This is a genomic window from Luteimonas galliterrae (genome assembly GCF_023374055.1).
Classification (GTDB): Bacteria; Pseudomonadota; Gammaproteobacteria; order Xanthomonadales; family Xanthomonadaceae; genus Luteimonas_C; species Luteimonas_C galliterrae.
In genome coordinates this window covers 1-57,671 of record NZ_JAMBEP010000002.1, presented here as the reverse complement: position 1 = coordinate 57,671, position 57,671 = coordinate 1, and the positions used below count along the sequence as shown (strand labels likewise).

General features: G+C 63.0%; 40 protein-coding genes, 2 tRNA genes and 1 pseudogene (1 of these 43 running past the window's edge). 40 read left to right on the top strand and 3 right to left on the bottom strand.

The genetic code is table 11. The annotated features are described in order from the left end of the window. The 26 genes and pseudogenes from M2650_RS10890 to M2650_RS10760 form a co-directional block, all read left to right on the top strand. Positions 1 to 121, top strand: partial view of a YhgN family NAAT transporter gene (locus M2650_RS10890; RefSeq protein ID WP_249474465.1) — the 3' portion only. The gene continues 476 nt to the left of window position 1, outside the view; the window shows 121 of its 597 coding nt (coding positions 477-597); its start codon lies off the left edge, out of view; the stop codon is at positions 119 to 121. A 283-nt stretch (positions 122 to 404) separates the two neighbouring features. Further along, a complete protein-coding gene (locus M2650_RS10885) occupies positions 405 to 3,659 on the top strand; it encodes a TonB-dependent receptor (RefSeq protein ID WP_249474463.1) in 3,255 nt (1,084 codons plus the stop codon). A 101-nt stretch (positions 3,660 to 3,760) separates the two neighbouring features. Beyond that, entirely contained in the window at positions 3,761 to 5,140 is a 1,380-nt protein-coding gene (ppnN, locus tag M2650_RS10880; protein ID WP_249474461.1) for a nucleotide 5'-monophosphate nucleosidase PpnN, read from the top strand. Positions 5,141 to 5,315: 175 nt separating this feature from the next. After that, the gene (locus M2650_RS10870; protein ID WP_283254759.1) at positions 5,316 to 5,819 is read left to right on the top strand and encodes a GspH/FimT family pseudopilin; all 504 of its coding nucleotides are present in this window, start codon (positions 5,316 to 5,318) and stop codon (positions 5,817 to 5,819) included. Next, positions 5,816 to 6,274, top strand: a complete 459-nt coding sequence (gene pilV / locus M2650_RS10865) for a type IV pilus modification protein PilV (RefSeq protein WP_249474459.1) — start codon at positions 5,816 to 5,818, stop codon at positions 6,272 to 6,274. The genes M2650_RS10870 and pilV overlap by 4 nt, the downstream gene beginning before the upstream one ends. 5 nt (positions 6,275 to 6,279) lie before the next feature. Beyond that, entirely contained in the window at positions 6,280 to 7,410 is a 1,131-nt protein-coding gene (locus M2650_RS10860) for a PilW family protein (protein ID WP_249475028.1), read from the top strand. A 14-nt stretch (positions 7,411 to 7,424) separates the two neighbouring features. Further along, positions 7,425 to 7,940 carry a pilus assembly PilX family protein gene (locus tag M2650_RS10855; RefSeq protein ID WP_249474457.1) on the top strand — a complete coding sequence of 172 codons (516 nt, stop codon included), beginning with the start codon at positions 7,425 to 7,427 and terminating at the stop codon, positions 7,938 to 7,940. Between the two features lie 11 nt (positions 7,941 to 7,951). Further along, complete coding sequence (locus tag M2650_RS10850; protein WP_249474455.1) at positions 7,952 to 11,893, top strand: pilus assembly protein; 3,942 nt, start codon at positions 7,952 to 7,954, stop codon at positions 11,891 to 11,893. Positions 11,894 to 11,908: 15 nt separating this feature from the next. Then, entirely contained in the window at positions 11,909 to 12,358 is a 450-nt protein-coding gene (locus M2650_RS10845; protein WP_345779858.1) for a type IV pilin protein, read from the top strand. A 575-nt stretch (positions 12,359 to 12,933) separates the two neighbouring features. Next, positions 12,934 to 13,377 carry a toxin co-regulated pilus biosynthesis Q family protein gene (locus M2650_RS10840; RefSeq protein WP_249474454.1) on the top strand — a complete coding sequence of 148 codons (444 nt, stop codon included), beginning with the start codon at positions 12,934 to 12,936 and terminating at the stop codon, positions 13,375 to 13,377. After that, positions 13,367 to 14,224, top strand: coding sequence for a VirB8 family type IV secretion system protein (locus M2650_RS10835; RefSeq protein ID WP_249474452.1), 858 nt, complete (start codon positions 13,367 to 13,369; stop codon positions 14,222 to 14,224). Before M2650_RS10840 ends, M2650_RS10835 begins: the two co-directional genes overlap by 11 nt. A 145-nt stretch (positions 14,225 to 14,369) precedes the next feature. Continuing rightward, positions 14,370 to 14,693 (top strand): hypothetical protein, encoded by a 324-nt coding sequence (locus tag M2650_RS10830; protein WP_249474450.1) that lies wholly within the window; start codon positions 14,370 to 14,372, stop codon positions 14,691 to 14,693. Between the two features lie 94 nt (positions 14,694 to 14,787). Beyond that, positions 14,788 to 15,603 (top strand): DUF4141 domain-containing protein, encoded by an 816-nt coding sequence (locus tag M2650_RS10825; RefSeq protein WP_249474448.1) that lies wholly within the window; start codon positions 14,788 to 14,790, stop codon positions 15,601 to 15,603. Positions 15,604 to 15,655: 52 nt separating this feature from the next. Beyond that, a complete protein-coding gene (locus M2650_RS10820) occupies positions 15,656 to 16,813 on the top strand; it encodes a TrbL/VirB6 family protein (RefSeq protein ID WP_249474446.1) in 1,158 nt (385 codons plus the stop codon). A 25-nt stretch (positions 16,814 to 16,838) separates the two neighbouring features. Then, a complete protein-coding gene (locus tag M2650_RS10815; RefSeq protein WP_249474444.1) occupies positions 16,839 to 17,360 on the top strand; it encodes a DUF4189 domain-containing protein in 522 nt (173 codons plus the stop codon). Between the two features lie 206 nt (positions 17,361 to 17,566). Beyond that, positions 17,567 to 17,890, top strand: a complete 324-nt coding sequence (locus M2650_RS10810) for a DUF4189 domain-containing protein (protein WP_249474442.1) — start codon at positions 17,567 to 17,569, stop codon at positions 17,888 to 17,890. A 31-nt stretch (positions 17,891 to 17,921) separates the two neighbouring features. Beyond that, the gene (locus M2650_RS10805; protein WP_425602540.1) at positions 17,922 to 18,686 is read left to right on the top strand and encodes a TrbG/VirB9 family P-type conjugative transfer protein; all 765 of its coding nucleotides are present in this window, start codon (positions 17,922 to 17,924) and stop codon (positions 18,684 to 18,686) included. Further along, entirely contained in the window at positions 18,683 to 19,879 is a 1,197-nt protein-coding gene (locus M2650_RS10800) for a TrbI/VirB10 family protein (protein WP_249474440.1), read from the top strand. Before M2650_RS10805 ends, M2650_RS10800 begins: the two co-directional genes overlap by 4 nt. Before the next feature lie 7 nt (positions 19,880 to 19,886). Continuing rightward, positions 19,887 to 20,927: a P-type DNA transfer ATPase VirB11 gene (virB11, locus tag M2650_RS10795; RefSeq protein WP_249474438.1), complete on the top strand. Its 1,041-nt coding sequence runs from the start codon at positions 19,887 to 19,889 to the stop codon at positions 20,925 to 20,927. Positions 20,928 to 21,017: 90 nt separating this feature from the next. Beyond that, positions 21,018 to 21,422: pseudogene (locus tag M2650_RS10790) on the top strand (lytic transglycosylase domain-containing protein); the annotation flags it as partial. Positions 21,423 to 21,692: 270 nt separating this feature from the next. Next, positions 21,693 to 22,085 (top strand): TrbC/VirB2 family protein, encoded by a 393-nt coding sequence (locus tag M2650_RS10785; RefSeq protein WP_249474436.1) that lies wholly within the window; start codon positions 21,693 to 21,695, stop codon positions 22,083 to 22,085. Further along, a complete protein-coding gene (locus M2650_RS10780) occupies positions 22,078 to 22,431 on the top strand; it encodes a VirB3 family type IV secretion system protein (protein ID WP_249474434.1) in 354 nt (117 codons plus the stop codon). The genes M2650_RS10785 and M2650_RS10780 overlap by 8 nt, the downstream gene beginning before the upstream one ends. Positions 22,432 to 22,434: 3 nt before the next feature. Continuing rightward, entirely contained in the window at positions 22,435 to 24,900 is a 2,466-nt protein-coding gene (locus M2650_RS10775; RefSeq protein ID WP_249474432.1) for a VirB4 family type IV secretion/conjugal transfer ATPase, read from the top strand. A gap of 270 nt (positions 24,901 to 25,170) precedes the next feature. Continuing rightward, complete coding sequence (locus M2650_RS10770) at positions 25,171 to 26,076, top strand: hypothetical protein (RefSeq protein WP_249474430.1); 906 nt, start codon at positions 25,171 to 25,173, stop codon at positions 26,074 to 26,076. 34 nt (positions 26,077 to 26,110) lie between these two features. Beyond that, the gene (locus M2650_RS10765; protein WP_249474428.1) at positions 26,111 to 27,832 is read left to right on the top strand and encodes an XVIPCD domain-containing protein; all 1,722 of its coding nucleotides are present in this window, start codon (positions 26,111 to 26,113) and stop codon (positions 27,830 to 27,832) included. Between the two features lie 153 nt (positions 27,833 to 27,985). Further along, positions 27,986 to 28,062 (top strand) — tRNA-Asn (locus M2650_RS10760). Positions 28,063 to 28,224: 162 nt separating this feature from the next. On the opposite strand, the gene M2650_RS10755 is transcribed toward M2650_RS10760, so the two are convergent. Beyond that, the gene (locus M2650_RS10755) at positions 28,225 to 28,761 is read right to left on the bottom strand and encodes a GspH/FimT family protein (protein WP_249474426.1); all 537 of its coding nucleotides are present in this window, start codon (positions 28,759 to 28,761) and stop codon (positions 28,225 to 28,227) included. A 151-nt stretch (positions 28,762 to 28,912) separates the two neighbouring features. On the opposite strand from M2650_RS10755, the gene uvrB reads away from it, so the two are divergent. The 4 genes from uvrB (at position 28,913) to M2650_RS10735 (ending at position 34,729) form a co-directional block, all read left to right on the top strand. Then, positions 28,913 to 30,964, top strand: coding sequence for an excinuclease ABC subunit UvrB (gene uvrB / locus M2650_RS10750; RefSeq protein WP_249474424.1), 2,052 nt, complete (start codon positions 28,913 to 28,915; stop codon positions 30,962 to 30,964). 184 nt (positions 30,965 to 31,148) lie between these two features. Beyond that, positions 31,149 to 31,223 (top strand) — tRNA-Val (locus M2650_RS10745). A gap of 169 nt (positions 31,224 to 31,392) precedes the next feature. After that, positions 31,393 to 32,250 (top strand): HpcH/HpaI aldolase/citrate lyase family protein, encoded by an 858-nt coding sequence (locus M2650_RS10740; protein WP_249474422.1) that lies wholly within the window; start codon positions 31,393 to 31,395, stop codon positions 32,248 to 32,250. Then, positions 32,243 to 34,729, top strand: a complete 2,487-nt coding sequence (locus M2650_RS10735; RefSeq protein ID WP_249474420.1) for a sodium:solute symporter — start codon at positions 32,243 to 32,245, stop codon at positions 34,727 to 34,729. Before M2650_RS10740 ends, M2650_RS10735 begins: the two co-directional genes overlap by 8 nt. A 103-nt stretch (positions 34,730 to 34,832) precedes the next feature. On the opposite strand, the gene M2650_RS10730 is transcribed toward M2650_RS10735, so the two are convergent. Next, the gene (locus M2650_RS10730; protein ID WP_249474417.1) at positions 34,833 to 35,615 is read right to left on the bottom strand and encodes a phytanoyl-CoA dioxygenase family protein; all 783 of its coding nucleotides are present in this window, start codon (positions 35,613 to 35,615) and stop codon (positions 34,833 to 34,835) included. A 182-nt stretch (positions 35,616 to 35,797) separates the two neighbouring features. Between M2650_RS10730 and M2650_RS10725 the strand changes: the two genes are divergently transcribed. The 10 genes from M2650_RS10725 to gspE all read left to right on the top strand — a co-directional run bounded on the left by M2650_RS10725 (position 35,798) and on the right by gspE (position 52,933). Beyond that, positions 35,798 to 36,679 (top strand): LysR family transcriptional regulator, encoded by an 882-nt coding sequence (locus tag M2650_RS10725; RefSeq protein WP_249474415.1) that lies wholly within the window; start codon positions 35,798 to 35,800, stop codon positions 36,677 to 36,679. 394 nt (positions 36,680 to 37,073) lie between these two features. Then, positions 37,074 to 39,320 carry a TonB-dependent receptor gene (locus M2650_RS10720; RefSeq protein ID WP_249474413.1) on the top strand — a complete coding sequence of 749 codons (2,247 nt, stop codon included), beginning with the start codon at positions 37,074 to 37,076 and terminating at the stop codon, positions 39,318 to 39,320. Between the two features lie 67 nt (positions 39,321 to 39,387). Beyond that, positions 39,388 to 40,674 (top strand): serine hydrolase domain-containing protein, encoded by a 1,287-nt coding sequence (locus M2650_RS10715; protein ID WP_249474410.1) that lies wholly within the window; start codon positions 39,388 to 39,390, stop codon positions 40,672 to 40,674. Beyond that, the gene (locus M2650_RS10710; RefSeq protein WP_249474408.1) at positions 40,671 to 41,645 is read left to right on the top strand and encodes a ribokinase; all 975 of its coding nucleotides are present in this window, start codon (positions 40,671 to 40,673) and stop codon (positions 41,643 to 41,645) included. Before M2650_RS10715 ends, M2650_RS10710 begins: the two co-directional genes overlap by 4 nt. Next, on the top strand, positions 41,642 to 43,828 hold the full coding sequence (locus M2650_RS10705; protein WP_249474406.1) for a formylglycine-generating enzyme family protein: 2,187 nt from the start codon (positions 41,642 to 41,644) through the stop codon (positions 43,826 to 43,828). The genes M2650_RS10710 and M2650_RS10705 overlap by 4 nt, the downstream gene beginning before the upstream one ends. 236 nt (positions 43,829 to 44,064) lie before the next feature. Continuing rightward, the gene (locus M2650_RS10700) at positions 44,065 to 46,866 is read left to right on the top strand and encodes a ThuA domain-containing protein (protein WP_249474405.1); all 2,802 of its coding nucleotides are present in this window, start codon (positions 44,065 to 44,067) and stop codon (positions 46,864 to 46,866) included. Then, positions 46,863 to 48,731, top strand: a complete 1,869-nt coding sequence (locus M2650_RS10695) for a glycoside hydrolase family 127 protein (protein WP_249474403.1) — start codon at positions 46,863 to 46,865, stop codon at positions 48,729 to 48,731. Before M2650_RS10700 ends, M2650_RS10695 begins: the two co-directional genes overlap by 4 nt. Before the next feature lie 172 nt (positions 48,732 to 48,903). Continuing rightward, positions 48,904 to 50,058, top strand: coding sequence for a CaiB/BaiF CoA transferase family protein (locus M2650_RS10690; protein WP_249475022.1), 1,155 nt, complete (start codon positions 48,904 to 48,906; stop codon positions 50,056 to 50,058). Positions 50,059 to 50,104: 46 nt separating this feature from the next. After that, complete coding sequence (locus tag M2650_RS10685; RefSeq protein ID WP_249474402.1) at positions 50,105 to 51,085, top strand: transaldolase; 981 nt, start codon at positions 50,105 to 50,107, stop codon at positions 51,083 to 51,085. A gap of 132 nt (positions 51,086 to 51,217) precedes the next feature. Continuing rightward, complete coding sequence (gene gspE, locus M2650_RS10680) at positions 51,218 to 52,933, top strand: type II secretion system ATPase GspE (RefSeq protein WP_249474400.1); 1,716 nt, start codon at positions 51,218 to 51,220, stop codon at positions 52,931 to 52,933. A gap of 137 nt (positions 52,934 to 53,070) precedes the next feature. Here the strand turns inward: gspE and M2650_RS16430 are convergent. Beyond that, a partial coding sequence (locus M2650_RS16430; protein WP_283254757.1) for a beta strand repeat-containing protein occupies positions 53,071 to 57,671 on the bottom strand: 4,601 nt, incomplete at its 5' end.

Sequence of the window (57,671 nt, the reverse complement as noted above, 5' to 3'; positions counted from 1 at the left end):
ACTGCTGGGCCAGCGCGCCCTGATCGCCCTGGAACGACTGATGGGCATGCTGCTGGTGGCGATATCGGTGCAGATGCTGCTCGACGGCCTAGCGTTGTATCTGCAAAGCGGTTCGGCCTGAAGTACCGCGTTCGCCGCGGCCCGGTTAAGAACGGACAGACAAGCACTTAGCGGCTCTTGTTGAGCCTGTCTCGCATGCGCGATTCATGCATGCATTTCTGCGCGCATTTCAGTGATTTTCCAGCGTCATTTGCCTGTCATCTGCACCGGCTAACGTGTTAATCTGTTGTTAACCCGTGCTAGGCGTCACGCCACTCGGGTCAGGGGCTGCATCCAGGTCCGTAACGCCGCTAATGCGCCGCGCGCGCCACCGCTTATCTCAAACGCACCGAGGTCAAGGAAATATGACTCACGCTAACCGTGTCCGGCTGTCCAAGCTGTCGCTAGGTCTGATCGTCGCGCTCGCCGCGGCCCCCGTGTTCGCGCAGAGCACGTCCGCTGGCCTGGGCGGCCGCGTCGTCGGCGCCGACGGCCAGCCGGTCTCGGGCGCGGAAGTCACGATCACGCATACCGAATCGGGCACGGTCAGCCGCGCCACGACCGACGCCAACGGCAACTACAGCGCGCGCGGCCTGCGCGTCGGCGGCCCTTACACGATCACGGTCAACAAGGCCGGCGCCGGCAGCGCCGCCGAAAACAACGTCTTCCTCGGCCTGGACAAGGTGGCGCAGGTCAACACCCAGCTGAAGAACGACGTCGCCACGCTCGAATCGGTGACCGTGGTCGGCACCGCCGCGCCCAGCGTGTTCAGCCCCAACAAGATGGGCACCGGCTCCAACGTCACCCGCGACCAGATCGAAGCGTTCCCGTCGATCGAGCGCAACCTGCAGGATTACGCCCGCCTGGATCCGCGCGTGGCGCAGACCGACAAGGCGCGCAACGAAATTTCCGTCGGCGGCCAGAACCCGCGCTACAACGCGATCCGCGTCGACGGCATCAGCACCAACGATGCGTTCGGCCTGGAATCCAACGGCCTGCCCACGCCCAAGCAGCCGTTCTCGATGGACACCATCGACGAAATCGCGGTCGACGTCGCCAACTACGACGTCACCATTTCCGGCGGCGTCGGCGGCGTGATCAATGCGGTCACCAAGTCCGGCACCAACGAGTTCCACGGTTCGGTCTACGGCCTGTACCGCGACAACGACATGGTCCGCAAGAACGAAGACGGCTCCAAGTTCACCGGCTTCGAGGACGAGAAGACCTACGGCGTGACCTTCGGCGGTCCGCTAGTCAAGGACAAGCTGTTCTTCTTCTTCAACTACGAGAAGTTCGAGCAGGGCGCGCCCGGCCCGACCTTCGGCCCGATCGGTTCCGGCGCGTCCAACATCGTCAACATCACGCCCGAGCAGATCGCGCGCATCCAGGAAATCGCGCGAGGCTACGGCATCAACGCCGGCGGCACCGGCGCGGGCAGCGCCGACACCACCTCGGAAGAATACGGCCTCAAGATCGACTGGAACATCAGCGACAGCCAGCGCTTCAGCTTCCGCTACGGCACCTCGGACCAGAGCGTGGCCGTGTTCCCGGGCTTCGCCAACAACAGCATCGCGCTGAGCTCCTACGCCTACCAGCGCGACTACGAGTTCGACAGCTACACCGCGCAGCTGTTCAGCGACTGGAGCGACAACTTCTCCACCGAGGCCAAGGTTTCCTACCGCGACTACACCGCGGTCCGCAATCCGGTCAGCGACCTGCCGTCGATCGGCGTGCGCACCGGTTCTTCCAGCTCGCCTACGGTGTTTTTCGGTACCGAAGAGAACACGCACATCAACGTCCTGGAGACCCAGACCTGGAACGCGTTCTTCGCCGGCAACCTGTTCCTGGGCGACCATACCGTGAAGTTCGGCGTCGACTACGAAGACAACGACATCTACAACCTGTTCGGCCGCCGCACCAACGGCGTGTACGTGTTCAACTGCATCGACACCAGCGCGACCTGCAGCCAGTCTTTCGCCGACGGCGTGTCGGCCAGCTACCGCCTGTTCTATCCGGCCGGCGGCAACCTCGACAACATGGCCGCGATCTGGAACCTGAAGAACATCGGCCTGTTCGTGCAGGACAGCTGGGCGGTCAACGACAACCTGACGCTGACCTTCGGCCTGCGCTACGACATGCCCAAGGTGGGCGACGAGCCGGCGTTCAACGCCGCCGCCAGCGCCGCTTTCGGCTTCGACAACAGCGCCACGATCGACGGCAACAACCTGCTGCAGCCGCGCTTCGGCTTCAACTACACCTTCGACTCCGAGCGCATGGCGCAGATGCGCGGCGGTTTCGGCCTGTTCCAGGGCGCTTCGGCCAACGTGTGGCTGTCCAACCCGTTCACCAATACCGGCCTGGGCTACATCGACTACAACCTGTCGTCGGGCATCACCGGCTTCTCGGCCGATCCGCGCAACCAGATCTCGCTGATCCCGCCGGGCGCGCGCACCGGCACGCAGTCGATCGACTTCGTCGATCCCGAATTGGGCCAGCCGGCGGTATGGAAGGCCAACCTCGCCTTCGACCAGGAGTTGCCGTGGTACGGCATCATCGGTTCGGCCGAAATCGTGCTGACCGAGGTCAAGGAAGCGATCTTCTACCAGCATCTCAACCTGGGCGCCGCGACCGCGATCGGCCAGGACGGCCGCCAGCTGTACTACAACGCCGCCGGCCTCAATCCGCTGTGCTGGAACCAGGCGGGCAACAACGTGTCGGGCAGCAGCGCGGATCCGGCCTGCGTCTCGGGTACTTCCAACTCTTCGGCCGTGCGCAACCGCTCGTTGGCGAATTCGGCGTTCTCCGATGCCATCATCGCCCGTCCCACGGACAAGGGCCGCTCGCAGCAGTTCACGCTCTCGCTGCAGAAGCCGTTCAACGACGGCGACTGGTTCTGGCAGCTGGCCTACACCTTCACCGACGCGCGCGAAGTCAGCGCCCTGACCAGCTCGACGTCCGGTTCGCAGTGGGGCAACAACAACACCTTCAATCCCAACGAAGAGGTCAGCGCCCACTCCGCGTACGAGATCCGCGACCGCATCTCCGGTGCGCTGAGCTGGAAGCATGCGTTCTTCGGCGACAACGACACCACCATCTCGCTGTTCTACGAAGGCCGCAGCGGCCGTCCCTACAGCTTCGTCTACGACAACGACGCCAACGGCGACAGCCGCTTCGGCAACGACCTGATGTACGTGCCGGCGGGTCCGGGCGATGTGGAATTCGGCTCGCCTGCCGAAGAAGCCGCTTTCTTCGCGTTCCTCAACGGCAACAAGGACCTGAGCAAGCTGAAGGGCCAAGTGGCGCCGCGCAACAGCGCCCGCGCGCCTTGGGTCACCCAGTTCGACCTGCGCGTTTCGCAGGAAGTGCCGGGCTTCTGGGACGGGCACAAGGCCGAGCTGTGGGTCGACCTGCTGAACGTCGGCAACCTGATCAACAAGGATTGGGGCCAGATCGAGGAAGTGCCGTTCCCGACCAACCGCGGCATCGTCGAGTTCGGCGGCATCAACCCGGCGACCGGCAAGTACGTCTACCGCTACAACGGCGCCGACAACCTGCGCTTGTACGACGATCGCGGCATTTCGCGCTGGTCGCTGCAGGTCGGCTTCCGCTACAAGTTCTGATCCGGCGCTGTTTCCGGATTGCGCGAAACGGCCGGGGAAACCCGGCCGTTTCCGTTTGCGGACCGCTCTGCGTTACAGTCGCCTGCATGGAGAACAGCGACATGAGAGAACCCATCGTCACTCTGCCTACCGTCGACGCCCGGATCTATCCGCGCGGCGGCCTGGACGTGCTGTCGCGCGACGAGGTGGCGCGCCTGCGCGACGCCTCCAGCGGCGGCATGCACGATCTGCTGCGCCGCTGCGCGCTGGCGGTGCTGACCAGCGGCAGCCCCTCGGACGACCCGCGCGCGGCGCGCGAGCTCTACCCGGACTTCGACATCCAGGTGCTGCAGCAGGACCGCGGCGTGCGCATCGATCTGCTCAACGCGCCGGCGATGGCGTTCGTCGACGGCGAGATCATCCGCGGCGTCGCCGAGCTGCTGTTCGCGGTGGTGCGCGACCTGGCCTACACCGCCATCGAACTGGGCGAGCGCAGCAACTACGACCTGACCACGTCTTCCGGCATCACCAACGCCGTGTTCGGCTTGCTGCGCAACGCGCGCATCCTGCATCCGGCCGATCCCAACCTGGTGGTGTGCTGGGGCGGCCATTCGATCGGCCGCGACGAATACGTGTACACCAAGCAGGCCGGGTACGAACTCGGCCTGCGCGGCCTGGACATCTGCACCGGCTGCGGCCCGGGCGCGATGAAGGGGCCGATGAAGGGCGCCACCATCGCCCACGCCAAGCAGCGCAAGCGCAGCACGCGCTATATCGGCATCACCGAGCCCGGCATCATCGCCGCGGAATCGCCGAACCCGATCGTCAACCACCTGGTGATCATGCCGGACATCGAGAAGCGGCTCGAAGCCTTCGTCCGCATCGCTCACGGCATTATCGTCTTCCCGGGCGGCGTCGGCACGGCCGAAGAGATCCTGTACCTGCTCGGCATCTTGCTGCGCGAGGAGAACCGCGACCTGCCGTTCCCGCTGATCCTGACCGGGCCGGCGATCTCGGCGCCGTACTTCGAGCAGATCGACCAGTTCATCCGGCTGACGCTGGGCGAAGCGGCCGCGTCGCGCTACGAGATCGTGATCGGCGACGGCGCCGCCGTCGCCCGCAAGATGGCGCAAGGCATCAAGCGCGTGCGCGAATACCGCATCGCGCAGAAGGATTCTTTCTTCTTCAACTGGGCCTTGGAAGTGCCGCAGGAATTCCAGCAGCCGTTCGTGCCCACGCACGAAGCGATGGCGGCACTGGATCTGCACCACGGCCGCAAGCCGCACGAATTGGCGGCCGACCTGCGTCGCGCCTTCTCCGGCATCGTCGCGGGCAACGTGAAGGAGGATGGCATGCGGCGCATCGAAGCGCACGGCCCGTTCGACATCCACGGCGACCACGACATGATGCGGGCGCTGGACGCGCTGCTGCGCGCCTTCGTCGAACAGCGGCGGATGAAGATCGCCGGCGAATACCGTCCCTGCTACCGCGTCCTGGCCTGACCCGGCGGGTCCGAATCGCCGGGCCGCAGCCGCCGTCCGGCAAGCGCTGTGACGGGTCGCACGGATCACGATTACGCCCGTCTCCTTTTCGTGACCGCCTGTCCGTCGGGGCTTGCATCGCTTCGCTCCAAGCCGCAGCCTTGCACGGTCTCCCCGGGGAAGGGTGGCTTCACGTATGTATCCGAACCGCGCCAAAGGCTTCACTTTGGTCGAACTGATGACCGTGATCGCGATCGTCGCGATCCTGGCCGTGATCGCCTTGCCGAGCTTTCAAGGCTCGCTGCGCTCCAATCGCGTCGCCACCAAGACCAACGAGGTCCTGGCCAGCGTCGCGTTGGCCCGCACCGAGGCCATCCGTAGCCGCAGCAGGGGCGTGGTCTGCACCAGTGCGGACGGCGGCAGCTGCGGTGGCGATTGGAACAGCGGCTGGCTGGTTTGGTCCGACTTGGACAACAGCGGCACCGTGAACGGCGACGAAGCCGTGGTGCGCTACGTGGAAGGCAATCCGAAACTTCTGGTGGCCGGAAGCGCCGCGCTGATCGCCTTCGACGGCCGCGGACGGGCGGTCGGCGGCCAACAGACGGTCGCGGTGCGGCCGGACGATGTGGAAGAACCCGCGCGTTGCATCACCATCGGCGCCACCGGCCAGACGCGCGTCGCGCAAGGGGCATGCCCATGAACCGTCGCCCGATGCGCATGCAGCGCGGCTTCTCGATGATCGAAGTGCTGGTGACGCTGGTGATACTCGCGTTCGGCCTTCTGGGCTTCGCGTTGCTGCAAACCATGAACCTGCGCTACACCCAAAGCGCCAACCACCGCACGCAGGCCACCAACCTGGCCTACGACTTGCTCGACCAGATGCGGGCGAACCGACTGTCCGCCGCAAAATACACCGACGCGAGTTTCGAAGAAGACGAAGTAAATGGCAGCAATTGCAGTCGGCCGGTCGGAGAGCTTCCCATCCCCGTCTCCAGCGTCGTCACCCGCTGGCAATGCCAGGTCGTCGAGGCTTTGGGAGACGACGCCACCGCGACGGTGACCTACGCCGACGGTCTGGCCACCGTCACGCTCACCTGGGGCGATCGCATATCGATCGAAGCTCCCACCAGTTTCGTCGTGGAGACGCGCCTGTGAAGCCCATGCAACCCTATGGCCGGACAGCGGGCGTGAGCCTCATCGAGTTGATGATCGCGCTGGCGATCGGCACCTTGCTGGTGCTGGGTCTCGTGCAAGTCTTCGGCGCATCGCGCGCCGCGTACCAGTTGTCCGAAGGCATGGCCCGCACGCAGGAAAACGCCCGTTTCGCGATGGACTTCCTGCAGCGCGACATCCGCATGGCCGGCCATTACGGCTGCGTGAACGACCAGGCGCACCTGCAGACGCCCGGATCCCTGCAGCCTCATTTCGGGGCTGCGCCTTTGTTCCCGCTCGACTTCTCGGTCTCGGTACAGGGCTATGAAGCCGCTGGCACAGCACCGGGCAATGCGCTCACGATCGGCGGAACCTGGGGCGCCGCGGCGGGCGTACCCACCCAGATCACCGACCTCGAGCCGCTGCCAGGCAGCGACATCATCGTATTGCGCTATTTCAGCAACGAAGGCGCCCCGGTCACGGGTATCGACATCGATGGTGGCGACGAGACCGTGACTGTCGCCGCCGGGCGCTGGGACGTGTTGACGACCGACGGCGTCGCTACGCCGTCCTTGTTCGGCGTCGCCGATTGCAGCCATGCCGATGTCTTCGCCGGCACCGGCACCGGCACGGTCGCCGTGGCCGCGACGGCGGACCCGGCCACCGATCTGAGGGGCCGATACACGCCTCAGCCTTCCGGCCAGACCATGCTTTATCGCGCCGAGTCCATCGTCTATTACGTGGGTACCGGCGCTTCGGGCGCACCCGCGTTGTTCCGCGCCCGCTACGACGGCGCCAGCTATGTGCCGGAAGAATTGGTGGAAGGCATCGAGAGCCTGCAACTGCTTTACGGGCAGGACCGAGTGGAGGATCTGACGACATCGCCGCCTAGCGGCTACATCGACATACAGAATCCGGCGGATACGACTTGGGATGCCAACGACTGGCGCCGCGTGGGCCTGGTGCAGGTCGGCATATTGGCGCGCAGCCCCAGCCCTGCGGCATCCGCACAGGCGCAAGACGCCAATGCCCGCCGCGTGCTCGGCGTAGCTTTCAACGCGCCGGCGGCCAACGACGGGCTTTATCGCGCCAGTTACGAGGCCACCATCGCCATGCGCAACCGCTTGTACGGCAATTGACCTGGATGATGTCCATGACACGTCGAAGCATTTCCATCGGTCCGCCGGCGCGCAACCAGCGCGGTGCGGTGCTGTACGTCGCCCTGATCATATTGATCCTGCTGGCGCTGATCGGCGTAATCGGCATGCAGGTGTCCGGCATGCAGGAACGCATGTCGGCCAATTACCTCGCTGGCAACCTCGCCTTCCAGCGCAGCGAAGGCGAAGCCCGCAGCGCCGAGTGCGCGCTCGAGGACATGGTCAACCGTACGGAAACCGCCGGCTGCGATGCGATCGATTCTGCCGACGTCGACATGATCTGCGACAACGGTTTCGACCCGGGCGACTGGGCCGAAGACCAGAGTCTAGCGACCAGCCCAAAGGTCAATGCCCGGCTGATCGGCCCCTGCATTTCCGGCAATTCCGACCTGGACATGGGGCGTCCGCTCAACGAAGACCCGAATCCGATCTACCAGGTCACCGTCTACAGCACGAACGACGACGACAACCCCACGGCCGCTGCGGCCATCGACACCATATTCAGACCTTGAGGAGTTCTCCCATGGCATCCCGTCGCATCAAGCTGGCTGCCGCTTCCGCGCTGGTGATAGGCGTGGGCGGTTACTGGCTTTATTCGGTATTCGCCGTGCAGGGTTCGGGCATCCTGGCGCAGGCGCCCTTGAACGTGCAGTCCAAGGTGCCGCCGGCCTTCATCATGGCGGTGGACGATTCGGGCTCGATGACGTTCGAGACCTTGTTTCCCGGGCGCGATGGCCAGGCGTTCTGGGACAACGCCACATACACCACCAACGGTTTCTTCAATTCCGACGGCACACTGCGCACGGCAGGCGATACGATCGACGCCGTCAACGACAGTAGGGACAGCGGCGGCAGCTACAACCACCTGCTGCCCTTCGTCGGTCACCGCATCGATAACGGGCGCTTCGCAATTCCGCCCATCGACAACTTCGGCTTCGCCAGGTCGCCCGAGTTCAATCCCGCATACTTCAATCCCAATATCAAGTATGAGCCGTGGCGGAAGCCCGACGCCGATAATGTGATCGTCGACTATCCGCAGGCTTCGCCGACGAAGGCGACGCCGGAGCCGGATCCGGATCCGACGAAGACGCTTATCTATACGTTCGACCTCACGGCGGTCCACACCGATCGCACGGACGACACCGATACCGTTCCGACCGTGGAAGAGATGTTTATCGTACCGGACGACGCCAGCCTGCCCGAGGGGACGAAGTACTTCATCAGCGGATCCAACTCATGCGGTGGTCTTGGCACCTCGAAAGACACCCGCAACACCTGGGTCACGGTCGGTAGCGGTGGCCATCGTGTCACCGACGATTGCCAAATGGGCATCGCCTATGTGCCTGCGACCTTCTACTTGAAGACGACCAGTCCGGATCCGCCGGGCTACGTCGACGGCAGGGGAACGGCCAAGAACGCCTGCGGCCCCGGCTGTGACATGTATCGCTACGAGATCAACAGCACGATGTTCGGCGATGCGGCCGAAGCGATGCAGAAGAACTTCGCCAACTGGTTCACGTATTACGGGGACCGCAATCGTTCGATGATCGCAGGCTTGACGCGGTCGCTGGACAGCGTCCAAGACATGCGCGTGGGCATGTTCACGATCAACAGCGGTGCGACCAGCTGCGGCTGGAACTGTACCGAGTACACCAATTATCCGAACGTCGTCATGCGGGACATGAATACCCCGGCCGACAAGGCAGCCTTGTTCCGGGATCAGCTGCTCAAGCTGCCAGCGTCCGGCAGTACGCCTAATCGCTGGGCCGTCGAGCATCTGGGTAAGCAGTTCGACCGAAAGCCGGTTAAGGACGGTGCCGACAACGATAACCTGCCGATACGCTATTCCTGCCAGAAGAATGCGGGCATGCTGTTCACCGACGGCTATAGCAACCAGGGCGGTCCCGGGGTCGGCGATGTCGACAAGGGTACCGGAGCGCCGTACTCCGACGCCTATGCCAGCACCATGGCCGACATATCGGCCAAGTATTACCTCGCCGATCTGCGTGACGATCTGCCGAAGGGCAACGTGCCTCTGGCCGATGCGTGCAGTGTCTTGCCGCTCGACACGACGCTGGATTGCCGCACCAATCTGCACATGAATTTTTACGGCATAACGCTCGGCGCCAAGGGCAACCTGATCGGCAGATCGCCCTACATCGACAATCCGTTGACGATCCCGAACGAAGCCACCAAGGCGGCGTTCGCAAGCGCGCCGGCCTGGCAGGCCCGCGAGAACGATCAGCCAAGCACCGTCGATGAGATCTGGCACGCCTCGATCAACGGCCGCGGCGAATACGTCAACGCCACGACGCCGGCCGACATCACCGCCGCGATGCGCCGCGTGATCGCTTCGATCAACGCGGGCAGGACGCCTTCGGGGAGCATCGCCATGACCGGTGCCCGAATCGGTACCGGCTCGCTGAGCGTTTCGCCGTTCTACGAAGCCAGGAACGACGGCACCGATTGGTACAGCACCTTGACCGCGCAGACGGTGAGCAGCGATCCGGTCTCGGGCGTGGTCACGTTCAAGAACGCATGGGAGGCCAGCACCCGCCTTCCGGCGCCGGACGCCCGCAACGTCTGGTTCACGAACAGCGCAGGCACGGTCGTGCCTTTCGACGCGACCAATGTCGTCAGCCTGAATAATCTCTGCAACAACCCGCATAAGGATATGTCGGTGTGCACGGGAGCGTTAATCGAAGGCTTGACCGGCAGCGCCACCACGAAACTCACCCTCACCGAAGCCTTGGCCTATCTCAAAGGCGACCAGACCAAGGAAGTGGGCCGCACCGACACCGGCATTCTGCGCTTCCGCACCACGCGTCTGGGCGACATCGTGAATTCGACGCCGGTCGTCAGTTCGCCGCGCGACGATTTCGGCTACCGCTCGTTGCCGGAGCCTTATAGCACCAGTTACGGCGAGCATCTGAAGGACAAACTCAACCAGCAGCGCACGATGATCTATGCCGGCGCCAACGACGGCATGCTGCATGCTTTCGACGGCCGAGAAACCGAGGTAGGCGGTATCGAACGCTTCGCCTACATACCGAACAGCGTGCTTGGCCACATGGGCAATCTGTTGTTCCCGCTCGATCCGGCGAAAGGCGGCGATCAGATCTTCCAGCACCGTTTCTATGTCGACGGCCCGCTGGCCGTATCCGACGCCTATTATTCCAGCGATTGGCAGACCGTACTGGTCGGGACGACCGGAGCCGGCGCCCGCGGCGTGTTCGCCCTGGATGTCTCGCGGGCTTCGCGCCCCAGCGCCGATGGCTCGGAAACCGGTACTTTCGCGGCCTCGGACAGGCTGTGGGAGATCAACGACGTCAACACCGCGTTGCCGCTGGCCGTGCGCGAGAACATCGGCAACGTGCTCAACAGGCCCGTCATCGTCCCGGTGAAAACCGGCGACGCTTCGGGTCCGGTCAAGTGGCGCGCGATCTTCGGCAACGGCTACAACAGCATCAGCAAGAAGGCGGTACTGTTCCTGGTCGACATCGATACGGGCGCGCCGAATGTCACGATGATCGAAGCGACCGAAGACGGCGCGCCGTCCGGGGATAATGGGCTCGGCAATCTCGTGGTCGTCGATCGCTGGGGTCCGGCGACGGACAGTACTTTGACCGCTAGAGTGCGCGACGGTTTTGCGGATACGGTTTATGCCGCAGACCAGAAGGGCGCCATTTGGAAGTTCGACTTGCGCGATGCCAAGCCTGCGAACATCACCAAACCGATGTTCACCACGTTGCAGTACACCGCGGCTCCGGATGCCGGCAAGCGCCAGCCGATTCTGGGAGGATTGACGGCAGCGGCAGGCCCGGGCGGTGGCGTCCTTGTCTACTTCGGCACCGGCAGTTTCTCTTTCATCGATGACGCGACCGATACGGCGTTGCAATCGCTGTACGCAGTGCTGGACAACGGCGGCACCGATACCGTTACGCGCTCCAACCTGCTCGAACAACGCATCATCACCACGGAAAATGGGGTGCGCGAAATCAGCGCGAACCTGATGGGCGCTGGCCTGAAGGGCTGGTATTTGGATCTCCCCGCCGGCGAACGCTTCGTCGCCTATCCGAGAATCGAGAGCGGCGTGGTCTTCATGCCAACCTATGCGCCCAATGCCTCGGTCGGTTGCGGCGCCGCGGGCAATAACTGGTTGTACGGTTTGAACGCGCTCTCCGGTGCGCCGGCGCTGTCGAATGTCAGGAAGGGCGCCCCCGACGGCGAATCGTACGATGCGGGTACCGGCGCCTTGGCGTTGAATACCGGCGGAACGGCGCCGGTCAAGGACGTGGCGGTGATGACGTCGCCACGGATCAAGCCGCTGGGTACCGGCGCGACGGACGCCGACCTGACCAAAGCGCTCGGAGCGCAATGCTCGATGGTGGTTCAAGTGGCCGGCGCTCCGCCGCTGTACCTGCCGCGCGCATGCGGACGCCAGTCTTGGCGTCAAATCCAGTAAACAGGGGAGAGCAACGTGCTTTCACGGAAAACATTCGCGCCACGGCGCTCCGGTTCCAACGGCGCTTCATCGGGCTTTACGTTGATCGAGCTGATGGTGGTGGTAGCCGTTGTCGCCATCCTTGCGGCGATTGCGCTCCCCAGCTATCAGGAGAGCATCCGCAAGGGTCGTCGAGGTCAGGCCAAGGCCGATCTGATCGAGATCGCTCAGCTCGCCGAACGATTCCATACGGTAAACAACACCTATGCGGGGTTCGAAGGCACCTGGCCCGCTACCTATCGTCAGTCACCGCGCGACGGAGAGGCTCGCTATACCGTGGACATGAGTGACGATGCTAATGCGACTACCTTCGTACTGACGGCAACGCCTACCGGCGCCCAGGCCGAGGATCGTTGCGGCATGCTCAGCGTGAATGCCGCAGGAGCGAAATCGGCTACAGGCGGGTCAGTTTCGGAATGCTTCTGACCGTTAAGGTCCAATAAGAAAAAAGCCGCGGATACCCGCGGCTTTTTTTGCTGCGCGGGTCTGATTTCAATATCGGGTCAACGAACATGAAAATCCCAGTCGAAACGCAGTTGCTGCTGCTGTCAGGTTCCTAGCGGCTACTGCCGGCCACTGTCGGCTGCTGGAACTGGCGATGCCACCGGATTTCCAAAAAATAAAGGCCGCTTCAAGCGGCTTTTTTTGGGCTGACCGTACACGTCGGGCAAACGCGTAAACGAGGCGGGAGAAACCGCCCATGCATGTCGCGCGTTAAATTCCGCAAAGCGATTGACTAACTGGCGCCCCTTTACAGCGACAGCCTGCTTGCGAACCCAGGTCTAACCATTATCGCTTGTGCAGCGCTGTCGAGTTTAGGCCTGCCCGAAAATCGCATGATGAGCAAGCCGCGCCGAGATATGCGCGCGTGCGTGGCCGTTTTTATCTGCCGTCTGCGTCCTTAAGAAACGCTCTCGTATGGGTGCCTATGGGGAATCGGGCCAGCGAAGGAGCGCTAGCACCGGTATGGGCCGGATCACGCAAAAAATGGAATCGAAAAGATGCGTAAAGAGAGAAGGATCCTCATTGGGGCGACGTGTGCCGTCATCTTCGCCGGCTGTACATCGAGTTCCGCGCCCAAGGTCAAAGGCCATTGGAATCCGGTCAACCGTTTTGCCGAGTCGGCCGAGGCAATCCCATTACGGCCGCGCCACGAGTTCTATGCGCTGCCCGTGGACGGCACTCTCAAGAACCTGCTTGAGCGTTGGGCGAACGATTCGGGGCGCACCTTGTCGTACCGGCATGGCGAAGATTTTACCCTGCATACGCCTGTCGCCCGCATACGCACCACCGACATCAGTGAGGCTGTCTCCGAGCTGTCGGCCGCATATGCAGGGCAAGGAGTACAGATCGAGATCGAGCCTGGCCGCATAGTAGTCCTCGATGCAAGGAGGATCGCTGCCGGCGGCGAGGATCCGGAGCAGCAGGGCCGCCATGAGCCGTGAACCTCGGGTGCCTGGCGATGGCGTGCTGGCCAAATCGATCAATTTCGAAATCACCATTGCCGACCTGGCCAGAAGAAGCGAGCGCCGTGCATGGTGGGTGGCGTTCGGTGCATCGGCGATGTCATTGATCCTGGCGGCGGGCTACTTCTACATCCTGCCGCTGAAGGAAAGCGTCCCGTTTTTGGTTATGGCGGACGCCTATACCGGTACCGCCACCGTCGCCCAGCTTCGCGGCGATTTCAGCAAAAACAGCATTACGGCCAGCGAGGCGATCAACCGAAGCAATGTCTCGCACTACGTGACGGCGCGCGAGTCCTACGACCTGGCCCTATTGAGGCTGCGGGACTGGAAGACCGTTTACACGATGTCCGGCCCGGACGTGTCGGCAGCGTATTCCGCGCTGTACGCGGAAAACAACCCCTCCAGCCCCTATCACCTTTACGGAAAAGGCAAGGCGATCAGGGTAAAGATTCTGAGCATCGTGCTGATCGGTGGCGGCAAAGGCGTTGCGCCGAAGGGTGCAACCGTGCGATTCCAGAGGAGCCTGTACGAGAAGCAGAGCGGCGGTACGAAGTACCTGGACAGCAAGCTCGCGACAATGGAGTTCGCCTACAAGCCGAACCTCAACATGAAAGAACAGGATCGTATCGAGAACCCACTTGGTTTCCAGGTTACGAGCTATCGGGTCGACAACGACTACGCCACGCCTTCGCCGCCACAGGCCGAGCTTCCGCCCGAGGGCGCAGGCGTAGAGGCCGGTGTCGGTGCGGAAGATTCAGCGCAATCCACGCAAGCCGCGCAAGTCGGAGAGCCGGCGATTTCCGATCAATCTAGCCGTGAAAAGTGACATGGAGTTAAGAAAAATCCTATGCGTCGGCGTAAGCGTTGGCAACAAACTTCAACAAAGTCGGAGTCGCGCATGTGAGTCGGCCTGCGGAAGGGTCGGGGCTCGGCTTTCACCCTCGTTTTCATACCGATAGGAATAACAACCCATGTCAATAAAAACATTAAGCATCGCCATTCTAGCAGCAGCAGCGTGCTCCGGATGTGCGTCGCTTGCCACCAGCACCAATACGTTGAGCGACGATCGAATCAAGTCGGAGAGCTCGGGCGCGTTGGGGTACTCGCCCGAAGAATTGAGCCTCGTCAGCCGCAGGACCGAGGGCGTGAACACTTACGTAAACCTGAAGGCAAAGGACGGCAAGGAGTTCACCTGCATCATCAACGGCGGGAATCTCCTGTCTTTCGGAATGACAAATCCACCCATGTGCAACAGGAAAGGCGAGCCGGTGAAGGCCAGTCCTTTCCAAAGGTAGCGAAGCCGGCCGGCCAGGCAATGACTGCATGAATCTTCAAATCGCTCCATTGATTTAGACATGTCATAGACAGTAACCAACCGGGAGTTAGCGGATGAAAAACAACAAAGGCATCCAGGGGCGGCAGAACCGTTGTGCCGCCGTAGCCACTCTGTGCTTCGGCCTGTTGATGGCGGGCTCTGCGGAGGCGCAATGGACGGTAACCGATCCGGGGCACACGCTGGCGACAGTTGACGGCTGGGTCGTCCAAGGGGCAGAAATTGGCGAACAGCTAAAGCGTTGGGAAGAGCAGACAAAGCGTTGGCAAACTCAACTGGCTGATGCCAAGAGCGTATTTAAATCCCAAGACATGGACATGACCATGGACTTCAGTGAACGTCCGCGGGATTACGGCATGGCGGAAAGCTGTCCAGAAAAGAAGTTCGACAAAGATAGGCCAATTACCAGCGCGGTGGACACTGGATTGAGCGCCATCAGTTCGTGGCAGCCGCTAAAGCTGGATAACAGCGCCAATTTGAAGAAGGACATGCTGGATCTGTGCAAGCAGATCGTAGTGGCGAAAAACATGAAATACAACGAAACCGTCAGGCTGTTGAAGCTCGTCAAACAGCGAGAAAGCGAGATGAAAAAGCTGGATGAATATCGCCAGAGGGTGGGCACCAGCCAAGGCATGCTGGCCACCAGCAGCAACCAGCTGAGCGCATTGTCTACGCGCATGCAGATGGACGTCCAGTACTCGGAGGCGGTCATCAACACCTACGACGCCCTCATCGCCAGCCGCAAGCTGGATCAGGAAAAGATCACCCAGCGGATATTGAAAGGCAGCGACAAGGGTCTGGTGAGCGTGGTTCTGCAGGGGGCGGCGCTAAAAGGCACTTTCGCCGGGTTGCGCGCCATTAAAGACCGTTGAGGCTGACGGGTTGCTTTGGATTCCAAATTCGAGCGCCACTGAAGGAAGTCCTATGCAGGATCTATTGAATACTCTTGTTGGGTTGCCCGGCTTGAGCGATCTGTTGGGCGGCATGCCAGGTTTGCGGGCCGGCCCGCTGGACGACGCTTCTAGTTTCGTTTTCTTTCGGGAGGTCAACCAGTTCTTGCGTGGCGAGATCGACGAATTCGGCGACAACCTGCTGGGCCGGATGATGACCTGGGTGGGCGGCATCGCCACCACCTTGTTCACTTTGTGGATCATGATCCAGGGTTACCGCATCACTACCGGCCAGTCGCGCGAGTCGATGGTAGCCATGGCCACCCACTCGCTGCGCTCGGTGATGATCATCGGCGCGGCGACAGGCATGGCCTTCAGCGGGACCACGCTGCATGAGTTCCTGACCGACCGGATGAACAAAGAGATCACTCAGGTGGTTACCGGGGAGGAGGGCGACATCTACGAGAGCATCGACCGCAGCCTGGGCTATATGCAGCTGGCCTTCAGCAGCATCGATTCCATTCAGACCGCGGGCAGCGAGGCGCTGGAGAAGAACAAGGATCGGGACATGATGTTCGTCGCGATAGGGGCGGGCGGTCCGGCCATCGTGGCAGGTTCAATGCTGTTGTTGAACAAGGTCGCGATGGCGCTGGTGCTGGGATTCGGACCGTTATTCATCATGGCGCTGCTATTCGAGCGGACCAAATCGTTGTTCGATAAGTGGGTGCTCTACGGTATCGGCACCATGTTCTCGCTGGCTGTGCTGAGCGTGATGGCGGCCATTGCGATGGATGTGATCTGCGCGGTAGCGGCGACATTTTGGGTGGGAAACTGGACGGGCGCGAATCCAGAGGGCATCAATAGTTTGGCGATGCAGCAGGGTGGGTTGGGGTTGATTCTTACGACACTGTTGATCGGTACGCCGCCGATTGCGGCTGCGTTTTTCCAAGGAACGTTAGGTACCTTCTCGGCGTACTCGGCTTTCGGGGGAGGGCGAGTCGTAGATGCATCGGGCAGGCATCCTGGAACTTCCGGCTATCAACCTAATGCACCTCAGTACAACTCGCAGACTCAACTAGCGCGCCAGCCACAGCACAGCCCAGGCCCGCAGATAAGAGGGGATAGAACCGCAAATACGGCGCCTACGGTTGGACATAGTGGTGCGACAAATCGTGATAGGACTCATGAGTAAACCAGAACATGGTTTGGAGAGAAAGATGAAAAAAATTTCCGCGCTTCTGGTGCTCTTAATGATCTGTGGAGAGCTATCAGCTCAGAGCTGTGGTGGCGGCATTCCTTCAGCGGGCAATCCATATTGCCTGCCACCTTACCACCCGAGCTCGCCTCACTATCAAGGCCAAGATAAATCTAATGATACGTCTAACGCGCAGTGGAGACTGACTTGGGGGGCGGTTGCTATGAGTGCTAATGGTGATGCTTCAGTTGGTGTTTCTGTGGGAAGGAGCACGAGAATGGATGCAGAGCAGGAAGCGATCACGCAATGCGAGTTACTAACTGCAAGTAGATGTGAACTTGCCATAGCATACGAAAATCAATGCGCTGTTATCGCATGGCCATCACGCAATGGAGCGACTGAAAGCGGAAGTCCAATTGTGATGAGCGGGCCTTCAGTAGAGAAATTATCAAAAGCGGCAGTGGCTGAGTGCGGTAAGGGGCGTAAAGATGGGGAGTGCAAGATTGTGTATTCAGATTGCACCAAGCCGGTGTTGGTGCAGTGAGTGCAAAGCTGACGTTTATGCGAATCAGATTCCTCACGGTAACCATATTGTGTCTATGCGGAGGGCAAGCATTTGCGCAATATGTAATTGGAGATATGAGCTATACCTGTCCAGTGGGAGTCAACTGGAACGACCCAAGGTGCATCAGGCAACCGAGTTACAGCGAGAGCAGTCAGCAAGCGCCTTTGCCTATTCGGGAGCCATCCATGCCGAGGAAATGGGGGTCGATCGCGGTCGACCCAGCCAAGCAAGTGGCTGGATTTTCTAAAGGCATGGAAACGGATAGGCGGGCGGAAAAAGCTGCGATCAAAGACTGCAAATTCAGGGGCGGCAAAAGTTGCAAGTTAGAGACTACGTACTCCAATCAGTGCGTTGGCATGGTGGTAGGGAAAAATTCCATATTCAGGACGGCGCGGGCAGAAACAGAAGGTAAAGCCTTGCATTTTGCGATGACGATCTGCGAATACGAAAGCGGCGTCAAATGCCAGATTTACTACGCAGGATGCTCGTTTGCGGATCGCGTGAATTAATTAGGGCGTGTACAGCATTGGTAGAGACTGAATGAAGCTTCGAACTGTTCAAAAACGCAGGCTGGCCCTCTCTCTGCCGATTCTGACCGGATGCTTGCTTGCGGCACCGACGATGGCTCAGGTATTTCAGGAATACACCTATGAGGAAAACCGAATCTATCCGGTGCGGACTGGGCTTGGCATAACCACCCAGATAGAACTGAGCCAGAACGAGCAAGTGCTGGACTACAGCACCGGATTCAGTAGCGGCTGGGACCTCAGCCGGCGCGAGAACGTGTTCTACCTGAAGCCACGCAACGTGGATGTGGACACAAACCTGATGATCAGGACCGCGACCCATTCCTACGTCTTCGAGCTCAAGGTAGTCGCCACGGATTGGACCGCCCTGGAGCAGGCCAAGCAGGCCGGCGTGCAATACAAAATCACCTTTGCCTACCCGAACAACGCCGAATTCAAGCCTAAGACCGAGGAAACTCGGCAATTGGCTACTGCCCTGGAAAAGGATAGGAGCTACAACTTCGATTACGACTATTCGGCGCGTACGAAGCAGGCCTGGCTCGTCCCCACCGCGGTTTACGACGATGGTCAATTCACATATGTGCGGATGAAAGATTTGAAGAAATCCCCGACCGGAAACTTTCCAGCCATTTTCGCAAGGGAGCAAGAACGCAGCGAAGACTTCCTGGTGAACACCACCGTCGAGAGCAACACCCTAGTGGTGCACGGCACTTACCCCTATCTGGTGATCCGGCACGGTGACAACGTGGTCGGCCTGCGCAGGAACACGAAGAAATGAGCCAGACCAATAGCCCTGAATTGCCGGAAGACCCGTTACCCGATGAGGCGGGTTCTGGTTATCGGCAAACGGCGGAAGATGGCGATCAACGTAGCTCGTACGTCAACGAGAGGCGCGCCGAACACGATCTGGATGCCCATGCACCGCAGTTGGGCCGTCAGGATTCCAGGAGAACCAATCGCCTGGTCTTGGCGTTGGTGGGAGCGGTCGGCGTGCTGATGGCCGTCGTGATCGGGTTTTTGATCTTCAAGAAGTCGGATTCCTCCTCGTCTGGGGCAGCTCAGCCCCGGGCCGAAAACGTGACCGTTCCGGAAACCCCGGACATTACGCCAACGGATGCGCCGGAGACGCAGCCCATACCGCTCGAACAAGCGGCCAGGGATGCCCGCAAGAAAATGCCCCCGCCAGAAGAAGACAGCCTTCCGCCCTCGGCGGCACCGCGCGCACCTACCTTGATGGAAAGACGGATGGGCAGCGCTGAAGTCACGCCCGATGCGCAGGCTTCTCAGGCGCAGAACCCTTATCTTCAAGCTCTCGCGGCACGCCAGAACGAAAAACCTCAGGAAAACCCGCAGGTAAAAACCACCCGCGCGCAGTTCCTGTCCAATCCGGATGCGCTGCTGGTCCGTGGGACTTACCTGAGATGCGTCCTGGAAACCCGCATCATCACCGATATCAAGGGTTTCACTTCCTGCATCGTCACCGAGCCGGTCTATTCGATCAACGGACGCAAGCTTCTGATACCCAAAGGTTCGAAGATCTCCGGCGCCTACGACACCGACGCCAACGGACCGCGCGTTTCGGTGATTTGGGATCGCATCATCACGCCGACCGGCGTCGATGTGACCATGTCCAGCCCGGGCGTCGACAACCTGGGCGGCGCTGGTCATCCCGGCGACTACAACGCCCATTGGGCCAGTCGCATGAGCTCCGCGTTGATGATCAGCCTGATCAGCGACGCGTTCAAATATGCAGCGGCAGAGCACGGTCCGCCGTCGACCACAGTGACCAATGGCATCGTCACTCAGGAACCTTTCGAGAGCAACACGGCGCGCACCATGGAACGACTGGCCAATCAAGCGCTCGAGCGTAGCGTAAACAGACCCGCCACAGTCACTATCCATCAAGGCGAAGTGGTCAATGTCTACGTGGCCCAGGATATCGATTTCTCTGCCGTTGCGGCGGATATCTGAGGCGGTCATGTACGACGATAACGCCGCCACCGCCCAGATTTCGAACGGGTTCCTCGAGTACCAGTACGAGGTGCTCGGCGTGCTCGAGCACATGGCCTCGTCGGAAGTTACCGAGATATGCATCAATCGTCCCGGCGAAGTCTATCTGGAAACCAGAAGCGGCTGGCAGCGGATCGCCGTGCCTACCCTGACCTACGAACGTGCCCGCCAGTTCTGCACGGCAGTGGTCAACGAAAGCAATACTGGACAGCGGATCACGGACACGGACCCCGTCGTTTCTCTCACTTTCCCCACCGGACAGCGTGCGCAGTTTGTTATTCCGCCCGCCTGCGATGCCGGGAAAGTATCGATCACGATCAGATTGCCGTCGAAGCAGACGAAGACCCTGTGTCAGTACCAGCAGGATGGATTTTTCGATCGGGTTATAGAGCAGGAAGGCGCGATCAGCGAACAGGACGCCGAATTGGTGGAGTTGAAAGCAGCGCGAAACTACGCCGAATTCTTCAGGAGAGCGGTGCTCTACAAGAAGAACATCGTTGTTTCCGGGGCTACCGGTAGCGGCAAGACCACGTTCATGAAATCGCTGGTGAACCATATTCCCAGCGAGGAACGCCTGGTGACCATCGAAGACGCCCGCGAGTTGTTCATCAGCCAGCCGAATGCGGTGCATCTGCTTTACTCGAAAGGTGGGCAAAGCACCAGCAACGTCACGGCGAAGAGCTGCATGGAGGCCTGCCTGCGGATGAAGCCGGACAGGATCATCCTGGCCGAGCTGCGCGGCGACGAATCGTTTTACTTCATCCGCAACTGCGCTTCGGGTCATCCCGGCTCTATCACCAGTTGCCACGCCGGAAGCGTGCAACAGACCTGGGATCAGCTGGCATTGATGGTCAAAGCCTCTACGGAGGGTGCCGGCTTGGAATTCGACATCATCAAACGGCTGCTCACGGCGACCATCGACATTTTGGTCCACATCAAAGCGCATGCGGGCAGGCGCCACATCACCGGGATCGATTTCGATCCCACACGCGCACAGCGCGGGGCGTAAGCGAAGAAGTAAACGGCTAATCAGGAGGTGAAAGTGTTGCCAGTCGTAGACATCAACGCATGCCAAGGGTTGGCGGTGCCGGTCGATGTCATGCATCACGTGGTGAACGTTGAGTCTTCGTTCAACCCGTATGCAATCGGAGTGGTCGGCGGTCGGCTTGTGCGACAGCCGAATAGCCTGCCCGAAGCCCTCGCCACCGTCGGCATGCTGGAAGGCAAGGGCTACAACTTTTCCATCGGTTTGGCCCAGGTCAATCGCTACAACCTGGCCAGGTACGGCTTAGTCTCTTACCAGAAGGCTTTCGAAACCTGTCCCAACCTGCAGGCAGGGTCGCAGATCCTGGCGGAATGCTATGCGCGTTCTGGCGGGGATTGGGGCAAATCCCTCAGCTGCTACTACTCCGGAAATTTTACGACCGGATACCGGCACGGCTACGTACAAAAGGTATACGCGTCCATGCGGGACGGGGCTGTCAGTGGCCGCGGCGAAGCCTTACCGAAAGCGATCCCGGTGATTGGGAAAGCTGCGCGTCGCACGCTGCCGGTGCAGCGCCACCCGTTGTATTCGACGCGGCGAGTGGAGCCACCGATGCCGGCCTCATCGTCGCCCACCATGCTACCGCTCGCCCAAGCACAGACCTCTGTTAAAGATTCCAACGCGATGGCCGGCTCCCCCGAACCGGCCATCGACGAGGCATTCGTGTTCTAACCGCATCGTCAGCGTACCCGTTACCGACCCCTACCTCGAAACCATAGGAGAATCTCGATGAAATTTCTCAGCCATGCGAATCATCATGCGGTCAGCCCGAGCCAATTGCGGACAATGGCCAGCGCTTTTTGCTTGGTAGCGGCCCTGGCGATCCCCGAATTGGCGATGGCAGGCGCCCCGCCTGGCGGCGACGCAGAAGGAGAGGTGACGCGCTTCTTCAAAAGCATCAACGGTCTGCTCAATATCGCATCGATCGCGGTAGTGACCATTGCGGTCGTTTTCGCCGGCTACCAGATCGCCTTCGCCCATAAACGCATTTCCGATGTCGCGCCGATCCTGATCGGTGGGTTCTTGGTAGGCGCCGCCGCTCAGATCGCCAAGATGCTGATCGGCGACAACAGTCTGGACACCGCCATGCTGACCGGCGTTCTCAACGCGCTATATGCATAGGAACGCGCTCTTCCGCGGCTGTACGCGTCCGGCCATGTTCATGGGCGTGCCTTATGTGCCGTTCTTCATCGGTGCCGGGTCGTGTCTGTTGCTGGCGATGTACTTCGATATGTTCCTGTTGTTACTGATCCCGCCTGTGATCTTCGTGATGCGGCAGATGGCGCGCCGAGACGAAATGGTCTTCCGCCTGTTGGGCCTGCGCTGGCAGTTCAAGTTCAAGGCGAAGAACTTGAATCGCAATGCCGGTATGTGGGTGTTCTCGCCGAACGCCTATCGCCCCAGGCCAGGTGCGGCAGATGTTGCTTCGGTCCGTCAGCTGCCCTCAAAGCGAGCAACCAGGAGATAACCCGTGTTCAGCCCGGACGCTGCAATCGCCGAATTCGTACCCCTGTCTACGCACGTGTCGCCTTCGGTACTTAAAACGACCGGAGGCGACTACCTGCTGGTTTGGCATCTGGGCGGACTTCCATTCGTAGGGCGGGAAGAATGGGATATCGAGCACCGCCACAACGCTTTCAACCGTATGCTGCAGACTTTGCGAGCGCCGGATTTCGTCAATGTCGCATTCTGGGCGCATGACGTTCGACGTAGGCGACGCATCGAGACGAGTAGTCGTTTTGGACAGACCTTCAACCAGGCCCTGTCTGATGCGTATTACCAGGCACTTTCGGCGCAGAAGATCATGCAGAACGAGCTATACCTAACCATGATCTACCGGCCGGTGGTGGTGGGTAAGCGATTCGTCGAAAAATCGGCGGACATTACCCAGCTCCAATCCGAGCAGCACCAAGCTATCGCCAAGATCCACGAACTGGCGGATAGCGTGGAGGCGGTGCTAAAGGACTATTCGCCCTACCGCCTGGGCATCTACGAATCGCGCAACGGCACAGTATTCTCGGAGGCCTTGGAACTGTTCGGCTATCTGCTCAACCGCCTGGATGAGCCGGTGCCGGTGCTGAACGCGCCGATCAATGCCTACCTACCGGTGAGCCGGCATATGTTTTCCAGCAAGACCGGCGATTTCATCATTAACACGCCGCACGGCAAGAATCACTTCGGTGCCATCCTCAATATCAAAGAATATGCTGACGGCACTTATCCAGGGATCCTCAATGGCCTGAAATACCTCGATTTCGATTACACCATAACGCATTCATTCAGTCCTATCGGTCGTCAGGATGCTTTGAAAGTTCTGGAACGTACCAAAGGCATGATGATCTCCTCTGGCGACAAAGCCGTCAGCCAGATCGTCGAACTGGACCATGCTATGGACCAGCTGGCATCCGGTAACTTCGTCTTGGGCGAATACCACTTTACCCTGGCTCTGTATGCCGATTCGCAAGAGAAACTCGCGCAAAACATTGCGTCCGCGCGCGCAGAACTTTCGAATGCTGGTTTCGTCTCCACTAAGGAGGATCTGGCCGTGGCCTCATCCTTCTATTCACAGATCCCGGCCAATTGGAAATACCGCACTCGCCTGGCCAACGTCAGCTCCTTGAACTTCCTGGGTCTGTCGCCGCTGCACAACTTCGCATCTGGTAAGAAGGACAATAATCCATGGGGGGAATGCGTCACGACGCTACAAGCAACCAACGGCCAGCCGTATTACTTCAACTTCCATGCCACTCATCCCGCTGAGCATTCCCTGGGAGAAAAGGCCATCGCCAATACGCTGGTGATCGGCAAGTCCGGTACAGGAAAGACGGCGCTGATCAATTTCTTGTTGAGTCAAGTGCAGAAGCTGGACCCTGTGCCGACTATCTTCTTCTTCGACAAGGATCATGGTGCGGAAATCTTTGTCCGCGCCTGCGGCGGCAATTACCTAGCCCTTGAGAACGGACGGCCCACCGGCTTCAATCCGTTCCATTGCGATCGCAGCGAAGCAAATATTCATTTTTTGGTCGATCTGATCAAAGTGCTGGCAGCCAAGCCCCGTTATAGCGCGCGCGAAGAGGAGGATATCTTCCGTGCTGTCGGTAATATGCTGGACACGCCTATCCGCCTGCGCAATCTGACGAATTTCCAGAGAAGCCTACCTAACCTGGGCGACGACGGTTTGTTCGCTCGTCTGCGCAAGTGGACCGCTGGCCAAGCGCTGGGTTGGGTCTTCGACAACCCGGTGGACCACATCGATCTGCAGAAGGCCAACATCATCGGCTTCGACTACACCGATCTGATCGATAACCCCGAGGTTCGCGTGCCGGTGATCAACTACTTGTTGCATCGGCTGGAAGCGCTGATTGACGGTCGCCGCCTAATCTACGTGATGGACGAGTTCTGGAAGATTCTGGACGGGGAGGGCGGTCTAAAGGAGTTTGCTAAGAACAAGCAGAAGACTATCCGTAAGCAGAATGGACTGGGTATTTTTGCTACACAAAGCCCAGAAGATGCCCTAGCCAGCGACATCGCGTCGGCACTCATCGAGCAGACAGCCACGATGATTCTGCTACCTAATCCCAATGCCAGCCGCGAAGATTATGTCGGCGGCCTCAAACTGACCGAAGCCGAGTACGAGGTGGTGGTGAAGCTGGACGAGCGCTCTCGTTGCTTCTTGGTCAAGCAGGGTCATGGCTCTAGCGTCTGTCAGCTGAATCTACGTGGCATGGACGATGCGCTGGCTGTGATCTCCTCGTCTACAGACAACATTGCTGTGATGCACCAGGTATTGGAAGAGCAGGCGCAGCGCTTCAGCTCAACGCCTGATCAATTGCGGCCAGAGCAGTGGTTGGAGGCGTTCTATGCCAACCGAAAAGGATCAGGGAAGGTGAGTTCGAGGCAGTCTTCTAGTGGCATGCGCCGTGTGGCCGATCTTTGATTTTGGCAACGCTGCGAACCAGTGCGCCGGCGCTTGCAGTCACCCAATGCTTCTCTGAAAAGTAAACTAAGGCTGAGATCCCGGCGACGACATTGAAACACTCAGTTTTACAGCGATATGGCCACTTTTTTAAGCTATATCCGTCATAGAAGGACAGCATCACGGAGAGATGTCATGCATGAGTTGCGCTGTCGGGTCTGTCTATTGAATGTTAAGGCTACTCATTCGATCTTGCCTGCTAGAGATAAAAAGTGACTTAGGGCTTGGCAGATGACGAAATTCAGTCCCGCAACGCTCATATTCGCTTTGGTGTTGCCCGCGTGTGGTTACGCTGATCGCAACCCAGGCTCAACTCAAGGCGAAGCACAGGCCAGGGCGGCGGTCTCTCCCTTCAAGAATCCAGTCGCCATGTCCGCTTCCGTTGAGCATCCGCTAGACCTTTCCCCTCCAGAGCCTTCGGAGGTGCTGCGAGCGATCTATAAGAAGGAAGGTGACGGTTCTTCGTCCTATGACATCGGCAACGAAGTCTGGGTCAGTTATTGGTATGGACATGCTTATCGGGTAGCTGGTCACCAGTATTTCACCGGTTTTGCTTATAACACCGAAGCTTCATCAGGCGATGGCGCAGAAGGCTCCGCGCCAGGCGATCTGGTTTCAATATCACAGGCCACCTATGCCATTTCCCCAAAGGGATCGGTCACTGTTTGGGAGTTTGTGAGCGAAGAACATGGCATCGGTCGTTTCGGTGGGCGTGGACGGGCCAATGCCATTGAGGAAAACCATGAGCCGATTACACATTTGGCTGCAGGTGGAGTTTACATGTTGGCGGTACCTACGTGGTATCTGGAAGGCGGTACCAGGATCAGCGTTTCAGAAGTTTTTCTTCTGAATCGAGAGCGGCATAAATGGCAGTACCTGGGTAGCGTCTCCACTGGCGAAGACAACAGCGCCGGCTGTGCAGACGGTGGGTCAGAAGACGAAGGCTTGCCGCCATGTGCGGTGAACATCGGCAAACTGGAGTTTTACCAGCGGCCGGGAGAAACCATGCCATCTATACGGGTGGTGAGGAAGGGGAGGGTCGTGGATACGCGGGGAAAAACAAGGGAGTTAGATTCTCTTGATGTCTACGAGTACGTCTACGACCAGGTGACATCGAAGTACAAGCTTGCCGGTTAGTCCACTCAACAGGGAGAGTCAAAGGATATGAAGCATGTCACGCGATTACACCAAGGCCGAGGTTCTGAATATCGTGGAAGATCAGGCACGGGCGCACGGTATACCCTCGGCTGATTTTTTACGATTTGCGTTTATCGAAACGGGCGGCCGATTCGACGAGCAGGCGAGCCGTGGGCCTAATGGGGCGAAAGGGCTGTTTCAGTTCGTGCCGAGTACGGCGCGGCAGTATGGCATCGACGGTAGGGAATTCGATCCGGTCGCCAATACCGAAGCTGCGGCGCGTCTCTATCTTGAGAATAGACGCTCATTGGCGAGAAGTCATGAGATGACCGGCCGGCCGTATCTTTCCGAGCGCGAGCAGCCTGACGGCTTGGATATGTACTTGGCACATCAGCAAGGAGCCGCCGGTTATCGCTCTATCCAGAATGCGATTGAAGGCGGTCAATTTTCCAGGCGCGATACTCGCGCGAACATGTTGAATAACGTCAGCGCCAAAGATTTCGAGATGATCACGGGCAAGGATTATCGAGCTTTCGTCCGCATGTCAGACCAAGACATGTCGCGGGCTTTTGTCGGTTACTGGGCCGCAAAGTTCGATCGCATTAGGATTCCGGAGAAAGGCATTGAGCCGTCGCTTGAGGCTCGTCCAGTTCGCGAAGAAAAGCCGCGATACGAAGAGGAAGGTATAGCCCTGCGCGCGGCGTATGATTTAACTATGAAGCACGACAGAGTCCGTTACGGCTTTGGTAAGAAAGCGATCGGTGCGGGAAGGATAGATTGCTCAGGGTGGGCGGTTGAGATGATCAATACTAGCTACTCGGAGGTTAACGCTAAGGCTGGAAAGGTTGTGTATGCAGAATCCGACAGATTTAGCCTGGGCATGGATGCAGCGGCCTCGATTGTGCGTAAGTCTGTACAGATGTCCGGAATTCTGATCGAGGGTCGCCAAATCGATATGGGAGTGCTGCGAGAGGGAATGGTTATTGGGGAAGATAACGGAAACAAGGTCTGGGATAAGGGAAGATACAAGGGGATCGACCATATTGTGTTCGTATTGCGAGATCCGGGCAGCGGAGAACTCATGATTAGCCAATCGCGTAGTGGAGAAGGCGTCGAGTTGGTTCCTGCCGAAGACTATCTCGCCTACAAGCAGAAGAGAGGCGCGAAACTTTATGCCAGCGATCCCCTGTTCGAGGCGCGTCCGCTGTTGAAGAGCGATAGAGATTTATCGCCGTACCTGCAAACTCGAGACGTGTCGCGGCGCGCAGATGAGGTAATGCATGCCATTTCGCACGAACTGGATGAAATGCTGCCCATGGCTGGCAGGTTGGTAGGCAATGGAGGCGTGGCCAGGTATGTTTCGACCGAGCACAAGCGGGCACCTTGGCTTTCTGAGCCTGAGCATCCTGATTACCAGCTCTATAGCCAGTTCTACGACAAGCTGAAGCAGTTGGGCAAGAATGAGCTCGGGTACAGCAGCGAAGCTGCGTATGTGAATGCGGCGGCTAGCCTGGCGGTATCTGCTCGGAGCAATGGCTTGACGAGAATCGACCACATCATCATGAGTACCGATGGAAAGGGGATATTCGCGGTGCAAGGCAGGATGGATGACCCCGCCAATAATTGGCTGCAGGTGGACAAGGCGCAGGCGGCGGGCCAGTCGGTGCAGATCAGTACTGCTCAGATGGATCTAGTAGTCCAGGAAAGAGGCGTCGAGCCAGCGCTTGCGAATGAGATCCGGGTTGTAAGGCGTTAGCTCAGAGGTTCGAATTGCAGGGGTGCGAGGTTTTTGGCGCCTATCTGGGTCGAAGCCACAGCCGCCATAGGCGGCCTGATGCCGCATATGCGTACAGAAGGCCTCGTGGCCCACTTGACCCTGGCCCGTCACCCCCTAAAATAGCTGTCCCCCGCCCGAATAGCTCAGCCGGTTAGAGCACTTGACTGTTAATCAGGGGGTCGTTGGTTCGAGTCCAACTTCGGGCGCCAATTTTGTGCCGTATCTAGAGGCCCTGTGGACTTTCCGCAGGGCCTTTTTAATCACGTAGACGATGTCCGCCCAAGGGGATGCGACATGCAGGTTGTTTGCGGGGCATTTCCCGCACTGGGACTCTCCTAACAGCCATGGAAGCTTACATCTGGCCGCAGGGCTCACTTGGCTTTGGCGCATGTCGGATCCTGGGCGGGATCCCTGACGCTGCGGGGGCGACCCCAATTGTTGAGGATGACCTGGCCCAGAGGGTGATGTCCGTCTTTGGTGCAAAGGCTCAAGGTGAGCGTGCTGCCGGTCGAGCGGCCGTCCGGCTGAAAGCGGGCGCGATGGCGGCCCGGGGTGGTACGCAGAATCAGGCTGCGGCTCAAGGGGTCGCCAACGCGCAGGATGTCGGCGGGGCTACTGGGCTGTCCGGTCTTGTGGGCATCCACGAACACGATCCAGCCCTCCTCCCAGACCAAATCGTAGCGGCATGCGAGCTGATCCTGGCTAGGGCAGACCGACACCGCTTGGTGGCGCAGCAATGCGGCGCTGCGGGCCGAGGCCAACGATGCGGTCAGCATGGAAAGCGCGGTCGCGGTGCGGACGCGTTGCAGCGCGCCATTGAAGGCCGGCAAGCCGAGCGTGGCGACGATCGCGACGATGGCCATCACGACCATGGCTTCCAGCAGCGTGAAACCGGCCTTGCGTTCCATGTTCAGATTCGATGCCGATATTGCAAGCAGGCTCGGTCTTGGGAGGCTTGCGGCCTATCGGTGCTGCGCCGACAGCGGGGTAGGAAAAGGCCGTCCGCGCCCCCATCTTGACGTTCCGGCTAAACTCGAAAAGATGCTCGAACTGTCCTCCATGAACGATCTCGCCCAGCCCGCCGGCTTCCAGCTGGTGGCCCCGTATTCGCCCGCCGGAGACCAGCCGCAGGCGATCGCCAAACTGATCGACGGTTTCGAATCGGGCCTGGCCAACCAGACCCTGCTCGGCGTCACCGGTTCGGGCAAGACCTACACCATCGCCAACATGATCCAGGCGATCCAGAAGCCGACGATCGTGATGGCGCCGAACAAGACGCTGGCGGCCCAGCTGTACGGCGAGTTCAAGGCGTTCTTTCCGAACAACGCGGTTGAATACTTCGTCAGCTATTACGACTATTACCAGCCCGAGGCGTATATGCCTTCGACGGATACGTTCATCGAGAAGGACAGTTCGATGAACGAGCACATCGAGCAGATGCGCCTGGCGGCCACCAAATCGTTGCTTTCGCGGCGCGATGCGATCGTGGTGGCGACGGTGTCGGCGATCTACGGCCTGGGTTCGCCGGAAGACTATCTTTCGCTGCGGCTGATCCTGTCGCGCGGCGAGCGGATGAACCAGCAGGACTTGATCCGTCACCTGATCTATCTGCAGTACACGCGCAACGAATACGAGCTGCAGCGCGGCACGTTCCGCGTGCGCGGCGAGGTGGTCGATGTGCATCCGGCGGAAAGCGACGCCGAAGCGCTGCGGATCGAGCTGTTCGACGGCGAAGTCGAGAAGCTGAGCATGTTCGACCCGCTCACCGGCGAAACCCTGCGCCAGCTGCAGCGCTATACGGTCTACCCGAAGACGCACTACGCGACGACCCGAGAACGCACGCTGTCGGCCATCGAGACGATCAAGATCGAGCTGAAGGAGCGGCTCGAGCAGCTGTACGCGGCCAACAAGCTAGTCGAGGCGCAACGCCTCGCGCAGCGCACGCAGTTCGACCTGGAGATGATGAACGAGGTCGGCTATTGCTCGGGCATCGAAAACTATTCGCGCCACCTCACCGGCAAGGCGCCGGGCGAACCGCCGCCGTGCCTGTTCGATTACCTGCCGCCGGACGCGTTGCTGGTGGTCGACGAATCGCACGTCACCGTGCCGCAGCTCGGCGCCATGTACAAAGGCGATCGCTCACGCAAGGAGACGCTGGTCGAATTCGGGTTCCGCTTGCCGTCGGCGCTGGACAACCGGCCGCTGAAGTTCGAGGAATGGGAAGCGCGCGCGCCGCGGAGCGTATTCGTCTCGGCGACGCCGGGGCCGTACGAAAAGCGCAAATCGGAAGGCCAGGTGATCGAGTTGGTCGTGCGGCCGACCGGGTTGATCGATCCGCAAGTCGAGATCCGGCCGGTGGCGACCCAGGTCGACGACCTGATGTCGGAAATCACCGAACGCGTGGCGATGGGCGACCGCGTGCTGGTCACCACGCTGACCAAGCGCATGGCCGAGAACCTCACCGAATACCTCGGCGAGCACAACGTGCGCGTGCGCTATCTGCATTCGGACGTGGATACGGTCGAGCGCGTTGAGATCATCCGCGACCTGCGGCTGGGCAAGTTCGACGTGCTGGTGGGCATCAACCTGCTGCGCGAGGGCCTGGACATGCCGGAGGTATCGCTGGTGGCGATCCTGGATGCGGACAAGGAAGGCTTCCTGCGTTCGACCGGCTCGCTGATCCAGACCATCGGCCGCGCGGCGCGCAACATCCGCGGCAAGGCGATCCTGTACGCCGATCGCATGACCGATTCGATGAAGCGCGCCATCGATGAAACCGACCGTCGCCGCGAGCGCCAGATCGAATACAACACCGAGCACGGCATCACCCCGCAAAGCGTAGTCCGCGCGGTGATGGACGTGATGGAAGGCGCCCGCGACGACGGCGAGAGCCAGGGCGGCCGGGGCCGGGGCCGCGGCGAGCGCAAGGCGGCCAGGCGCGTGGCCGAGGAAGCAGAAGAGTACGCAGCGCTGGACCCGGCCAAGTTCGCGCAGCGGCTCAAGGCCCTGGAGCAGCAGATGTACCAGCATGCCCGCGACCTGGAGTTCGAGGCTGCGGCGCAGGTGCGGGACCAGATTCGGCGGCTCAAGGACGCCAGCCTGGGCGGTTGAACCGGGCGACGCGGGCCGATGGTCCACGATGCTCCGTAGGTCGGGGCGACGTCCCGGCGGCTTACGAGCGCGTCGGGGCGTTGCCCCGACCTACGGCCCGCAAGATTGGTTGTTCCGATAGTGCCGCTAGGCTAGAATTCGCAGCCCTGCACGGTTTCCCGCGCAGGCGCATCGACGTAAATCGGGGCGGTTAGCTCAGCGGTAGAGCACTACCTTGACATGGTAGGGGTCACAGGTTCGAACCCTGTACCGCCCACCACGCCTTCGAGCGTGGATCCCGGCAACGGCGCGGCTCTGGAGTCGCGCCGTTCTTGTTTCCGGCGACGGTCGCCGGGCAATCGAAAGAAATCCTATCTTTTGAAACCGGAAGCGCCTCTCCAAACCGGCGCGCGGCTTGGCGCAAACTGCGGCCATGACGGGCAGAACCCATGCGTAGCAAGTTGTTCGTGCCGGGCGCGCGGCCGGAATTGTTCGCCAAGGCGTTGGCGGGCGATGCGGATGCGCTGTCCTTCGATCTGGAGGATTCGGTGCCCGCCGAACGCAAGGCCGAAGCTCGGCTGAAGGTGTCCGAATTCGTCGGTTCCGATGCGGTGCGGGCGGCGGCCAAAGTCGTGATCGTCCGGGTCAATGCGCCCGACAGCGGCCATTTTCAGGACGACCTGGCCGCGGCCGCGCGCGACGGCGTGGCGCTGCTGAACCTGCCCAAGATCGAATCCGCGCAAGCTTTGCTGGCGGCGATCGGCGTCGTCGAACGCGCCGAATCTGCGAACGGCGTCGCCGCGCCGATCGGGCTACTGGTGAATATAGAGACGCCTGCGGCGCTGGCGCACGCCGCCGAGATCGCCGCCGCGCATCCGCGCGTGGCGGGACTGCAATTGGGCCTGGGCGACCTGTTCGAGCCTTACGGCATCGACCGCCGCGGCATCGCCAATGTCCACGCCGCGATGTTCGCGGTGCGCATGGCCGCCGCGCAGGCGGGCCTGTTCGCAGTCGATGGCGCTTTCGCCGATCTCGCCGACGATGCCGGTTTCAGCGCCGAGGCGGGCATGTCGCGCCGGCTCGGCTATATCGGCAAGACTTGCATCCACCCGCGCCAAGTCGCCTTGGCCAACGCTGCATTCGCTGCATCCGCGGAAGAACTCGCCGCCGCGCAGCGGATCGTCGACGCTGCACAGTCGGCGGCGCAGCAAGGGCATGGCGCCTTCTTGGTGGACGGTAGGATGATCGATCTCCCTTTCCTGAAACGCGCGCAAGCGCTCGTCGCGGCGGCACAACCGCATGCGTGACGCAAAAGGGCAGGCCGCGCCGCGGGGTGGCGCATTCGCGGCGCTGATGCGGCTGTTCGCAGCGATCTGCGTGCTGGCTTTGGCATCGCCCGCCGGCGCGGAAAGTCTGACGCCGATGCGCGGCGGCTCGCTGCCGGCGTTGCAGGCGTCCTCCGAGCCGCTTGTCGGCATCGCGATGATCGAGGGGCGGCCTGTCGCGATACAGCGCGATGCTGCATGGGCATTGGACAAAGACAAGACGGCGTGGTCGCCGCTGCCATGGCGCAACTTCGCCGATTCGGCGATCGTCATCGGCCTGTTCGGCGACGAAGCCCGGACGTATGCACTGACCGGCGCTCCGGGATCGCAAGCCGTCACCGGCGTAGCGCAAGTCGTCATCGCCCACGGCCAGCTCGGGCTGCAAGCGCTGCCATCGTTGCCGATCGCGCTCGAACAGGCGCATGGCGCGATCAAGGACAACCAGATCTATGTCGCCGGATTGGACGGCATGGCGGCGCAGCTGTTGAGGGCCGAACTGGATGCGGTGAATCCCCAGTGGACAAGGTTGCCAGGATGGCCCGGCGTGGACCGGCCGACGTCGCTGATGGCGCAGACCGGAGCGGTGTTTATAACAGTCTCCGGCGCGCAAGGCGGCCGCGAATCGCTGTTGCGCTGGTCCGCCGATCAGGGCTGGACGCGGGTAGGGCAGGTGCCGGGCACGGTCGTGCCGAATTCGCCGCGCCCCATCGGCCAGGCGCATGCGATTTATCTGGTGCGCGAGCCGGGCACAGAGGCCGCGGCCGTCCCGATGACCTTCCAGACCATCACTCGCGCCTGGGCGACGTTGCCGGGAGTCACCGTGCCCGAGCCGGTCGCCGTAGCGCCATGGCACGACGGTTTCCTCTGGGCGCAGGCATCGCGAGGCGGGCCAGTTCGGTTCGGCTATGCGCAAATCGAATCCACCAAGCTGCTGCTGAAATGGCTCGACTGGATCGTGATTGCGCTCTACCTGATCTCGATGCTCGGCATCGGCCTGTACTTCTACCTGCGGGAAAAGCGCAATTCCACCGCCAATTTCTTCGTCGGCGGCCGCAGCATCCCGTTCTGGGCCGCGGGCGTCAGCTTGTATGCCACCAATACCAGTTCGATCAGCTTCATCGCGATTCCGGCCAAGGCGTTCGAAACGAACTGGCAATACCTTACCAACAACCTCATCGCGATCCTCGGGCTGATGTTCGTGGCGGTCTGGATCGTGCCGCTGCTGCGGCGCCTGGACCTGATGTCGGTGTTCTCGTACCTGGAAACGCGCTTCCATCCGGCCGTGCGCATGATCGCCAGCGCGCTGTGCATCGTCATGCAGATTGGCAGCCGGATGAGCATCATCCTGTTCCTGCCGTCGTTGGCGATCGCCACGATCACCGGCATCGATGTGGTGTGGAGCATCCTGATCATGGGGGTGTTCACGATCCTGTACACCACGCTGGGCGGCATGAAGGCGGTGATCTGGACCGATTTCGTGCAGGTCTTCGTGATGTTCGGCGGTGCCTTCTTCGCGATCGCCTTCATCATCTACAGCATCAACGGCGGCATCCCCGAATTCCTCGCCGCCGCCAATGCGGACCACAAGTTCAAGCTGCTCGATTTCAGTTTCGACCTGACGCAGGCCACGGTCTGGGGCTTCATCTTCCTGGTGCTGTTCGACGTCGTGCTCACCTTCCCCAAGGACCAGGTTCTGATGCAGCGCGTGCTGTCGACGAAGTCCGACAAGGAAGCCGGCCGCTCGGTATGGGCCTTCGCGGCGATCATGATCCCGGGCGGCTTCTTCTTCTACATGATCGGCACCGCGCTTTACGTGTATTACCAGTCGCACCCGGAGCGGATGAACCCGACGCTGCCGATCGACGCCACATTCCCGCTGTTCATCGCCGCGGAGCTTCCTGCCGGCATCACCGGGCTGATCATCGCCGGCATCTTCGCGGCGGCCATGTCGACGCTGTCGAGCATTATCAACAGCGTTTCGACGCTGGCTTCGGTCGATTTCTACGAGAAGCTGGCGAAGAATCCAACGCCCAAGAAAAGCGTGTTGTTCGCCGAACTGATCGGCATCGCGGTCGGCCTGGTCGGCATAGGCATCGCGCTGCTACTGTCGCGCTTCGATATCCATTCGCTGTTCGACGTGTCTATCGAACTGGCCGGCCTGCTCGGCGGGGGCTTCGCCGGCGCCTATACGCTGGGCATGTTCACGCGACGCGCCAACTCGCCGGGCGTGGCGATCGGCATCGGCTCGAGCATCTGCCTGACGATGCTGGCGTGGTCTTTCGACCTGGTGCATCCGTATTTCTACCTGGCGATCTCGATCCTGCTGTGCATCGTGATCGGCTATCTGGCCAGCCTGATGTTCCCGGCGCCGAAGCGTTCGCTGGCGGGGCTGACGATTTATGCGGATAGGGCCAGCGATTCGAATCGCGACCATCTTCCTGCGCCGGAAAAGGCGGATTGACGCGGCTCTTCGTAGATGCGGCTTCAGCCGCACGCTCTTAATGTTTTCCCATCGATCGGCAAGAGCTCGCGGCTGAAACCGCTCCTACGAAAAGCCCGCCGCGTCAGGCCTTCTTCGCGTCCGGCATTTCGCCCGCCATGCGCCGCTCTCCGGTGCGCTGGTTGACTTTTACGCGCCACGGATAATGGTTTCCTTCACCGCCTGCGCCCACCGCCTGCAGGTGGTTGGTGACCGCTTTGCGCCAAGCCTTGCCTGTGTTGGCATTGCTCATGTGCGGGGTCTTGGAATGATGGAAGGCGACATCGCCGCGCGCCATCGGGCAGGCCACCGCGCGGCTTTCGTCGACCTCGCACACCAACAGATCGCTCTGCACGCCTTCGACCAGCCGATGGACGAGCACGCCGTTCTGGTGTCCGCCATCGACGAAATGCATGCAGCCGTTGACGGTGTCGACGTCCTGTAGCGGGATCCAGCCGGTGATGCCGCGATTGTCGAGATTGCGGCCCCAGTAACCCTCGTCCTGGTGCCAGTAGGTCGGGGAACTCTTGCCCGGCGGCTTGCCGAGGAACTGGTCGTACCAGAATTCCATGTCCAGGCCCATCAGGGCGGACGCGAACGACGCCAGCCACTTGCGATAAGCCTGCTCCTGGATATCGGGCCAGACGTAGGAAGGCGAGGACTGCACGATCCGGAATGACCGCTCCTCTTTGCTTTCCTTCTCGTCCCAGGCCCAGTCGTTGGCCAGGCGGTCCTTCTCGGCGATGAGGATGTCGCAATGCGCTTCGATCTGGTCCAGATCGGCCTGCGGGATCGCCTGCCTCACCACCAGGTAGCCGTGCGCGTCGAAGAAGGCGATCTGGTCCGCGGTCGCTGCGGGATAGTCCATGGCGGCTTACCGGCTCAGTAGGCGGTCGCCTAATTGTTCGCCCGCCGCCGTGATGCGCCAAGCGCGCGGCGCTATCTTCAAACGCAGCCATAAGTGTTGTTCGACAAGTCTCCACGGCGCCAGCTGGGCATGGCGCCGGCCGCGGCCGTCGTGTAGCCTGCCGCCACGCAGAGCGAGACGACGTGGACACCCAGTTCCTCAACACCTTCGTGACCGTGGTCGACCAAGGCTCCATGGCGGCGGCGGCGCGCGTGCTCAACATCACCCCGGCGGCCGTGGCGCAGCAGATCAGGACGCTCGAGCGGGAGATCGGTGCGACCCTGATCGCTCGGGTCGGGCGCACGGTCAGCGTCACCGAGGAAGGGTCGCGGATCCTGCAGCGGTCGCGCGACCTGTTGCGCAGCGTGGCAGATTTGCGCAGCGTCGCCAACGACAATGCGGTCTCCGGCGAATTGCGGCTCGGCGCGTGCCCGACCGCGCTCGCCGGCATGCTGCCCGATGCGCTGGCGCGGATGGTCGAGGCCTTCCCGCTGATCAACGTATTCATCAAGCCCGGTTATTCGGCCGACCTGTACCGCGCGGTGGAGGAGGGCGACCTCGACGCCGCCATCGTGCTGCAGGCGCCCTACGACCTGCCCAAGACCTGCGAATGGCAGCTGCTGCGCGAGGAGCCGCTGGTCGTGCTGGCGCCCGAGAGCATGGCCGGCCGCGACCCGCACGACTTGCTGTCCACCCAACCGCTGATCCGCTACGACCGCCACCAATGGGGCGGCCGTCAGGCCGACGAGTATCTGCGCGCGGCGGGGATCGTGCCGCGCGAGCGCTTCGAGCTGAATGCGCTCAACGCCATCGCAGTGATGGTCGATCGCGGCTTGGGCGTGTCGCTGGTGCCGGACTGGGCGCGCCCTTGGCCAGAAGGGTTGCGCGTAGTCCGTATTCCCTTGCCCGCGGCGACGGTGCCGCGACGGATCGGCGTGGTCTGGTCGCGTTCGAGCGTGCGCGTGCGCCTGGTAACCGTTTTCCTGCAGGAAAGCCGCAAGGCGATGCAGGCGCAGGCGCGCTGACGTTCTTGTAGGCGCCGGCTTTTGTAGGAGCGGCTTTAGCCGCGAGCTCTTTCCCGCAAGACGCCGCTGCTGGAAATAGCTCGCGGCTAAAGCCGCTCCTACAAAACCGCTCTTTCGAAAAGCCGCATGCGGTGGAAAGACGGTTATGTTGCACTGCGACAAACTTTTTCTATCGTGGTAAGCAACAAAAACTAGTCTCTGAACATAGTCCGCGGCGGTTCTACCCGTGGAATAGAGCGCATAGGCTCTCGCGCAACAAGGCTGTTGAGCACGGCGCCAGGGGGGCGCAGCAAGCGGGCGCGCGGATCGCTGCCGTCGTCCGCGCATCACCGCAATGTCCGAAATGCGGTCCGTCGCGTTTCCGCAGCCACGAAAAACATCGAAGAGACGACACATGATCAAGCCACTTTCCGCCGCGATCGCATGCATCCTGCTGGCCTCCGCACTGTCGCCCGACGCGCGCGCGCAAGAGGCCGCGCCGACGGACGATAACGCCAAGAAGAAAGAAGCGGTCGACCTGGACAGCGTCATCGTCACCGGTACCCGCGCGCCGAAGGCCGTGGACAAGATTCCGGGCGCGATCACCGTCGTCTCGCAAGAAGAAGTCCAACACACGTTGGCGGTCACCGAAGACGCGACCGCGGTCCTGTCGCGCACGGTGCCCGGCTATGCTGAATCTTCGCAGGCGATGAGCAACACCGGCGAAACGCTGCGCGGCCGCTTGCCGCTGCGCCTGTTCGACGGCGTGCCGCAAGGCTCGCCGCTGCGCGAAGGCACCCGCAACGGCACCTTCACCGACATGGGCATCATCAGCCGGGTCGAAGTGATCAACGGCCCGTCCGCGTCCGAAGGCATCGGCGCCACCGGCGGCGTGATCAACTACATCTCCAAGACGCCGGACAAGGAAGGCTACGAGACCACGCTGACTACGCGCTACAGCACCCAAGGCCACGAGGACAGCGAAGGCTGGAAGGTCGGCGGCATCTTCACCGCCAAGCAGGCCAACTACGATTTCATCGGTGCGGCTTCGTACATCGACCGCGGCATCTCCTACGACGGCGACGGCCGCCGGATCGGCATGAACACCAGCGGCTCGCTGGCCAGTTCCGAATCCAAGAACCTGTTCCTCAAAGGCGGCTACAACTTCGGCGAGGATGGCGTGCAACGTCTGCAGCTGAGCTACAGCAAGTTCAAGGTCGAAGGCAAAGGCGAGTACATCCAGGTGCTGGGTTGCCGCGGTCCGGACGATGAAGACGCGGATCCGCCCTGCGTGGTGCCGCGCACGAACACCTCCGAGAAGGGCCAGATCTTCGGTTCCAAGGACGCGTTCAACGACTTCGAACAGATCCAGGCCGAATATTCGCATGCCGATTTCTTCGGCGGCACGCTGATCCTCAATGCCTACGTGGCCGACCAGGCGATGCGCTACCTGCCGGAAAACAGCGACGATAAGCAGCTGGTCAAGGTGGACGAAAATTTCGACGAGAGCCAGCGCATCTACGACCAGTCCGAGATCGATACCAAGAAGAAGGGCCTGCGCACCTCGTGGACGCGCACCTCTTTGTTCAACGTCGACGGCCTCGAACTGCATACCGGCGTCGACCTCGTGGAAGACGAAGCCGAGCAGCGACTTGCGCTGACCGACCGCACCTGGGTGCCGCCGATGAAGTACACCAGCGTCGCGCCGTACCTGCAGCTGTCCTACGACATCGGTCCGGTCACCCTCAGCGGCGGTTACCGCCGCGAGGACGGCGAACTCGAGGTCGACGACTACACCACCACCCCCTTCCGCAACAGCGTGTTCGTGGAAGGCGGCAAGCTGGATTACACGGCCGACCTGCCCAACGCCGGCGTCATCTGGCGCGTCGCCGACGGGTTCTCGCTATTCGGTTCGTACAGCAAGGGCTTCACCTTGCCCAACGTCGGCATTCCGCTGCGCAACGTCAGCGTGCCGGGGCAGAGCGTGGACGGCATCCTGGACCTGCAGCCGGTGATCGTGGCCAACAACGAATACGGTTTCAACTGGCGCGGCGCCTACGGTTCGTTGAACGGTTCGGTCTACCGCTCCACTTCGGAATTGGGCGTGTCGCTGCAGATCGATCCGACCACCGCCGATTTCATCATGACCCGCGCGCCGGTGGAGATCAAAGGCTTCGAGCTGAGCGGCGAGCTGAATTTCGGCGACGACGTGACGCTGAATGCGCTTTACTCGGAAATCCGCGGCAAGACTTCGTTCTGGTCCGCCGATCGCGACGGGCGCTTCGGCCCAGGCCCATTGAACAAGCCGATGGGCGTGCTGGACATCAACCCGGACAAGTTGGCCATGTCGGTGACCTGGAGATTCCTGCCGAATGCGGATGCGACCCTGGGCGCGACCCGTTTGTCCGACCGCGATCTCTACGGCACCGACGTGCGCCCGTTCGACGGCGCCGAGTTCAGCTACAGCGAAAAGACCGAGGGCTACACGCTCTGGGATGCCAGCGTGAACTACGATGCCGGCCGCATCGGCAAATTCACCCTCGGCGTTGAAAACCTGCTCGACGAGCAGTACATCCTCAGCTGGTCTCAGCTGGCCGGTTTCCAGAATTACTGGGCCGGACGCGGGCGCATGACCTCGCTGACGTATACGATTTCGTTCTGAGCCTCCGTGCTCCAATGGAGCGGGCCGGCGGCCCGCTCCATTTTTGTTTTTAGCGGAAAGACGACCGATGGCATCACCTGTAATCCGGTTGGCGAGCGTCGCGCTGTATGCCGCGGCCATTGCCGCGCATGCCGGGGGGCCGGAGCCTCTGCCCGCCGCGGCGCCGGCGTCGAGCGGGTTCTCGGCGCAAGGCCTGGAGGACTTGCATCGCTTCATGCGCAACGCCACCGGTCCGCAAGGCTATCTCGGCGGCGTGACGCTGATCGCGCGCGACGGCAAGATCGTCGACTGGCGGGCCTACGGACATCGCGACCTGGCGCGCAAGTCGCCGATGGACAAGGACGCGATCTTCCGCATTTATTCGATGACCAAGACGGTGACTTCGGTTGCCGTGCTGATGCTGGCGGAGGAAGGCAAGATCGCGCTCGACGATCCCATCGGCCGCCACTTGCCGGAACTCGCCAAGATGCAGCTGTTCTCAGGCGGCACAGCCGATGCGCCGCAGCTGCGTCCTTCGGCCGAGCCGATCACGATCCGCGAGCTGCTGACCCACACCGCGGGTTTCCCGGCCGGCTTGAAAGGCGACGAGCCGGCCGTGGCGTTGCAGGAGCGCGCCGATCCGCATGGCGCGGCCGATCTGCGTGGTTTCGTCGAACGCCTGAGCCGCGCCCCGTTGGCGGCCGAACCCGGCACGCGTTTCGGCTACGACGGCGCGGCCACCGAGGTGTTGGCGAGACTGGTCGAAGCGAAGAGCGGCGAAAATTTCGCGGTATTTCTGCGCAAGCGCCTGTTCGGTCCGCTGCGCATGGGCGATACGGATTTCAGCGTTCCCGAAAGCAAGCGCGACCGCATTGCCGACCTGACCCGAATGGGCGACGACGGTCGCTTAGCGCTCGACGGCAGCGTCAGCGCACGGCATCCCGGAGAAAAATTGAACGCTTACGACAGCGGCGCGGGCGGCCTGTATTCCACCGCCGCCGATTACGCGCGCTTCTGCCAGATGCTGTTGAACGGCGGCGAGCTGGACGGCGCGTCGGTACTTGGCCGCAAGACCGTCGACATGATGATGAGCAACCAACTCACGATGCTCGATCCGCCGGTCACGCAATTCAGCGATGCCGAGGGTTTCGGGTTCGGCGGCGCGGTGGTGATCGATGCCGCGAAATCCGGCATCCCCGGTTCGCTCGGCCGGTTCGGCTGGCCCGGCGCCGCTTCGACCACCTACACCATCGACCGGCGGCAACGGCTGGTCGCGATCATGATGCTGCAGCACCTGCCGCGCGAAGGCGTCAAGGACCTGCCGCGGATCAGCCGCAGTTTCTACGGCCTGGTCTATGAAGGATTGGCGCGATGACGAACACGGACCACCGCGAAGTCCTGGTGGCGGGTTCGGCGAATCTCGATTTCGTCGTTCGCGCGAGCCACGTACCGGCACCGGGCGAGACCGTGCTCGGCCGCGATTTCGCGACTTTTCCGGGCGGAAAAGGCGCCAACCAGGCGGTCGCTTGCGCGCGCGCGGGCGGCGCGCAGACACGCATGCTGCTCGGCTTGGGCACCGACACGTTCGCCGAAATTCTTGAAGCCTCGTTGCGCGACGCGCAGGTCGGGCTCCATATCGTCCGTTGCGCGGACCGCGCCACCGGTACCGCTTTCATCTGCCTGTCCGACGACGCGGAAAACGCGATCACGGTGGCGCCCGGCGCCAACGAGGCGCTGCGCGCGGAGCATCTGCCGGATCTGGCCGGGATCGGCCACCTGCTGCTGCAGCTGGAAACCCCGCTCGAAACCGTCGAGGCCTATGCGCGCGCCGCGCGTGCGGCCGGCGTGCGAGCCGTGTTGAACGCCGCGCCGGCGCGCGCCTTGCCGGCGGGCCTGCTGCAGCTGATCGATGTGCTGATCGTCAACGAAGGCGAACTGGCCGTTGTCGCAGGCGTCCGCGACGGCATCTCCGCCGGCCTGGCCCGGATCGATGTGCCCTGCGTAATCGTCACCATGGGCGCACGCGGTTGCTGTGCGCGCACCGGCGACGGGTTGCTGTTGCAACCGGCCTTCGAGGTCGACGCTGTCGACACCACAGCTGCTGGCGACACCTTTTGCGGCACACTGGTCGCGGCGCTCGGGCGCGGCGAGCCGATGGCGGATGCGTTGCGCGAAGCCAGCGCCGCGTCTGCGCTGGCCTGCACGCGCCTGGGCGCACAATCGAGCGTGCCGACCCGTGCCGAAGTCGCCGCCTTGATGGCTTCCGCCACCGACCGGCGCCCAGGCGCCATCGACGATCTCGCCGCCTATTGCAATCCACTTCCGAACCCGATGCATCGCCTATGAATGCCAGTTCCGACGACGCGCCTCCGTCCTCCGCCCCGGCCAACGGCCGCGCACCGGTGAAGACGGAATTCAAGTTCTCCCACGTCACCACGGGGCGCTACTTGCCGCCACCCGGCAAGGCGCCTGGCTGGCCGTTCGCCGAGATCGGGCATTGGAAGATCGACGTCAACGGCACCGCCGACGACTGGATCGCGGAACTGATCGACTGGCGCCGCGAGCACCTGACCCGCATCGGCTACGACGACGCCCATTACCGCCGGCCGGAACTGCAGTGGGCGCAACGCAATTTCGTGCATGCGCAGATGATGGTCGAGGATCGCTATTTCTACGATCCGGCGGCCGGCAAATACACGGTCGACCGCTATCTGGACGATCTGGAAAAGCGTTTCGGCGGCATCGACAGCGTGCTGATCTGGTTCGTCTATCCCAACATCGGCATCGACGACCGCAACAAGACCGATCTCGCGCACGACCTGCCCGGGGGGCTCGAAGGCTTGCGCGGCGCCGTCGAGGATTTCCACCGGCGCGGCGTGAAGGTGTTCCTGCCCACGATGCCCTGGGACAACGGCACGCGCGAGCCGGAAAAGAACGACTGGCAGACGATGGCCGAGCTGGTCGCCGCGGTCGGCGCCGACGGCATCAATGGCGACACCTACAACGGCGTGCCGCGCGCGTTCTTCGATGCCTGCGACGCGGCCGGCCGGCCGGTGGTGGTGCAGCCGGAATCGACGATCAGCGCCGAGGAGGCGCTGATCTGGAATGTGCAGAGCTGGGGCAAGAAGGTGCCCGCCGACGTGGTTCCGTCGGTCGCCAAGTTCAAGTGGCTCGAGCCGCGCCACATGATCAATTACGAGAACCGATGGGGCCGCGACCGCACCCACGACCTGCAGTACATCTTCTTCAACGGCGTCGGCTACAACGCTTGGGAAAACATCTGGGGCATCTGGAACCAGTTGACGCCGCGCGATGCCGAAGCCTTGCGCCGGATCGCGGCGATCGAAAGGCAGTTCGCCGCTGCGATGGTCAGCCTGGATTGGCGGCCCTATGCCGCCACATTGCAGCGGGACGTGTTCGCCAGCCGTTTCCCGACCGCTGAATACACGCTGTGGACGCTGGTCAATCGCAACGAATACGAAGTCGCAGGCGAGCAGATCGCTGTACCGCATGCGGAAGGCGCGCAATACTTCGATGTCTGGAACGGAACGGGCCTGCAGCCGCGGTTCGAGGATGGCCATGCGATCTTCGATTTCGCCATGGAAGCGCGCGGTTTCGGCGCTTTGATCGCGATCGCGCCGGGCGCTTCGATCGAAGGCCTGGACGCCTTCCTGGCGCGCATGCGCGAATCGGCCAAGACGCCGTTGCAGGCGCTCTCCAACGTCTGGCGTTCGATTGCGCAGCAGATGATGGAGATCGAACGCACCCAGCCCGCCGCCGATGCGCCGGAGGGCATGGTCGCCATTCCGGCCGGCGATTTCGATTTCGTGGTCGGCGGGATCGAGATCGAGGGGCAGACCTGGGATGGCGTCGACGTGCAATATCCCTGGGAAAACAGCCCGCGCCGCGGCCACCGCCGGCGCATGCGGATGCAGCGGTATTTCATCGACCGCTATCCGGTGACGAACACGCAGTTCAAAGCGTTTCTGGATGCCAGCGGCTACCGCCCGCCGGATCCGCACAATTTCCTGCGGCACTGGAAAGACGGCGCGCCCAGGCCGGGCTGGGAGAACAAGCCCGTGACTTGGGTGTCGATCGAAGACGCGCGCGCCTATGCCGCGTGGGCCGGCAAACGCCTGCCGCACGAATGGGAATGGCAATACGCCGCGCAGGGCGGCGACGGACGTGCCTATCCCTGGGGTGGGCAATGGCAGGCCGATGCCGTGCCGGAGATCAACCGCGGCCGCGAACTTCTGCCGCCCGACGACGTCGATGCGCATCCGCGCGGCGCCAGTCCGTTCGGCGTGATGGATCTGGTCGGCAACGTCTGGCAGTGGACCGACGAGTACGGCGACGAGCATACGCGCGCGGCCGTGCTGCGCGGCGGCAGCGCCTACCAGCCGCAGACGTCGCATTGGTATTTCCCGCAAGCCTATCGGCTCGACCAGCACGGCAAATATCTGCTGATGGCGCCGTGCAAGGACCGTTCCGGATGCGTCGGCTTCCGCTGCGTCGTGGATGCGGCTTGAGCACAAAGAACCCCCGAACGATCCCTGCTGTCCCCCCCTTTGAAAAAGGGGGGCAGGGGGGATTTGCCCTTGCTCCTGCCTTTGCTGTTGCTCTTCGTAGGAGCGGCTTCAGCCGCGAGCACTTCCCATCATCATCGCGACGGATCGAAGAGCTCGCGGCTGAAGCCGCTCCCACGAAGAGCAAATCCCCCTTGGCCCCCCTTTTTCAAAGGGGGAGACAGCTGGTCCTCATCGGTTTGGCGGCCTTCCTGTTGGTCGCCTGCCACAAGGAACCCCCGAAGAAGATCGTCCTGATCGGCGGCGCCAAGAGCGAAGGGCCGGCGCGTCACGATTATCCGAACGGCGTCCGGATACTGAAGGCGATCCTGGAATCGTCGCCTGATGCGCAAAACGTGACGGTCGCGGCCTACCCGGGCGGCTGGCCGAAAGACCCCCGCGCACTCGACGGCGCAGCGACTATCGTCCTGTACTTCGACGGCCTGGACAAACATCCTCTGCTCGATGCGGCGCACCGCGCGCAATTCGAAGCCGCGATGCGGCGCGGCGCCGGCGTGGTGGCGCTGCACCAAGCGTCGACCGTGCCGCCAGGCAACGATATGGATCTGCCGCGCTGGCTGGGCGGAGCGCGTTACGGCATGTTCGATCGAACCACACAGTGGACGCAACCGGTATCGACGCAGCCTGCGCATCCGGTAAGCCGCGGTGTGGGTGCGATCTCCTACCGCGACGAGTTCTATCCCACCTTGCGATTCCGCAGCGGTACTGTGCCCATCCTGAAAGCCCAGCTCCACCCGCAGTACCGCGACGGCAAATACCTGGTCGACGACGTGGCGGAAACGCGCGATATCGCCTGGATTTACGAGCGCGAAGGCGGCGGCCGTTCGTTCGGATTCACCGGCGCGCACTATCTTCAGGCGCTGGACGAACCGAACGTCAGGAAGCTGCTGCTCAACGCCATCTACTGGACGGCCGGACTGGATGTGCCGGAAGCCGGCGTCGGTTCCGGCCTGAGCGATGCGGCGACGCAGGCCGCACGGAAGGCGATGCAGGCCGGCCCATCGCCGGACAAGCCCGCCTCGCCGGACATGCTCACGTTCCATAACGATCGCGGACGCAGCGGTTGGCGATCCCGCGAGACCGTACTGACGCCGGCAGGCGTATCCGGCGACGCGTTCGGCTTGGTTTGGGAATCGCCGCAGCTGGACAGCGTCGACGGCTATCCGCCGCGCCTGTACGCATCGCCCTTGTTCGTCGACCGCATGCGCATCTCGGAAGGGCCGCATCGCGGAGAAATCTTCCCCGCGGTTATCGCCGCCAGCAGCAACGGCTTCGTCTACGCCATCAACGCGGCCAGGACGGGCGACGTGGCGCCGGGCAGGATCCTGTGGCGCGCCCGGCTCGGCGCGCCCTGCCATCTGCAGCCCGCGCCGCTCGACGGCGTGCCCACCGGCATTCTCAGCACGCCGGTGGTCGACCTCGCGCGGCAGCGCATCTACGTCACGCATTGCGATCCGGACAAGCGCTGGCAGGCGTACGCGCTCGAACTCGGCAACGGCAAGATATTGCCGGGCTGGCCGGTGCGATTGGATGAGGATACGTTCAACGCGCTCAACCGGAATGCGGGCCCGGAACGCGTGCCGCCGAAGCGCCGTTTCGATTTCCGCGTACAGCGCGGCGCCTTGAACCTGAGTCCGGATGGCGCCATGTTGTATGCCGTGTTCGGAGAAACCGAAACCGGTTGGATCGCCGCGGTGGATACCGCAGCGGCGAAAGTGAAGAGCGCATTCGCCGCCGTCGCGATGCCGCACCGCGGCAGCGGCGGAATCTGGGGCGCCGGCGGGCCGGCCGTCGATGCGCAAGGCCATGTCTACGTCGTCACCGGCAGCGGATTCGACGGCTATGCGGATGCGCCGAACGACTGGACGCAATCGGTATTGAAACTGTCGCAGCCGGGCGCCGACGGTTTCGCGCTGCGCGGCACCTACACGCCGTTCAATTACTGTCGGACCGCGAAGATGGACATCGACCTGGGCTCGGGCGGCGCCGTGCTGCTGCGGGATCGCGATCCGGCCACGACGGCCACGCCGCAGCTGATGGCGGTCGGCGGCAAGCAAGGCAACGTCTACTTGCTGGACCGAAGCCGTCTGCCCGGCCGTCTCGATCGCCGCCAGCCTTGCGGCGACGATGCTTCGAAGGACGGTTCGCTGCTGCCGCCAACGCCGCAAAAGCAATTCGGCAAGCGCGGCCCGCTGAATGTCTTTGGTCCGTATTCCGAGCAGGATGCGGCACTGGATCTTGCGCGCGCGCGTTCGGTGCCGGCCACGTTCCGCGATGCGGACGGCAAGGATTATCTGTTCGTCACCGGCAACACCAAGGCGAAGCAAGGATCCTCGACGAGCGTGCCGCCTTCCGTGGCCAGGCTAGAAGTCGTGACGACGCCGGGGCGACCGGCCTATCTGCGCATCGGCCGCACGCAGCCGACCTTGGTGCTCGGCAATCCCGGGTCGCCCTTCGTAACCAGCGACGGGGCGCGCAACGCCATCGTCTGGATCCTGGACGAAAACGCCAGCCGCTCGGCGCTGCTGCAAGGCCCGGATGCGCCGCGGCCGGTGCTGTATGCGCTGGATGCGGCGACGTTGCGAATATTGTGGCAAAGCGCGCCTGGCGAACTTTTCACCAGCGGCAAATACAACGAACCCGGTTTCGGGCGCGGCCAGGTGTTCGTGGGCACCGACCGCATACAAGCCTTCGGCCTGGGCGGGCGCAAATTCGCCGGACGTGCAGCGGAAGAACCAGCGGCTGCGCCAGCACCCGCGGCGGCCGCTGCGGCGACGACAAGCCTGGATGGCGAAGCGATCTACCGCCAGCGCTGCGCGATCTGCCATGATCATCCCCAAGGCAATATTCCGCCGCGTTCGCTGATCGCCGCGCGGCCGCGCGAACGCATCATAGAGGCGCTGACTAGCGGCGCGATGCGCGCGCAGGCGCAGGGGCTCAGCCCGGAACAGATCGACAGCGTCGCACGGTATCTGAAATGAAACAGCCGCAAGTGCAGTTGCAGGGTTTGCTGGGCGAAGCGCTGGACGCGAACCGGCGCGGGCGCCTGTCGCATTTCATCGTCGACGAAACCAGCCCGGCGATCGAGATCTTTTCGCCGCAGCGGCGCCAGCACAACACCGAAGGCGACTGGTACGGCGAACACGCCGGCAAATGGCTGTACGCTGCCGCCAAATCGGCGGGACGCAGCGGCGACGAAGCGCTGGCCGCGCACGTACGCCGCGTGGCCGACTATCTCGTGTCCGTGCAGGAAGAAGACGGCTATCTCGGCACCTACGCGCCGGAGCGCCGCTTCATGCGCCGCCAGCCGCCCAAGCCAGGCACCTGGGACGGCGCGCCCAGCGTGCGCACTTGGGACATCTGGACGCATAGCTATCTGATCCTGGGCCTACTGGAAACGCATCGGCATTTTCCGGAGCCGCGCTATCTCGAAGCGGCGCGCCGCATCGGCGACCTGTGCTGGCGCACGCTGGTCGAAGGCGATATCGACATTACCGAATTGGGCAATCATCACGGCATGTCGGCCACGGTGCTGATGGATCCTGCGACGGAGCTGTATTTCGCCACCGGCGAGCGCCGTTATCTCGATCTCGCCTTGCGCATACTCGAACAGGCCGACCGCAATCCCGACCTGGCCTTGCTGACGCGCGCGCTCGCCGGCAGCGATCCTTCCGAGATCGCTACCGGCAAGGCCTATCAACTCGCCTGGAACCTGGTCGGCCTGGCCAAACTGCACAAGGCCACCGGCAACGCGGATTACCGGCGCGCCGTCGACCTGTTGTGGCGCGGCATACGCGACGGGCATCTGAGCCTGGGCGGCGGGCCGTGGGGCGGGGTGGCGCATCGTTCGCGCGAAGTGTTCAATCCGGCCGGCGTGTTCAGTCCTTACGGCTACGTCGAAACCTGTTCGACCCTCGCCTGGATCCAGTTGAACCGCGAATTGCTTGCGATCGGCGGCGACGCGCGGTACGCGGAAGAGATCGAACGCAGCGCCTACAACGACCTGCTCGGCGCGCAGGCGCCGGACGGCGAAAACTGGTGTTATTACTCTTTTCCGAACGGAAGGCGGGTGCATACCACCTATTGGCGCTGCTGCAAGTCGAGCGGCGCGATGGCGTTGGAAGAGTTGCCCGCGGTCGCGTACACGGCGACGGACGACGGCATCGCCGTCAATCTGTTCGGGCCGGGCAGGACGGCGTTCGAGCTGGCGCAGGCGGGTGCGGTCGCGATCGAGCAGAGCACCGCCTATCCTTACGAAGGCGACATCGTCCTGCACGTCGTGCCGGAACAAGCGGCGCGATTCGCCATCGACATCCGGATTCCTTCGTGGGCAGAGGGCGCGACGCTGCGCATCGGCGATGCTCTCGTCGATGCCGCCGTCGAACCAGGAACCTATGCGAGGATCGATCGCATCTGGAAACCGGGCGACCGCATCGTCGCGCGCTTTCCGATGCGGCCGCGGACGCATCGCGCGACGAATCGCAACATCCAGGAATCGCGCGCGCCGGACGGCAGCCCGGTCCGCCAGCAGGTGATGCGCTACGACTATCTGGCGATTACGCGGGGGCCGCTGGCGTATGCGACGGGGTTGATCGACGGCTACAAGATCGAGGAGACCCTGCGTCTGCCGACCGGGCCCGAGCAGTCGTGGCTGGAAGACCTGCCGCGGACGGCGGAGGACCCCTTGCCGCGCATCGAATTGCGGCCCGACGGCCGCGCGCCGCTCGTCTTCGTTCCTTATTTTTGTGCGGGCGGTCGCATCGACGGCGCCTGGAGGCTCACCTGGATGCCTCTGGCGCCCGATCTTTCATGGCCGCCGGCCTCGTCCGACGCCGTCAACCAATAATTTGTGGCGCCAGAACATATGAAGCCAAGCTGTTTCTTTGCCGGGCCATGGATCAGAGTGCCCCTGGCCTCCGCCGAGGAACCTGCCGGACGCGCAGCCTATGGAAATCGTTACGCCTGACAACGCAGCCAGCGATAGCCCGACTCTGACGGGACGAGGGCCGTTGAACGGCGTGCGCGTGCTCGATCTGAGCGCGTACATCGCCGGGCCTTACGGTTGCACGCTGCTCGCCGACCAGGGCGCCGAAGTGCTCAAGATCGAGCCGCCCGGCGGCGACAACCTGCGCCAGTATCCGTCCACGCTGCCGAGCGAGAGCCGGGCCTTCCTCGGCGTGAACCGCAGCAAGCGCGGCGTGGTGCTCGATCTCAAGAAGGCCGAGGACCATGCCGTCCTGCTCAAGCTCGTGCGCGATGCGGACGTGCTGGTGCACAACTTCCGTCCCAGCGTGCCGAAACGGTTGGGCATCGATCACGAACGCCTGAACCTGATCAACCCGCGGCTGATCTATTGCGCAGTCACCGGCTACGGCGAAACCGGCCCGATGAAGGACAAGGCCGGCTACGACCAGGTGCTGCAGACCATGACCGGCATGTGCACGTTGCAGGGCAAGCGCGGCGGCGCGCCGGAGATCATCTACGGCTCCGTCGTCGACTATTACGCGGCCGCGCTGCTCGCCGCGGGCGTGTCTTCGGCGCTGTACGAACGCGAGCGCAGCGGCTTGGGCCAGTTCGTCGGCATATCCTTATTGCGCAGCGCGCTGACCATGCAGTCGGCGCGGATGATCTGGGCCGAGGGCGAGTCGCTCGACATCGGCCGCGACATGCGCTCCGGCGGCGTCACCGGCATCCACCCTACGCGCGAAGGCTATATCTACATTTCCGCCAACACCGCGCACTTCTGGAAGGCGCTGTGCGAAAAGACCGGCCTCGGCGCGCTCGCGGCCGACGCCCGCTACGACAGCGTGCGCAAGCGCGCGCAGTTCGCCGCCGAAATCGTACCGAAGCTGCATGCCGCGCTCGCCGCGCGCGACGCCTTCGAATGGGAGGCGCTGTTCGGCGACGACGTGCCTTGCGCCGCGGCAAGGCGCATCGAAGACATGTTCGACCACCCGCAGGTCCTGGCCGAGGGCATGGTCGGCACCCTCGAGCATCCGGCGGTGGGCCGTTACCGCGGCGTTACGCACCCGATCAAGTTCGGCCGCACGCCGGGGCCGGCGCCGTTCGCCGCGCCGACGCTGGGCCAGCATTCCGACGCGGTGATCGCCGCCGCCGGCACATCCGCGGAAGCCCGCGATGCACGCGGCGACCCCAAGCGCAGGCAACGTTAACGCGGGTTGCGCGATACTCGGCGCAGCGCCTTTCGCGGAAAATCGCATGAATACGCAACCCAAGCCCGTCGCCGAATCCTCAAAACTCGCGCAACTGCGCGAAATGTCCGTGGTCGTGGCCGATACCGGCGACTACGCCGCCGTGCAGCGCCTGCGGCCGATCGACTGCACCACCAACCCTACCATCGTGCGCAAGGCGCTGGATTTGCCGGTCTACGCCGACCTGATCGAAGAGCAGCTGGGCTGGGGCCGCACTCAGTCCGGCGCTGCGGATGCGGTCGCCGCCGCGGTCGCGGACCGTCTCACGATCGGCGTCGGCAAGAAATTGCTGGAGCTGATTCCCGGCCGCGTGTCGACCGAAGTGGATGCGGACCTGTCGCACGACACCGAAGCGACCATCGCCAAGGCGCGCGAGTTCATCGCCATGTACGCGGAGCAGGGCGTGCCGCGCGAGCGCGTGCTGATCAAGGTCGCCGCGACCTGGGAAGGCGTACGCGCCGCGGAGCGATTGCAGCGCGAAGGCATCGACTGCAACCTCACTTTGATCTTCAACCACACCCAGGCGCTGGCCTGCGCGGAAGCCGGTGTGTTCCTGGTGTCGCCTTTCGTCGGCCGCATCCTCGACTGGCACGTGGCGCGCGGCGAGCTCCCGTCATCGATTGACGAGGATCCCGGCGTCGTCTTCGTGCGCAAGGTGTACGGCGCGTTCAAGCGTCGCGGCGCGGCGACGGTGGTGATGGGCGCTTCGTTCCGCTCGACCGCGCAGATCGAAGCGCTGGCCGGTTGCGATCGGCTGACCATTTCTCCCGATCTGCTGGACCGGCTCGAGCAGGACACCGGAACAGTGCTGCGCCGCCTATCGCCGATGGCCGCGGTGCCCAGCGCCGACCAGCCTATCGATGCCGACCGTTTCCAGCGGGATCTGGCCCAGGACGAGATGGCGACCGACAAGCTGCGCGACGGCATCGCGATCTTCGCCAAGGATCTGGCCGCGCTGCGCGACGATATCGCCGCCAAATTGCGCTAGCCCGCCCTTGTAGGAGCGGCTTCAGCCGCGAGCTTTTCTGCGAAATGACACAAGCTTAAAGAGCTCGCGGCTGAAGCCGCTCCTACAAATGAAGCGGGGTGCTAAAGTTGCGCCGGACGCACCGGGCAGCCCATGGATACGACCACGAACGCCATCGCAGCAAATCAGGACGCCGACGAACTGATCGTCTCCGCGCTGACAGCCAAAGGCCGCCTGAAGGACGCCGACCTGGCCCGCGCGCGGCGCCTGCAGGAAGAGGCCGGCGGCAGCCTGCTGTCGTTGCTGGCCCGGCTGGGCCTGGTCTCCGAGCGCGACCATGCCGCCACCGCCGCCGAGGTGCTGGACCTGCCGCTGGTCAGCGCCAAGGACGCGCCCGAGCTGCCGCCGGAAGGCGTGGCGCTGTCCACCAAGTTCATGAAGCAGTTCCACGTCTGCCCGATCGGCACCACCGACATCCAGGTCGGCGTGATGATGGCCGACCCGCAGGACGCCTACGCGCTCGACGCGGTCCGCCTGGCCACGCAGCGCGAGGTGAAGGTCGCGGTGGCGCTGCGTTCGGAAATCGACGACCTGATCGAACGCTGGTACGGCCAGGGCCGCAGCGCGATGGGCGCGATCGTGGAAACCGCGGAAGGCGAGAGCGGCGATATCGACGACGTCGAGCACCTGCGCGATCTGGCTTCCGAAGCGCCGGTGATTCGGCTGGTGAACCTGGTCATCCAGCGCGCGGTCGAGATGCGCGCCTCGGACATCCACATCGAACCTTTCGAGAACCGCCTGAAGGTGCGCTACCGGATCGACGGCGTGCTCGAGGAGGGCGAAAGCCCGCCGTCCAACCTCACCGCCGCCGTGATCAGCCGCATCAAGATCATGGCCAAGCTCAACATCGCCGAACGCCGCCTGCCGCAGGACGGCCGCATCATGCTGCGCGTGCAGGGCAAGGAACTCGACCTGCGCGTCAGCACGGTGCCGACCGCGCACGGCGAAAGCGTGGTGATGCGTTTGCTGGACCGCGAGACGGTGGTGTTCGATTTCGAACGGCTGGGTTTCACCGACAACTTCCTGCCGCAGTTCCAGAAAGTGCTGGACCAGCCGCACGGCATCCTGCTGGTCACCGGGCCGACCGGCTCGGGCAAGACCACCACGCTGTACACGGCGCTGTCCAAGCTCAATACGGCGGACGTGAAGATCATCACCGTCGAGGATCCGGTCGAGTACCAGATCGAAGGCATCAACCAGATCCAGGCCAAGCCGCAGATCGGGTTGGATTTCGCCAACGCGTTGCGCAGCATCGTCCGCCAGGATCCGGACATCATCATGATCGGCGAAATGCGCGACCTGGAAACCGCGCGCATCGCGATCCAGTCCGCGCTCACCGGCCACCTGGTGCTGAGCACGCTGCACACCAACAACGCGGCCGGCGGCATCACCCGCATGCTCGACATGGGCGTGGAGGATTACCTACTCACGTCCACGGTCAACGGCATCCTGGCCCAGCGCCTGGTGCGGCGGCTGGAGCCGACGCATGCCGAGCGTTATCCGGCGTCGCCCGAGGAAATCGAGAAATTCGGCCTGCGCCGCTACCAGCCGCAGGGCGAGATCTACCTGTACCGCCCGCGCGGTTCGGCGCTCGCGCCGACCGGCTATCTCGGCCGCACCACGATCATGGAATTCCTGGTGATGAACGACGAGCTGCGCCGCGCGGTGATGCGGCACGCCGGCATGGGCGAGATCGAACAGCTCGCCCGGCAGTCGGGCATGCGCACCATGTACGAGGACGGCATCGTCAAGGCATTGGCCGGCACGACCACGATCGAGGAAGTGCTGCGCGTCACCGAAGACGCCTGAGCCGCCGCTTTTCGTAGGTGCGAATTCATTCGCACGCTTTTCCCGTACCGACAAGAGCGTGCGAATGAATTCGCACCCACGAAAAAAAGAAGCCCGGCTTGCGCCGGGCTTCTTTTTGTTGCGCTTGCCGTGTCGTGCTACAGATCCAGACCGAAACCGATACCCGCCGACGACTCGTCGCCGCTGAACGCGCCGCCCAGGGTGAACGACGCGCGATCGCCGATCTTCTTGCCGTAACCGATCGAGATCGCCTGCTCGCCGCCCAGGAAGCCCGCGCCGACCGCGATGCGCCCGCGCGGGCTGTCGCCGTTGGCGGCGTTGGCGGTCATCTGCACCATCGCCGAACTCATCGCGCCGACTTGGTCGATGCGCTCGTCCTGATCGTTGAACCGGCGGTCGACATCGCCGCGGAACGCGTTGAAATCGTCTTCGATCGCGTTGAAGCGGATGTCGGTGTAGGCCTGCGCGGACGACAGCGTCTGCGAATTGGCGGTGCGCATCTGGTTGACGTTGACGGCATCGGTATCGCGCGTGCCGGCGGCCACGTTGGCGACTTGGCGTTCGTTGCCCGCCGAGCCCACCGAGACCGTGTTGTCGCGGTCGGCGACCGAGTCCGCGCCGATCGCCACCGAGTTCTCGGCGGACACCTGCGCGTTCTGGCCGATCGCATTCGCGTTCTGCGCCGTAGCGCCCGAAGCGACGGGCGTGCTCTGCGACGCGACCGCGGTCGGCCGGCTGCTGGCCGTCGTCGGCTGCGAGGCCGTCGCGCTCGCGGCCGGCTCGGTGCCTGCCGTTGCGTTGCTTTGCGTGCCGACCTGGATGCTGTTCACCTGGCCTTGCAAGTCGTTCAACTTGTTGTCGACCGCGGTGAACGCCGCGCCCACGTTGCGATAGCTGCCGCCCTGGATCGTATAGGTCGGCGCCACGAACGCGCCGGCCGAGAAGCCGGCGCCGCCGCCCAAGCCGCTGGCGAAGGTCTGCATCTGGCCGACGTTGACCGCATCGGTGGCGTTGGTGCCCGCGCGCAGGTTGGTGAGGCGACGCTCGTTGCCGGTGCTGCCGATCGACACCGTGTTGGAGGCGGTGGCGATCGAATTGGCGCCCAGCGCCACCGAGTTGGTGGCGAGCGAACCGACGTTGGCACCCTGGCCGATGGCCGTGCTGCCGTTCGCCAAGGCGCTGGCGTTGGCGCCGACCGCGGTGGCGCCGGTGCCGTTGGCCCGGCTGGTGGCGCCCAGCGCGGTGCCGTTGACGCCCTGCGCCTGCGCATCGCTGCCCACTGCGGTGGCCAGATCGCCCTGCGCGTTGCTGGCCGCGCCGACCGCTACCGACAATGCGCCGCCGGAACTGGCCGATGCGCCGGCCGCGACGCTGTTCTCGCCGCCTGCCGTCGAGCCTTCCTCGCCGTTGGCCTTGAAGAACTTGCTGGTCTGCGCCGCGCCGTCGGCGACTTCGTTCAATTGCGCGAGGTTGACCGCATCGGTGTCCTGCGTGCCTGCGGCGACGTTGGTGATCTGGCGTTCCGCGCCGGCCGCGCCGACTGAGACGCTATCGGCTCGATCGGCTTCGGAGTTGGCGCCGATCGCCACGCTGTTGGCTTCGATCGCCAACGCGTTCACGCCCAGCGCCACGCTGTCGTCGCCGTAGGCCCAGCTGTTGTGGCCGATGGCGGTGCTGTAATCGCCGGTGGCCCAGGCGCCGTTGCCGAACGCGGAACCGCCGGTGCCGATGGCCTGGGTGTTGATCGAACCGTTGGCCACGCCGCCGATCGCGGTGCTCTCGGCGCCTACGGCCAGCGCATCGAAGCCGATGGCGGTGGCGTTGTTATTGGTAGCCCACGCACCGTAGCCGAGCGATGTGGCGCCGAAACCGGATGCGACCGTGTAGCCGCCGAAGGCCGACGAACCGTCGCCGGAGGCATTGGCGCGGAAGCCGCTGGCGGTGGCCTGCAAGCCAGAAGCGGAGGCCTCGGTGCCCAGCGCGGTAGCGTAAGAGTTCGATGCCGCGGCACCGGCGCCGATGGCGGTGGATCCGGCTTCACCCGTGGCTGTCGCACCGGCGCCGATCGCAGTGGCGTCCACGCCGTTGGCTTCGGTGGCCGCATAGATCGGGTTGCCGTCTTCGTCCAGGATCGGATTGCCTTCGTCGTCGACCAAGGCGCGCTGGCCGCCGATGGCGGTCGCCCCGGTGTTCGACGCATTGGCACCGTTGCCGTTGGCGGTGGCGTTGTCGGCCGTGGCGGCCGACTGGTTGCCGGTGGCGGTGGCGCCGTTGCCGATCGCCGCTGAACCTGCGCCGTAAGCCGAGGCGGTATCGCCTTCGGCATACGCGTTGGCACCGGAAGCGATGGCGAACTCGCCGACCGCTTCGGCGTCATCGGTACCGTCGTTGGCGCCGTTGGCCTGGAAGTAACGCGTAGCCGCAGCCGTGCTTTCGTTCAACTGCGCGACGTTGACCGCATCGGTGTCTTCGGTACCGGCCGCGACGTTGGTGATCTGCCGCTCGCTGCCCGCATCGCCCACCGAGACCGTGTTCTCGCGGTCGGTGAACGAGCCTGCGCCCAGCGCGACGCTGTTGGCCGCATTGGCGTAGCTGTTCACGCCGATGGCCACGGTGTCGTCCTGCGCGGCCCAGCTGTTGTGGCCGATCGAGGTGGAGTACTCGCCGGTGGCCCAAGCGCCGTTGCCGAACGCCGAACCGCCGGTGCCGCTGGCGCGGGTGTTGATCAGGCCGAAGAACGTCGTGCCGCCCACCGCGGTGCTCTCCGCGCCGCTGGCCGCCGCGGCGAAGCCGACCGCGGTGGCGTTGTCGCTGGTGGCTTCCGAGCCGTAGCCCAGGGCCGAGGCGCCGAATGCGGTGGCGACGGTATAACCGCCAATCGCACTGGAACCGTCACCCGACGCATTGCTGCGGAAGCCGGCCGCGGTGGATTGCAAACCGGACGCCGAGGCTTCGGTGCCCAGCGCGTTGGCGTAAGAGTTCGAGGCCGATGCACCGGCACCCACGGCCGTCGCCCCGAACTCGCCGGTGGCCGACGATCCGGCACCGACCGCGGTGGCGTCCACGCCACTGGCTTCGGTGCTGGCGTACATCGGGTTGCCGTCTTCGTCCAGGATCGGATTGCCTTCATCGTCGACCAAGGCGCGCTGGCCGCCGATGGCGGTCGCCCCGGTGTTCGACGCATTGGCACCGTTGCCGTTGGCGGTGGCGTTGTCGGCCGTGGCGGCCGACTGGTTGCCGGTGGCGGTGGCGCCGTTGCCGATCGCCGCTGAACCTGCGCCGTAAGCCGAGGCGGTATCGCCTTCGGCATACGCGTTGGCACCGGAAGCGATGGCGAACTCGCCGACCGCTTCGGCGTCATCGGTACCGTCGTTGGCCCCGTTGGCTTGGAAGTAACGCGTAGCCGCGTCAGTCGTCTCGTTCAACTGCGCGACATTGACCGCATCGGTGTCTTCGGTGCCCGCCGCGACATTGGTAATCTGCCGCTCGCTGCCCGCATCGCCCACCGAGACGGTGTTCTCGCGGTCGGTGAACGAACCGGCGCCCAGCGCGACGCTGTTGGCCGCATTGGCGTAGCTGTTCACGCCGATGGCCACGGTGTCGTCCTGCGCGGCCCAGCTGTTGTGGCCGATCGAGGTGGAGTACTCGCCGGTGGCCCAAGCGCCGTTGCCGAACGCCGAACCGCCGGTGCCGCTGGCGCGGGTGTTGATCAGGCCGAAGAACGTCGTGCCGCCCACCGCGGTGCTCTCCGCGCCGCTGGCCGCGGCGGCGAAGCCGACCGCGGTGGCGTTGTCGTTGGTGGCTTCCGAGCCGTAGCCCAGGGCCGAGGCGCCGAACGCGGTGGCGACGGTATAACCGCCAATCGCACTGGAACCGTCACCGGACGCATTGCTGCGGAAGCCGGCCGCGGTGGATTGCAAACCGGACGCCGAGGCTTCGGTGCCCAGCGCATTGGCGTAGGAGTTGCTGGCGCTAGCGCCAGCACCCACCGCCGTCGCCCCGAACTCGCCGGTGGCCGACGATCCGGCACCGACCGCGGTGGCGTCCACGCCACTGGCTTCGGTGCTGGCGTACATCGGGTTGCCGTCTTCGTCCAGGATCGGATTGCCTTCATCGTCGACCAAGGCGCGCTGGCCGCCGATGGCGGTCGCCCCGGTGTTCGACGCATTGGCACCGTTGCCGTTGGCGGTGGCGTTGTCGGCCGTGGCGGCCGACTGGTTGCCGGTGGCGGTGGCGCCGTTGCCGATCGCCGCTGAACCTGCGCCGTAAGCCGAGGCGGTATCGCCTTCGGCATACGCGTTGGCACCGGAAGCGATCGCGAACTCGCCGACCGCTTCGGCGTCATCGGTACCGTCGTTGGCGCCGTTGGCCTGGAAGTAGCGCGTGGCGTCGGTCAGCTGGCCGAAGTTCACCGCATCGGTGGTCTCGGTACCGGCCGCGACATTGGTGATCTGACGCTCGTTGCCGGCACGACCCACCGACACGCTGTCCTCGCGATCGGCCACCGAGTCGCCGCCGATGGCCACGCTGTTGTCGGCCGTGGCCGACGCCAGGTTGCCCAGCGCCACCGAGTTGAAGCCCGGCGACCAGGCGCCGCCGCCCACCGCGACGGAGAAGTCGCCCGAGGCTTCGGTGGGAATGAAGCCGAAGAGCGCACCGCCCACGGCCACCGAGTTGTCGCCGCTGGCGATGGAGTTGGACCCCAGCGCGGTGGCGTCGAAGTTGGTCGCGCTGGCGC

Coding starts and splice junctions, on each gene's coding strand:
- M2650_RS10885 (WP_249474463.1), top strand. CDS start 405: ATGACTCACGCTAACCGTGTCCGGCTGTCCAAGCTGTCGCTAGGTCTG.
- ppnN (WP_249474461.1), top strand. CDS start 3,761: ATGAGAGAACCCATCGTCACTCTGCCTACCGTCGACGCCCGGATCTAT.
- M2650_RS10870 (WP_283254759.1), top strand. CDS start 5,316: ATGTATCCGAACCGCGCCAAAGGCTTCACTTTGGTCGAACTGATGACC.
- pilV (WP_249474459.1), top strand. CDS start 5,816: ATGAACCGTCGCCCGATGCGCATGCAGCGCGGCTTCTCGATGATCGAA.
- M2650_RS10860 (WP_249475028.1), top strand. CDS start 6,280: ATGCAACCCTATGGCCGGACAGCGGGCGTGAGCCTCATCGAGTTGATG.
- M2650_RS10855 (WP_249474457.1), top strand. CDS start 7,425: ATGACACGTCGAAGCATTTCCATCGGTCCGCCGGCGCGCAACCAGCGC.
- M2650_RS10850 (WP_249474455.1), top strand. CDS start 7,952: ATGGCATCCCGTCGCATCAAGCTGGCTGCCGCTTCCGCGCTGGTGATA.
- M2650_RS10840 (WP_249474454.1), top strand. CDS start 12,934: ATGCGTAAAGAGAGAAGGATCCTCATTGGGGCGACGTGTGCCGTCATC.
- M2650_RS10835 (WP_249474452.1), top strand. CDS start 13,367: ATGAGCCGTGAACCTCGGGTGCCTGGCGATGGCGTGCTGGCCAAATCG.
- M2650_RS10830 (WP_249474450.1), top strand. CDS start 14,370: ATGTCAATAAAAACATTAAGCATCGCCATTCTAGCAGCAGCAGCGTGC.
- M2650_RS10825 (WP_249474448.1), top strand. CDS start 14,788: ATGAAAAACAACAAAGGCATCCAGGGGCGGCAGAACCGTTGTGCCGCC.
- M2650_RS10820 (WP_249474446.1), top strand. CDS start 15,656: ATGCAGGATCTATTGAATACTCTTGTTGGGTTGCCCGGCTTGAGCGAT.
- M2650_RS10815 (WP_249474444.1), top strand. CDS start 16,839: ATGAAAAAAATTTCCGCGCTTCTGGTGCTCTTAATGATCTGTGGAGAG.
- M2650_RS10810 (WP_249474442.1), top strand. CDS start 17,567: ATGCCGAGGAAATGGGGGTCGATCGCGGTCGACCCAGCCAAGCAAGTG.
- M2650_RS10805 (WP_425602540.1), top strand. CDS start 17,922: ATGAAGCTTCGAACTGTTCAAAAACGCAGGCTGGCCCTCTCTCTGCCG.
- M2650_RS10800 (WP_249474440.1), top strand. CDS start 18,683: ATGAGCCAGACCAATAGCCCTGAATTGCCGGAAGACCCGTTACCCGAT.
- virB11 (WP_249474438.1), top strand. CDS start 19,887: ATGTACGACGATAACGCCGCCACCGCCCAGATTTCGAACGGGTTCCTC.
- M2650_RS10785 (WP_249474436.1), top strand. CDS start 21,693: ATGAAATTTCTCAGCCATGCGAATCATCATGCGGTCAGCCCGAGCCAA.
- M2650_RS10780 (WP_249474434.1), top strand. CDS start 22,078: ATGCATAGGAACGCGCTCTTCCGCGGCTGTACGCGTCCGGCCATGTTC.
- M2650_RS10770 (WP_249474430.1), top strand. CDS start 25,171: ATGACGAAATTCAGTCCCGCAACGCTCATATTCGCTTTGGTGTTGCCC.
- M2650_RS10765 (WP_249474428.1), top strand. CDS start 26,111: ATGTCACGCGATTACACCAAGGCCGAGGTTCTGAATATCGTGGAAGAT.
- M2650_RS10755 (WP_249474426.1), bottom strand. CDS start 28,761: ATGGAACGCAAGGCCGGTTTCACGCTGCTGGAAGCCATGGTCGTGATG.
- uvrB (WP_249474424.1), top strand. CDS start 28,913: ATGAACGATCTCGCCCAGCCCGCCGGCTTCCAGCTGGTGGCCCCGTAT.
- M2650_RS10740 (WP_249474422.1), top strand. CDS start 31,393: ATGCGTAGCAAGTTGTTCGTGCCGGGCGCGCGGCCGGAATTGTTCGCC.
- M2650_RS10735 (WP_249474420.1), top strand. CDS start 32,243: ATGCGTGACGCAAAAGGGCAGGCCGCGCCGCGGGGTGGCGCATTCGCG.
- M2650_RS10730 (WP_249474417.1), bottom strand. CDS start 35,615: ATGGACTATCCCGCAGCGACCGCGGACCAGATCGCCTTCTTCGACGCG.
- M2650_RS10720 (WP_249474413.1), top strand. CDS start 37,074: ATGATCAAGCCACTTTCCGCCGCGATCGCATGCATCCTGCTGGCCTCC.
- M2650_RS10715 (WP_249474410.1), top strand. CDS start 39,388: ATGGCATCACCTGTAATCCGGTTGGCGAGCGTCGCGCTGTATGCCGCG.
- M2650_RS10710 (WP_249474408.1), top strand. CDS start 40,671: ATGACGAACACGGACCACCGCGAAGTCCTGGTGGCGGGTTCGGCGAAT.
- M2650_RS10705 (WP_249474406.1), top strand. CDS start 41,642: ATGAATGCCAGTTCCGACGACGCGCCTCCGTCCTCCGCCCCGGCCAAC.
- M2650_RS10695 (WP_249474403.1), top strand. CDS start 46,863: ATGAAACAGCCGCAAGTGCAGTTGCAGGGTTTGCTGGGCGAAGCGCTG.
- M2650_RS10685 (WP_249474402.1), top strand. CDS start 50,105: ATGAATACGCAACCCAAGCCCGTCGCCGAATCCTCAAAACTCGCGCAA.
- gspE (WP_249474400.1), top strand. CDS start 51,218: ATGGATACGACCACGAACGCCATCGCAGCAAATCAGGACGCCGACGAA.